The organism is Nonomuraea sp. NPDC005501 (assembly GCF_040605905.1).
GTDB lineage: Bacteria > Actinomycetota > Actinomycetes > Streptosporangiales > Streptosporangiaceae > Nonomuraea.
In genome coordinates this window covers 1-57,671 of record NZ_JBEXDT010000056.1, presented here as the reverse complement: position 1 = coordinate 57,671, position 57,671 = coordinate 1, and the positions used below count along the sequence as shown (strand labels likewise).

The window sequence follows — 57,671 nt, the reverse complement described above, 5'->3', positions numbered from 1 at the left end:
GCGGCGTCAGGAGTCGAGCCGGGAACGGACGCGCCGGCCAGGACCGTCTCCGGTACCCGCGCCCCGGCGTCCGCCCGCTTCCCGCCACGCCGGATGAGCGCCCACGCGACCGCGCGCGGCACCTCCAGCACGACCAGGAACACCAGCAGGTAGAACATGACCGCCAGCCACAGGTACCCCGGCCAGGCCAGCCAGTGCCCCACCCCCAGCCGCGTGCCCGCGAACGTCACCACCACCAGGACGCCGAGCCCGGCCAGCACCCAGGTCAGCACCCGGCGCAGCCGCCCACGGCGGGTGGTGGAGCGCACCAGCCGATGCCACAAATACACATGCACGGCGGCGACCGCCACGACCATCATGAAGACGAAGCCCAAGACCACGCCGTCATGCTACGAGCAGCGCCGCCCCGGGGCGGTGTCCGGCCTGAGAGCCCTCTCAGCGAGGAGCGGACCCTCAGGGCTTGGCCGCGGACTTCTTGGCCGTCGTGGTCTTGGCCGTGGTGCTCTTGGCCGTCGTGCTCTTGGACGCTGTGGTCTTGGACGCTGTGGTCTTGGACGCTGTGCTCTTGGACGCTGTGGTCTTGGCCGTGGCGCTCTTGGCCGTCGTGCTCTTCGCCGCCGCGGGCTTCTTCGCGGCGGGCTTGCGGGCCGTCGTCTTCTTCGGCGCCGGGGCCCGCTCACGCCGCTCGGCCAGCAGCTCGGCGGCCCGGTCGATCGTGATGTCCTCGACCGTGTCGCCCTTGCGCAGCGACGCGTTAGTCTCGCCGTCGGTCACGTACGGACCGAACCGGCCCTCCTTGACCACCACGGGCTTCTTGGAGTTGGGGTCGTCGCCCAGCTCACGCAGCGGCGCCGCGGCGGCCGCCCGGCCCCTGCCGCGCTGCTTGGGCTGCGCGAACAGCTCCTTGGCCTGCTCGATCGTGACCGTCAGCAGGTCGTCCTCGGACGCCAGCGACCGCGAGTCGGTGCCCTTCTTCAGGTACGGGCCGAACTTGCCGTTGAACGCGACGACCTCCTCGCCCTCCAGCTCGCCGACCACCCGGGGGATCGACAGCAGCCTGAGCGCGTCCTCCAGCGTCACCGTGTCGAGCGACATGGTCTTGAACAGGGAGCTCGTGCGCGGCTTGGCCGCGTCGGCCTTCTTGGTGCGCCGCTTCGGCGCGCCCTCCTCCTCCTGCGGAGCGGGCAGCACCTCCGTGACGTACGGCCCGAACCGCCCGTCCTTGGCCACGATCAGGTGCCCGGTCACCGGGTCCTGCCCCAGCTCCCGGTCGCCTGTCGGCCGCGAGAACAGCTCCTCGGCCTTCTCGGCGGTCAGCTCGTCGGGGGTCATGTCCTCGGGCACGTTGACGCGGGCGCCGTCGCGGTCGAGGTACGGGCCGTAACGGCCGACCCGGATGACGATGTCGGTGCCCCGGATGGGGAAGGAGCTGATCTCCTTGGCGTCGATGTCGCCGAGGTCGGTGACCATCTCCTTCAGGCCCGCGTCGCCCTCGTGGCCGTAGTAGAAGCGCCGCAGCTCCGGCACCCGCTCGGCCCGGTCGTTGGCGATGTCGTCGAGGACCTTCTCCATCTCGGCGGTGAAGTCGTAGTCGACGAGGTTGCCGAAATGCTGCTCCAGCAGGTTGACCACGGCGAACGCCAGGAACGACGGCACCAGCGCCGTCCCCTTCTTGAACACGTAGCCGCGGTCGAGGATCGTCCCGATGATCGAGGCGTACGTGGACGGCCGCCCGATCTCGCGGTCCTCCAGCTCCTTGACCAGCGACGCCTCGGTGTAACGGGCCGGCGGCTTGGTGGAGTGGCCGGCGACGTCCAGCCGCGACAGGCCCAGCGCGTCGCCCTCGGCCAGGTTGGGCAGCCGCTTCTCGGAGTCGTCGCGGTCGGTCGACGGGTCGTCGGCCCCCTCCACGTACGCCTTCAGGAAGCCGTAGAACGTGATCGTCCGGCCGGAGGCGCTGAACTCGACGTTCTCGCCCGACGACGAGCGGCCGCCGACCTTCACCGAGATCGACTCGCCCACCGCGTCCTTCATCTGGGACGACACGGTGCGCTGCCAGATGAGCTCGTACAGCCGGAACATGTCGCCCGACAGCCCGGTCTCGCCCGGCGTGCGGAACTCCTCGCCCGAGGGGCGGATCGCCTCGTGCGCCTCCTGCGCGCTCTTGACCTTGCTGGTGTAGACGCGCGGCTTGTCGGGCACGTACGCCGAGCCGTACAGCTTGATCGCCTGCGAGCGCGCCGCGGCGATCGCCGTCTCGGACAGCGTGATGCTGTCGGTACGCATGTACGTGATGAAGCCCTGCTCGTACAGCCGCTGGGCGACCTGCATCGTGTACTTGGCGGAGAAGCCCAGCTTCCGGCTGGCCTCCTGCTGCAGAGTGGTCGTCCGGAACGGCGCGTACGGCTTGCGGGTGTACGGCCGGCGCTCGACGGAACGGACCGCGAACGAGGCGCCCTGAAGCCGGGCCGCCAGCTCACCGGCGGCGGCCTCCGACAGGTGCAGCACCTCGGACGACTTGAGGGTGCCCGTGCTGGCGAAGTCGCGGCCCTGCGCCACCCGCCTGCCGTCGACCCCCGTCAGCGTCGCGGTGAAGTCACGCGGACGCTCCTCGGGCTTGTTGCTGTCGAACAGCGCCTGCAGGTCCCAGTAGTGGGCGGGCGTGAACGCCAGCCGCTCCCGCTCGCGCTCCACGACCAGCCGCGTCGCGACCGACTGCACGCGCCCGGCGGACAGGCGGGGCTTGACCTTCTTCCACAGGACCGGACTGACCTCGTAGCCGTAGAGACGGTCGAGGATGCGGCGGGTCTCCTGGGCGTCGACGAGGCGCAGGTTGAGGTCGCGGGGGTTGGAGACCGCGTCGCGGATCGCCTGCGGGGTGATCTCGTGGAACACCATGCGGTGGACCGGCACCTCGGGCTTCAGGACCTCACGCAGGTGCCAGGCGATGGCCTCGCCCTCGCGGTCCTCGTCAGTGGCGAGGAACAGCTCGTCGGCGTCACGCAGCAGCTGCTTCAGCTTGTTGACCTGCGCCCGCTTGTCGGGGTTCACGACGTACAGCGGCTCAAACCCATGATCGACGTTCACACCCAGGCGTGCCCACGGCTCCCCCTTCAACTTCTCGGGGATGTCGACGGCCTTCTCCGGCAGGTCGCGGATGTGGCCGATGCTGGACTCGACGATGTAGCCGCGCCCGAGGTACCCGGCGATCGTCTTCGCCTTGGCGGGCGACTCGACGATCACCAGGCGTGTTCCGCCGGCGCTGCCGTTGTTGGCTGGCACGCTGCTTCCTACCTCGCTGTTCGCTTGCAATTCCCCCTGCCGGGAGCCGGCACAGATCTGAAAGGTAACCCGACTCGCGGAATTTTCCTTCCCCCGGGGCTACCCACTAGCTTTCGGGTCCACCCACAAGCACGCAGAATAAGGCCCAACGAGCGGCACCGCGCCCTGACTCACCCTGGAGACTAATCGTTGTGCTCGACTACTCCTACATGGATATCTTCATTCCGCGCGATCTCTCCCGCGAAGCCGCACGTCAGCTGCTGACCGAGCACGCGGAGTACGGCCAGTGGGAGCTCTCGCGGGTGCGCCTGCACCCCGACGGGAGCCGGCAGGTGCGGCTGCGCCGCAAGGTCATGCGGGTCCGCAGCACTCTGTGACTTTTCTCAACGTACGCCCACCTCCTGGTACGCGCCCGTCCGGACGCGCACATGGCTTTGCCCGTCCCGGGCCGCGCCCCCGAGACGGGCAAAGCGTCTGTGGACCCGCCCGCCTCCTGGGTGCGGAGACGGGCGGGGTTTTCGGTCCGGCCGCCCATGGCGTGGGGGCCTGACCGTACCTCTTCTTCTTCTGTGCTTGCGGCCGCCGATCCGGGTGCCCTTACCGTGGAGTGAGAGCCCCGGGACGTGTGGTGAGATCGGCCACGTACCCCAGGTCGAGGCCTGCGCGGGGACCGCCCACCTCCGGCACTTCACGCCGGGCGCTCACTTCCCGCCGAAGGGGAGCGGCGGGTCGCTTGTTCCCGGCCGAAGCTGGAGCGGCGGAGCGCTCACTCCCGGCGAGGCGGAAGCAGCGGGGCGCTTACTTCCGGCCGAGACGGAAGCGGCGGGTGGCCGCGAACAGCGTCGCCGAGGCGGCGCACATCCCGCCCATCAGCAGCGCGACCAGGGCGCCGAAGCTCATCCCCGTGACCCCGGCGGGCCGCGCGGCGCTCATCAGGCCGATGTCGCCGACCGGGAGGGAGCGCGCGGCCGAGGTGGCGGCGCCACCGACCGGCGTGGCCGCGACCAGCGAGGTCGCCGGGGCGACCGCGGACAGCGGGCCGGACGCGGCGGAGGCGTTGGACGCGACCTCTTTGGCGTGCTTGGCGCGCTTGACCGGCTTGGCGGGCTTGGCGGGCTTGACCGGCTGCACGGCGGGCCCGGCCGGGCGGTCGGGCAGGCCCGGCAGCGACGGCAGGACCGGCAGGCCCAGCGAGTCGGACATGTCGCCCACGACCGGGAGGTTGCCGGCGCCCTGCATCTGACGCGTCACGTCCCCGGCGCTCTGAAGGCCGCCGACGGCCGGGAGGGCGGGCAGCATCCCGCCGCCCTGTGCGCCGGGAGCCGCGTACGGGTGACGGACGGAGCCGCCGTGGCCGGGGTGGCCGCCGTGGCCGCCGTGGCCGCCGTCGGCCGGCTTGCCGACGTGCGCCCCGCCGAGGCACCCGGCGGCCGCGTCGCCCAGGACGGCGACCGCGTTGCCGCACACGTTGATCGGAGCGGTGATCGGCGCGACCACCTGGTTGCCGGCCAGCACGCCCGAACGCCCGGAAGTGGTGTTGCCACCCGCGCCGGAGCCCTGCTGCGGCGAGACGCCGGCGCCGCCCTTGCAGTGCGCCTCGGCCAGGCCGAGGGCCGCGACGGCGTTGCCGCAGGCGTTGATGGGAGCGGCGATCGGCGCGACCACCTGGTTGCCGCTCAGCACGCCCGAACGCCCCGAGGTGCGGTTGCCGCCCGCGCCCCGGCCGCCGTCGTTCTTCACCGACGCGCCGCCCTTGCACCCGGCGAAGGCCCCGCCGAGCACGGCGACCGCGTTGCCGCACACGTTGATCGGAGCGGTGATCGGCGCGACCACCTGGTTGCCGCTCAGCACGCCCGAACGCCCGGAAGTGGTGTTGCCACCCGCGCCCGTCCCGCGGCCGGTGTTCTCCACGGACGCGCCGCCCTTGCACCCGGCGGGCGCGTTGCCCACGGCGTTGCCGCAGGCGGTGATGGGCAGGCTGATCGGGGCGATGACCTGGTTGCCGCTGCCGGCGCCGAACCGCCCGTCGGTGTCGTTGCCGGAGGAGCCCGATCCGCCGTGCCCGCCGTGGCCGCGGCCGTAACCGCCGCCGGGGTGCCCGCCCGGCCGCCCGGTCGTGACCGACGAGCCGCCCTTGCAGCCCGCGAACGCCTCGCCCACCACCGCGACGGCGTTGCCGCAGACGTTGATCGGGGCGCTGACGGGCGCCAGGACCTGGTTGCCGCCGAGCACGGAGTTGCGCCCGGAGGTGGTGTTGCGGCCGGTGCCGGTGCCGCGGCCGGTGTTCTTGACCGACGCGCCGCCCTTGCATCCGGCGGTCGCCTCGCCGAAGACGGCCACCGCGTTGCCGCAGGCGTTGATCGGCGCGGTGATGGGCGCCGTCACCTGGTTGCCGCCGAGGATGCTGTGGTCACCGGAGGTACGGTTGCCGCCGGGACCGCCGCGCCCGTTGTTCTTGACCGTGGCGCCGCCCTTGCAGCCGGCGTCGGACCTGCCGAACAGGGAGACGGCGTTGCCGCAGGCGTTGACCGGGGCGGTGATCGGCGCGTTGATCTGGTTGCCGCCGAGGATGCTGGAGTCGCCGGACGTCTTGCCGGGGATGCTGGAGCGGCCGGTGTTCTCCACCGACGCGCCGCCCTGGGAGACGGCGTGGGACTCGCCGACCGCGGCGACGGAGTTGCCGCTGATGTCGATCGGCAGAGTGACGGGCAGGTTGACCTGGTTGCCGCCGCCGATGGAGTGGTCGCCGGAGGTGTCGGCCAGGGCGGTGCCGCTGCCGAACGACATGACCGCGACCGCGAGCAGAGCCGCGGGTGTGGAAGCCTTCGCCCACGTACGCATGATGAATGCTCCTATGACTTCTGGGGGGAATGAATTGCGCCTGACGGTTCGCGGCCGGCGAGGCCGTACGGGAGCGTGACGCGTCGCCGTACAGCGGGACCTCGCGACCGCGAACCAGTGATGACTGACGTGTCGCCCGCCGGCGGAGGGGCTCATGCCCCACCGATTCGTGAGAGCGGGCTTACTGCGCCGCCGGCCTGTCGCCGGCGGGCCCGGCCCGTCGTGGACGGGAACCGCGGCTCCCGTCCCTCGCCGACCCGTCGCGCACGCGAACCACGACTCCCGCCTCTCGCCGGCCCGTCGCGTGAGCGGCCGTCCGGCCTCTTCGGCCGGCCTCGCGCCTTCGTGACGGGTGCGGGCCGTGCGGCCCGGTGGCGAGTGGGGCCAGATGGGCCCCGAGCGGGTGCGGGCCATGGCCGCGCTCCGCCGCCGGCCCGTGAGGACCGGCATCGACGGCGGGGATCAGTCAGGTGAGAAAGAAGGGTCGTCCGCCGCTGTGCGGACGACGGGGGGAAGCACGCGCGCCACGACGGCGCGTCCAGCCTCGGGCCGCGGGTCGAGGAATGACCTCGCGACGTCCCCCATACCTGGCCCGAACGGGCCGCCACCGCCGCCCGGCACCAGTCCGTCGGTGCCCAGGATCTTGCTCGCGGTGGAGGGAGGCGGCAGGCCGGGGTCGGACTGGCTGGTCAGCCCGTCGACCGTGCGCCCTGCCATCGCCTCGGCGTTGTCCGCCGCCGAGACTGCGCCGTCGTCCGTGGGGAAACCGTCCGTGAAGGACCCGGTGACGGCGTCGGGGGTGACGGAGTGGGAGTCACTGGTTCCCGTGGCTGCTTCTGGCAGCGCCTCTGTCATTGCCACTGTCGCGGCCGTCGTGGTCGCGCCGGTGGCGGTGGAGTCCGCCGTCCCGGTGCTCGCGGCGGCCGGAGCGGCGGAGAGAAGCGTCCCGAACAGGACGGCGAGCAACCAGCCGGCGGCGATCACGCCACCTGCGACTGCCGCCCGCGCGACCACCCGGCGGGCACCGGCCGCGAACCGCGCCATCCGGTGCGCCCGCTCGGTGATCGCCTCGCCTGCCGGAACGGACACGGGCACGGGCACGCGGAGCACGACCCGGGCCATCGCCCTCAGTCGTCGCACCGGCGTGCGTGTCACGTGACCTCCCCATATCCGGAACCGACCTCACGTCGTGAGGCCGGTCCCTGGACTCACCCCTCAACGAGGCGTAACCGTAGCAGCACCCAAGGTGATCGCAAGCTGTTTTCACCGGAGACCCATGAATCAGTCAAGCTTCGGACCCTGGGACCATCGCGCTCCCCCGAATGACCCGCAGTTCCTCCCATGGGACGGAGACCGAGAGAGACGGAGGCGGGGCGGAGGCTGGGATGAGACGGGGCGGAGGCTGGCGCGGAGGCGGCCGGGCGGGCGAGGCCGGTAGCTACGGCAGGAAGGCGGCGTCGGCAGCGGGGCGGCTCCACAGGAGGCGGACCCTGGCTACGCCTCTGAGCGACGGACGGCTCGCACGTGTACGCGACCAGGGCCTGAACGTGTACGCGACCAAGGAAGCCCGCCGCGACAGACTGTCCGGAACCGCGTCACCCGGGCCGGCGCAGGCCGTCGGACGCCGCGCCATCCGCTCTCGGGGATTCGCGGTATCACGCACCCCTCAGAGTTTGCTAACCTTACTGAGCCGACGCGGGATGACGGTCCCACGTGCAGGCACCAAGTCCGGGTGGCGGAATAGGCAGACGCGCTAGCTTGAGGTGCTAGTGCCCTTTGCGGGGCATGGGGGTTCAAGTCCCCCCTCGGACACGTACTCAATGCACATGTGGAGGCCGGGTTGAACCCGAGCCTCCACAGTTGCTTCTGCGGGTAATACGTCAGACACAACCCCATCTGCGTGTATACCTCCGCCTTGTCGGCGGGGTCTGCCGCGCACAGGATCCCCACCAGGTCACCGAGTGCGTTGACCATCGCGTCGATCTCCTCTCGCGTCATACGACGTCGTCCTTCGTCTTGCCGCAGCCGCGTTTGCGCGGCCGCTCGTTGTGCCCGCATCTCCGCCGGCGCGGGCGCGCGTGTGCGAGACGGTCAGCCGCGCTCGCCTGCCGCATCCCAACTGGTGCCCGGCGACGTTCTCGTGATTGAGGAGGGAGCCCGGACCTCGGCGGGCACCCGGCTAACCAATGGCGGCATCGAGATGGACCTGTCGGCACTGGCCGGTGAGGCGATGCCGGTGTTCCGCTCCACGGATCTGGCCGACACCAAGATGCCTCCGATTCAGGCTCGCGGCCTGGCGCTCTCCACCCTGCCGCATCGGGGAGACATACGCCTCTTCTCCTGCAGCGAAGTGCGAGCCAGGGCCGCGCGCAGCCCGTACAGACCTCGCGCGGCCCGATGGCCATCGGCCTCCGGAAGCTACTTCATGCGTTCGACCGCGACGCTCTCCTCGCCTGCGAGGAAAGGAATGATCCTTACGGGACAAGCCTCAATGCCGGTCGCTGATCAGGCAGGCCGATCAACTCACGGACCCGGGGAACGGACCAGCACAGCCCCCGTGCAAGGAGCAGAACGGTCAGTCCTGTTTCAGCAGCGACCTCGAAAGCCTGACAGAGCAGGATCGGCTGTTCACCGGGATAGCCGACGATTGGCTCACGAGCGAATCCTGGATGATCATTGAGAGCGTGGAGCCTCTGGTACGCCCCCGGCTGGCAGCCGAGTCCGAGAGCAGACCCAGTTCTCGGCAGCGGTACAGCAAGAACGCAATGGGGACTCCCCATCGCGAATGGAGTTCTGGCCGGCGGATAATTCCAAGCCGAACCCCCCTACGTGACAGTGCGTATGCCCGCCCTCGAAGTGGACGCCCTAACGTCGGCTTGCCGTTGCAGTTCCATGACCAGTTCCATGGAGTCGCGTGCCTGCTTGACTGCGTCCCCGGCGACCGAGCCCGCACCCCGGTTCCACGGACTGTTCCACTCCTCCTCCAGCGAGCGGAAGTCGGCGGCGTGTTCCTCGTATAGGACCGCGAGCATGGACTCGCCGCAGCGCACCGCCTCACCCTCACGCTCCTTCATGGTGAGGTACGCCTCCACGCCAAGGCAGAAGACCGTCGAACGGCCCGCTTGGAGCTCCTCCAGTCGATAGCACACGATACGGTCGTCCTCGCCAGCCCTAGCGGCGGGAATCTGCAGGAGCGGCACCAGATCGGGGTCACGGGCGAAGATGAGCGACTCGGTGTCGGCCGTAGCGTCAGGCGTGTCGACCGGGCCGCCATGCTCAGGTGGGACGGCCAACTCCCAGGGCTGGTTGGTGAAGTACGCCAGCAGGTTCAGGGACCACAGCCCGGCGTCGACGATGACGTAGAGCTCCTCGGGGAACATGACGCCGTAGCATTCGCGCAGCACCTCGCGCGGGCCGAGCCCGGTCTCGTACAGCGCCCGTGCCAGCCGGGCCATCGACGCGTAGTCTTCGCGGGACGCCTCCGTCCGCAGCCGTTCGACAGCCTCCGGGTCCATCGCCGCTCCCTACGCTCGACGGTGCGTCCCTCGTGACCTACATCCAAGCGTATGCGAAGACTTCCCAGAGGCCATGGAGCGGTGCGGCAGTCATCGCTGTGATGATCCCTCGTCGTGGGACCCGGGAAACGATCATTATGGACGCGGGAAACGATCTTTCAGACCCCTACGGCCCAGGCCAGACCTACTTGTGAACACCCCATGGATGGTAACTGACTGTCCGGAATCTGCTGGGCACCTCACCAGGAGTGGGGCGTGCGTGTGCGGATGAACGTCGCGGGCTTAGGGATGGCGGGGTGCCCGGGTCGGTCGCTTCGGGCACCCCGCCAGGTGATGAGCCAGGCGGGGACCCGCAGCGTCCGCGTCCTCATGCGGCGCTCTCGGAACGGATGTCGGCCTCGGCGACGGTGTCCAGGGAGGCGATCAACTCTTCGGCCAGTTAGGCCGTGTTTCGAAAGATCATGTGTGAGGCGTGGCGGTGATCGTCCGGGCGCTTCAAACGCTCACCTGGTCGCGCGGGTCACGGCGTCCAGAAGGAGGGCGTGAATCTCGTCGGGGCACTCGGACATGACGTTGTGCCCGAACGGCAGGGAGCGGACCGTCCAGGACGGGTCGGCGCTCAGCCGGTCGTGGAACCGGGTGAACGGGGTGCCCTCGTAGGCGCTCATATAGATGTAGTGGCGGTGCTCGATCTTGTCTGACGCACCGGTGAGCGTGATGCTCTGAAGCATGGTGGCGAGGGGCTGTGACGTGACGCGCGGCTCGGTGAGGAACGGCGGCGGGGCCATCGAGAAGCCGTCCGCGCCGACGCCCGCCACATAGCGGTCGCGCCAGACCTGCGGGCTCAGCTTCCACACCGAGTCGCCGTCCTCCGGCACGAAGGCGTCCAGATAGACGAGCGCGCGAACGCGTCCGGAATCCGCCAGCCGGTCGGCCGCGCCGGTGATGACCATACCGCCGTAGCTGTGCGCCACGAGGACGACGTCAGTGAGCTCTGCGTACTCCAGGAGGTTCACCACATCCTGGATGTGGGTGTCCAAGTTGACCGTGCCGGACGACAGGTGCACCCGCTCCCCGACGCCGGTCAGCTCCGCCGCGCGGGCGTCGTGCCCATCCGCACGCAGCCGCCGCGCCAGCGGCTCGAACCACCACGCGCCGTGAAAAGCGCCGGGCACCAGCACAAACGTCGCCATGACCATTTCTCCTTCACTCGGCCATGATCGGTCCTGGCCGACCTGAATCAAGAGGATTCCATCACGTACGCTCGCCACTTTGGGGCTCATCGCACAGCCCCGAGTGGATGGCTGAGAATGCCCAGAGTTCACGGGAACTGAAGGTTCTTCAGCGGGAACTCACGTGGGTTCGGCATCTGAGGGCCTGCTCAGCTCGTGGGTTCAGCACGCTGATGTCGCGAAAGTGTCAGCGAAGGGTGGCTTCGACCGCATCCGGCAGGGCGGTGTCGGTGACGACCAGTTCGTCGGCCAGGTTGAGGATGCGCACCTCTCCGTGATCGAGTTCCAGCAGGAGGCCAATCTCCGTCTCGATCCGATTGCCATCTGACCAACCCGCTGAGTACGCCCACACGCATGGAAGGCTGGTAGGCCCGGACCCGGTCCGCCTGATGATGATCGGGCGGACGTCATGCTTGCAGGTCGAGGTGGGCGAGTTCGGTGCGGCTGGTGACGCCGAGCTTGGGGAAGGCGCGGTACAGGTGATGGCCGACGGTCTTGGGGCTCAGGAAGAGCTGGGCGGCGATCTCCTTGTTCGTCGCTCCGGCCGCCGCCAGCCGGACCACCTGCATCTCCTGCGCGGTGAGCTGGGCGGCCGGAGTCGAGGCGGCCGTGGCGGGGGCCGCGCGTTCGCCCGCGGCGCGTAGTTCGGCGCGGGCGCGGTCGGCCCACAGGGAAGCGCCGAGCTGTTCGAACAGGTCGACGGCCCGGCGCAGCGGGGCGCGGGCCTCGTGCTTCTTGCGCTGGGCGCGACGCAGCCACTCGCCGCGCAGGAGTTCGGCCCGGGCCTGCTCGAAAGGGCGGCCGGTGGCCCGCACCGCGACCTCGAAGAGCTCCACCGCCTCCTCGTCCGGGGCGAGCAGGGCTCGGCAGCGGGCCAGGACGGCCAGCGCCCACGGCAGCTCCGTCGCCTCCGCCCAGCGGCGGAACCTGTCGAACGCGCCCGCGGCGGCGTCCGGGCGGCCTAGCCTTACCGCTGCCTCTACCTGGTCGGGGGCGAAGTAGACAGCGGTGACCTGTGATCCGAGCGGTCCCCGCGCCGCCTCGTCGAGCCGGTCGAGCGCCGCCTGCCAGCGGCCCAGGCCCAGATCCAGCATGGCCAGGGCCCACGTGCCCCAGGACGCGCCGGTCGCCACCTGCTCGGCGATGAAATGGGCGAGATTGCGCTGAGCGAGGATGCGGCAGCGCGGCTCGTCGCCCTCGATCGCGGCGATCCAGGCCAGCACGCCGTACTGGTGGGCCAGCCGGTGGAGCTGCCCGGTGTCCTCGGCGATGCGCAGGCCCTCGTTCGCCGCGGCCGCGCTCTCGGCGTACCGGCCTAGGTAGAGGTCGGCGACCGACAGCTGGGCCAGGGCCATCGGGACGCGCCCGATGGTGCCGGCGGTGCGGCATTCCTGGCTGAAGGCCAGGGCGAGCTCGCGTGCGGCGGTGAAGTCGCCGATGACGATGGCGTGCGAGGCGGCGTCGGCGCGCAGGTCGGCCGGCGCGGCGGGAGCCGTGGCCGCGGCGTGGATGGCCCGGTACAGCGGGATGCCCTCGTGGAACGCGCCGGCCAGCATGCGCTCGGATCCGGCGATCAGGGTGCGTGCGGGGTGCCGCGTCGCTCCGGGAAGGGCGTCGAACCTCTCCAGCGCCTGGCGTGCCCAGTCCGTCCGGCCAGCGTAGAAGACGACCTTGTAAGTGCGAGCGAGCATCGCGGCCGCCGCCTCACCGTCCAGCGGGGCGAGCTCGTCAGCGGCCTGGAGCAGCAGATCGCAGGAGGCGCGCAAGGAGCCGCTGTCGAAGGCCAGCCGGCTGCGCAGGAAGGCCAGGTCGGAGCGGAGGCGGGGATCGGTTAGGAGGCGGTCGGCCTGTCCGGCGAGCGTGGCGGCCAGCGCGCCCTGCCCGGCCTGGGCAGCGGCCTGCGCGGCGGCGACCAGCCGCCGTCCCTGCTCGGGGGCGTCCTTGGTGAGGTGCGCGGCGCGCGCCAGGGCGCTGGCCGCCGCGCCGAAGCCGCTGCGCTCCCTGGCCCGCTCGGCCGCCGACTCCAGTGCGGCGGCGACGACATCGTCCGGGCCGGTGGCCGCGGCGGCCAGGTGCCAGGCCCGTCGGTCGGCCTCGTCCACGCCGTCCAGAGCGCGGGCCAGGGCGTGGTGCAGGGCCATCCGCTGGGTGTACGGCGTGGCCTGGTAGGCGGCCGTACGGATGAGCGGGTGGCGGAACGTCACGACCCCGCGGGCGAGGTCGATCAGGCCGGTCTGCTCGGCTTCGTCGAGCCCGGACGCCGGTAGCTCCATGGCCGCGGCGACGCGCAGCACGACGTCGATGGAGCCGCTCTCCTCGGCTGCGGCGACCGCCAGCAGGGTGCGGGCGGCTGTCGGCAGCTCGGCGATGCGCTGCTGGTAGGCCTGCTGGATCCGGTACGGCAGGGGCAGTCTGGTCATCGACAGCGGATCGGCCGTGATCCGCGGGAGTTCGAGCAGGGCGAGGGGGTTCCCGGCCGCTTCGGCCAGCACCCGGTCCCTGGCGTGCCCGGGCAGCGTGGGAGCGTGCCGGTCCAGCAGGCGCGCGGCGGCCTCCCGGTCGAGGTCGCCCAGGCGCAGCTCCGGTACGCCGGGCGCGGCGAAACCAGGGCGGGAGGCGAAGATCAGGACGACGCCCTCGTGCTGCAGCCGTCGCGCCACGAACAGCAGTGTGTCGGCCGAGGCCCGGTCCAGCCACTGGGCGTCGTCGACGAGGCACAGCAGCGGTTCGGTCCCGGCCAGCTCGTCCAGGAGGGTCAGCGCGGCGAGGCCGATGAGGAAGCGGTCGACCGGCACCCCCGCCGCCAGGCCGAGCGCGCCCTTGAGTGCGCCCGCGTGCTGGTCGCTCAGCCTGTCGATGTGGTCGAGCATCGGCCGGAGCAGCAGGTGCAGAGCGGCGTAGGGCAGCTCGGCCTCGCTCTCGACGCCGGTGACCCTCAGGACTCTTATCGGTCCGGCCTGTTCGGCCGCGTACTCCAGCAGGGCGGACTTGCCGATGCCCGGCTCTCCCGAGATGTGCAGTGCACCGCTGTGGCGGGAGGTGGCCGCACTGAGCAGGCCATCGATCTCGGCCTGCTCCATTTCCCTACCAAAAAGCATGATCAGGAATATAGGGGACATAGTGCGCCGCAGTAAGAGGATGACTCGTGGGGATCGATCGATGGATGAGTCGTGGAGGCTGCCTGATCCCCCTGAGGCGCGTAGCGTCCGTGCCTGTCCGCGATCTTCGTCCGGCAGCCCTTACGCCTGCTCACCCCGGCCGGCCCAGCCCGGCGCATGAGCCGGGCCAACCGCTTGCGGCTCACCCGGACCCCGTCGATTGCACACAGGTCAGCATGGATGCGCGGCGCACCATAGATCTCAGTAGACCTCGTGGTGGTCCTTCTCCGCGCTGGTCAGATCGTCTTGGCGACGGCCGTCATCCGGGTCGGCCTGACGCACCCACCGGGCCAACTCCAATCTCGACTATGCTGCCGCGCAGTCGCAAGCCCTGATGTGTCTACTGAACCGGGGCAACTCCACTGACTCCCCAAGCTGAGGTGTTGCGACGATTCCTGGAACGGAAGTGGAAAGCGCGCGGGTGCGGATAGTCGCAAGGCTGGTCGTTGACCCGCCGCCGTCCACCACCTGCGGTCGAACGGGCCCCGCTGGAACAGTTCCCCAAACTCGTCGGGCACCAGCCGTGGAAGGAACGCATCCGCGACTCATCCTCGACCTCCGCATGAGTCACCCTCCAAGGCGGTGTGCCCTATGAGGCGCCCCCAGCAATAGGGGCATCTTCCCGATATCTCCTGAACGACGAGAGCTCTAGCGTTCTGACCTGCAAGAGGGTTCAGCCGCGAGGCCTGCGATGGCAACGTGCACTCCTGCCTGCCCCTCACCCCTCGGCTGCTCGACAAGGAGAGACATCATGAGCGACACCCACCGGATCGTGGTCGTCGGCGCCGGCTACACGGGCATGTTCAGCGCCATCCGACTGGCCCACCGCACTCGCCGGCTCGACGTGAAGATCACGCTGGTCAACCCGTCGAGCCGGTTCGTCGAGCGGCTGCGGATGCACCAGATCGCCGCCGGGCAGGAGCTGGCCGAGCACCGGATCCCGGACCTGCTGGCCGGCACCGGCATCGCGTTCGTGCGGGGTGCGGCCACCGCGATCGACCCCGACGCCCGGCAGATCACCATCGACGGTGCCCAGAGCCTCGCCTACGACACGCTCGTCTACGCCCTCGGCAGTTCGACCGACGCCGGCACGGTCCCCGGCGCCGACGTCCACGCGTTCACCCTCAACAGCCCCCAGATCGCCGGCCGGTTCGCCGAACGGCTCGCCGAGGTGGCCGGCGCCGGCGGTACCGTCACCGTCTGTGGCGGTGGCCTGACCGGCATCGAGGCGGCCACCGAGATCGCCGAGAGCCAGCCCGGCCTGAACGTCACGCTGATCAGCCTCGACGAGCCCGCCGCGATGATGGGCGGCAAGGCCCGCGCCTACCTGATGCGCGCCATCGAACGGCTGGGCATCACGCTCAAGACCGGCGCCAAGGTCATCAAGGTGCTGCCCGACGCGGTCGAGCTGGCGGGCGGCGAGCTGGTCCACTCCGACGCCTGCCTGTGGACCACCGGCGTCAAGGTCTCGCCGCTGGCCGCCGACGCCGGGATCGCGGTCGGCGAGCGCGGCCTGGTCCTGGTCGACGCGACGCTGCGGTCGGTCTCCCACCCCGAGATCCACGCGATCGGCGACGCCGCCGCGATCCGGATGCCGTGGGGGCAGATCCACGGCACCTGCCAGAGCGGCATGCCCACCGCCCAGTACACCGCCGACACCATCGCCCGGCTGCTGCGCGCCAAGCCCGTCAAGCCGTTCCGGTTCGGCTACTTCCACCAGCCCGTCAGCCTGGGCCGCCGCGACGCGGTCATCCAGTTCACCCACGCCGACGACACCCCCGCACGCTGGTACCTCACCGGCCGGGCCGCCGTCGCCTACAAGGAGATGGTCAGCGGCAGCCCCCTGATCACCTACCGGCTCAGCAAGCGCATGAACGTCACCACCATCGTCTCCAAGGGCGGCCGCGCCGTCGGCGAGCCCGCAGCGTGAACGACCGCGAACGACACCCGGCCGGCGCGGCGGTCGTCGCCTTCGATCACCGCCGCGCCCAGGCCCGCCGAAGCCGTATCCGGGAGACAGCCGATGACCATGTACTCCGTCGCCGAACGCGACCGCCGCTGGGCCCTCGCCTGTGAGCTGATGGACGCGGAGAACCTGCACGCGCTCCTCGCCTACGGCGTACCCGGCGCGGTCGCCGGCCCGGACGACTACCTGTCCGGAGGCCCCTCCGGAGCGATCGTGCTGTTTCCCCGGCACGGTCGTCCTCTGGCCCTGACCGACCGGCCCACGGCCTGGATCCAGGATTCCCGGCCTGACCGGTGTGCCTACGCCCTGGCCGCCGCCCTCAAAGAACACCACCTCAGTCGCTCAGCCATCGGCGTGCTCGGCCTGGAACCCTATCCTCCAGCCCATGACGGGCACCTGCTGCCCTACACCCTCTGGGCCGCGCTCCTGGAACTGATGCCGCAGACAGCGTTCGTCCCGGTATGGCCGCAGTTCGTCCAGCGCGCCATGCCTCAGTCCACCGAAGAGATCAAGGCGCTCACGGAGGGCGCGGGCATCTCCTCGGCCATGGCGGCGGCTCTCCTGGCCGCCGCCCCCGCTGAGGCGTATGCAGCCGCGATGCACGCCGCGCACCTGCGCGGCGCCATCCCCGAGGTACAGCTGACCCGCCGCGGCAGCGTCCTGCTCGCCGAGCTGACCTGCTGGTACGGCTACCGCGAGACGTGCCGGACGCTGACGCTCCCCGCCCCGGACCCACGCCGGCACCCTGATCTGGCACGCGAGCACTACCAATCGGCTCTGCGAGCTCTGCGCCCTGGCTCCCGCTTCGGTCAGGCCTACGACACCGCCCACGCCGGTTTGCCCGGCAACGCCCACGCTCGGCTTCGTGGCCTCAACCCCCGAAGCCTGCACGCCGAGGCCGGCCAGACGATCGGTTACGACATGCTCATCACCCCCGGCATGACCTTTGCCCTCGACGTCACCTGCGATCTCCCCCACGGCGAGGCGGTGACCTACGGCGGCACCGCACTTGTCACCGCCCACGAGACAATCAGCCTCACTTGACCCGCCCCGCCGACAGGCCGTACATCAACGTCGCCCTGTAACGGTCTGAAGCGCTCGCGGCCATCCTCGCTGGGCGGCTGGTCGTCTACATCGGGCAACAACGTTGATGAGGGAATACGGATGCAACCCGTCTCGGGAGGGCCGGTCCCGCTCGAAGCCGCTGCAGGGGGTGGCAACCCGATCCATCGTGGCCCCCGGTCTCGCGTGGGCTTTCTGCCCTGACGAAATGCCGGTCCACCTCTACCACCACCGCAGACTCCGGAACGAAGATCGGCGGCTGAAGACCCGCATCAACGAATGACAGCGGGTGCCGCATCCTTCACGCGATCTTCTTGGCTTCGTCGGTCTGGACGACGATGTTGACGACCCCGTCATCATCACCGGCCGCCGCGGCCCGCGGCCGGCCGCTCACGTCGCCCAGAAGGCCGCCCCCCCTGGGTGGCATCGTGGTTACGCCCGGTCCTTCTGCATGTCATGGGTCTGCGGGGTGATGCCGCGTTGCCGGAGACGAAATTTCTCGATCTTCTGGGTAGGGGTCTTGGGAAGGTCAGGGAGGAACTCCACGTAGCGGGGGACCATGTGCCTGGCGGCCGTGCGGGCGCAGTGCTCGACGAGATCCTCCGCGGTGAGGGCCGCGCCGGGGCGCAGCACGACGCACGCCTTGACGTCCTCCTCGGTGAGCTCGCTGGGAACGCCGACGGCCGCGGCCTCCAGCACGGCGGGGTGGCTCTCGATGACCTGCTCCACCTCGTACGCGGAGATGTTCTCGCCACGGCGGCGGATCGCGTCCTTGGCTCTGCCGGCGAAGTAGAGGAACCCGTCGGCGTCCAGGTGGCCCAGGTCGCCGGTGCGCAGCCAGTCGCCGTGGAAGGCCGCGGCGGTGGCTTCCGGCATGGCGTGATAGCCGGACATGATCAGACCCGGTTCGCGCGGCCTGATGAGGATCTCGCCGATCTCGCCCGGCGGCAGGGGCGTACCGCTCCGGTCGGCGATGGCCAGTTCGTACTCGGGGATGGGGCGGCCGCAGGACCCGGGGCGTTTGGGGGCGTCGAGCGGGTCGTAGACGCAGATCCCGCCATCGGTCAGACCGTAGATCTCATAGAGCGGGAAGCCGAAGCGCTCCTCCCAGCCGGCCTTCCAGTCGGGCATCGGAACACCCCAGCCGAGCCGGATCCGATGGTCGCGGTCACCGGCGGCGGCCGGTTGCTTCCAGAGCATCGCCAAGGTCGCGCCCATGAAGTTCATGACGGTGGCGTCGAAGCGGCGGACCTCCGCCCAGAAGCCCGAGGTGCTGTAGCGGCGGCCGATCGCCGCCGTCGCACCGACGGCGAGGGCGGCCATGACCGTCAAGGTCGCGGCGTCGACGTGGAAGAGGGGGAACGGGCAGTAGAGGACGTCGGCGGCGGTGAAACCCAGGTTCCGCGCGTGCAGCTGGCCCTGCCGCACCACGTAGCGGTGGGAGAGCACGCACGCCTTGGAGGGGCCGGTCGTTCCCGACGTGAACAGCATCATGGCGGCAGACAGGTCGTCCACCGGGCGGGGGGCGGGGTGTCCGGTGTCCGTCGGGGCGTCGGGGAAGGCGGTCAGGGCCGGGAGGTCCGAGCGGTGCGGAGGCTGCTGGAACGCGCCACGGACGATGATCGTCCTCAGACGGGGAAGGTCCGGTGCGACCGCCAGGAGGTTCGGCAGCAGACCGGCGTCCACGACGGCGACCCGCGCCCCGGTCACCTGGAAGGTGTGCGCCAGGCCCCGGCCGATCAGCGCGGTGTTGACGGGGACGTGGACGGCGCCCAGCCAGTTCACGGCGAACCAGGTGAAGACCAGCTCGGCGCTGTTGTCCATGAGAGCGACCACCGGTTCGCCCGGTTCGATCCCCCGGCTGCCGAGGTCGGCCGCCAGCGCCCCGGCCCGCCGGTGGACCTCGGCGTAGGTGTGATCGCCCCGCTCGGTGCGCAGGAACACCTGGTCAGGGGAGCGCCGCGCCTGCGCCTGGAGCAACTCGACGATCACCGGGAACCTCCGCGACCGGGGAACGCCTCAGGCTTCAGGCCGAACAGCCGGGCCGCGTTGTCGGCGAACAGCGCCTGCAGCGCCGGAGCCGGCAGGCCCGACTGCCGCCACTCGGCCAGCGCGCGGCGCGGGTGCATGACCGGCCAGTCGCTGCCGTACAGGACCTGCTCGCGCAGCACGTTCGGCATCATCGTGAACAGCGTGTCCCAGCCGGTGCCCGCTCGGGCCACGTACTTGGGAGCCAGCCCGCCGAACTCCAGGTACACCGTGGGGTGGCGGCGGGCGACCGCGCACAGTTCGGTGACCCACGGCCACCCGGCATGGCAGGCGATGAGCCTGAGCTCCGGGAAGTCGCAGGCGACCTGGTCGAGGAGTTCCGGCCGTTCGTGCCGCATGGGATGCATGCGCGAATACGTCACACCGGTGTGCAGGGCGACGACCAGGCCGAGCTCCTCGGCCCGCGAGTACATCGGGTAGAGCGCGCGGTCGTCGATGTCCAGGCCGAAGAAGGCCGGCTGGACGGAGATGCCGAGCAGGCCGGAGGCGGCCGCCGCGGCGACCTGCTTGGCGACCCGGGTCGGCCACAGGGGTTGCAGGTCGACCGCGCCGACGCCGCTGAGCCGGCCGGGGTGCGCGGCCAGCAGGGCGAGCAGCGCGTCGTTCAACGCCTGCGCGGACTCACCGCCTTCGGACTCGGCGTGGACGACGGCATGGTCGATCCCCTCATCGTCCATGATCGTCAAAAGGTCGCGCAGGGTGCCTTCGTCGATCTTCCTGCCGAGGTCGAGCACCCGGTCGTACTGTTCGGCCTGCCGGGCCGGGACCTGGTAGGTGGGTCGGGCCCGGAGCTCCTGCGGCAGCCGCATGCGGGCGTCGATGATCGTCGTCATGCGAGGGCCTCCTCGTCGGCGTGGCGGTCGAGCGGCTCGGAGTCGAGCACGGCGACCTGCAGATCCGTGCCGCAGTCCGCCGGCGGCACCGGCGGGCAGCCGACGAGCCGGGTCGCGAGGTCGGCGAACCGGTCCTGGATCTCGGGCACCGACAGCCGCCCTCCGGGTCGGTACCAGTTGGAGACTCCGTTGCACATCTCCAGGAGCGCCATCCGGGTGGTCGGGAGGTCGTCGATCTCGAACTGGCCGGTCCGCTTCCCGCGTTCCAGCACCTGCTGGAACATCGACTCGTAGTCGTCGCGCAGAGCGAGGACGGCTGCGCGGTTGGCCGCCGACAGTGCGCGCACCTCCCGGTCCGTGACGTACGCGGTCAGCGGATTGACCGCTTCCATGGCCACGTGCAGGCGGACCAGCCGAACGAGCTGCACCGCGGGGTCGGCGCTGTGGTCGAGGGCGCGGCGGCCCCCGTCCAGCATCCCCTCCAGGCAGGCCGCCATGACCGCGACCAGGATCTCCTCCTTGCCGCCGGCGTAGTGGTAGAGCGTCGCGGAGTTGATCCCGACCTCCTTGCCGAGGTCGCGGATGCCGGTGCCCGCGTAACCCTGGCGGGCGAACAGGCGGACCGCCGCACGGTGGATTTCGATCAAGCTTGACATCTATTCCCAATCAATCGATTGACAGATGAATATCTTTCTATATCGTACTCATCGGCGAGGTCAATCGATCGATTGATTGGCGGTCATTGGCGGCCATGGATGATGGTCGGCCCGGCTCGGGCTGGTCATACGTTCGCGGCGAGCGCTACCCGTCTAGAGGGCCTTGGCCCCAAGCTCCTGCAGGGAAAGGGAAAGTCGATGAGGAATGTACTGATCTCGGGCGGCAGCATCGCCGGTCTGTCCCTCGCGTACTGGCTGCGCAGGTACGGGTTCGCCGTGACCGTGGTCGAGCGGGCTCCCGCCCCGCGCCCCGGCGGGCACGCGGTGGACCTGCGTGGCGTAGCCAAACAGGTCGCCGAGCGGATGGGCATCATGCGGCAGATCCGGCAGGCCCGGGTGCACGAGGAAGGCATGGCGTACGTGGACGCCCGGGGCACGGTGAAGGCCACCATGCCCGCCACGCTCTTCGACGGCGAAGGCGCGGTCGCGGAGATCGAGATCCTGCGCGGCGACCTGACCGACATCCTGTACGCGGCCGCCGGACCGCACGTGGAATACCTCTTCGACGACTCGATCGCCTCGCTCACCGAGCGCCACGAGGGCGTGCACGTGACGTTCGAGCGCGCCCCGGCACGCGTTTTCGACATCGTGGTCGGCGCGGACGGCTTGCACTCCACGGTCCGCCGCCTGGCGATGGGCCCGGAAGAGCGGTTCGTGAAGTACCTGGGCGCCTACAACGCCTACTTCACCATCCCCACCGGCGGCCTGAACCTGGGTCCCTGGTTCCTGGTGCACACCATGCCCGGCGCCAAGCTCGCCGCGATCCGACCGGACGGCCCGGACACCGCCAAGGCCATGTTCAGCTTCAAGACCGACCCGCTCACCTACGACCGCCACGACATCCAGCAGCAGAAGCGCATCCTGGCCGAGAAGTTCGCCGGCGGCACCTGGCACACCCCGCGGCTCATCGACGCCGTCTGGCAGGCCCCCGACTTCTTCTTCGACTCCGTCAGCCAGGTGCACGCCGACCGCTGGTCCACCGGACGGACCGTCCTGCTCGGCGACGCCGGCTACTGCGGGTCCCCTCTGTCGGGCAACGGTACCGCCATGGCCGTCGTCGGCGCCTACGTCCTCGCCGGCGAACTCGCCGCGGCCGGAGGCGACCACGTCGCCGCCTTCGACAGGTACGAGACCCTGATGCGCCCCTACGTGAAGGAGTGCCAGCAGCTTCCGCCCGGCGGCGTCAACGGCTTCCTGCCGGGCTCCCGCCTGGCGATCGGCGTCCAGCGCACCATGATCAAAATGATGACCTCGGGCCCGCTGGCCAAGCTCGGCGCCAAGGCCACCCAGAAGGCCAGCTCCATCACGCTGAAGGACTACCAGGCAGCCGACGGCCCGGTCATCAAGGCGCCCCGTTAGCGGCACCGGCATGCGACCTTGGCCCATGCCGACGCCCCTTCCACGACCCCGGCCTCAGCAGGGGCATTCCCCGGATCGCTGAGGCCCGGAACATCACGCCCGCCATCAGCACGGCTTGGACCCTGCCGAGGGTACAGGCGGAGTGATGGGAGAAGACTCCGCCGAGGCCAGCCAGACGGCCGGATGTTCGGCGAAGTTCTCGGTGAGCCCGCACCACATCTCCTCGTAGCCGCCGGCGGGGGCAGGCGCGCGAGCGCGCCGTGCGGCACTCCCGGCGGCGCCTCCCGCACCAAGGCCCATGCCCAGGCCGAGAGCGACGAGGTGACCTCCGGCGTCTGGCAGCGCGCCGACTTCGTCAAGGACCACAACTACCGCTTCTGGGGCATCGCCGGGAACTGAGCCTCACCGTCCCGCGCGCCGGGGGCCAACATGGTCCGGTGTTCGAGGTTGAACACGACGGGGACGGCGGCCGGGTGGTGCACGTCGTCCGGAGCGGCCAGGTCCGCCGGTGCACAAGTGGCGCTGGCGCTGCCCGACGCCGTGGTGCGCGCGGACCTCGTTCACCGAGCAGGTGTTGCCGATCGCCGCCGGGGCCCGGCTGAGCGAGCCATTGCGCAGATGGCCGTCGAGATCGGCGACCAGTTGCGTCCGGTGTCGGAGGTGGGTGCCACCCCTCGGGCGAGCCGGCATACCGCTCACGATGTCTGGGAGGGGACGGTTTGATGGACGATGATGCCGGCGATGAGGCACATGGCTCCAGCGACTGCCATTCCGGATGAGGGACCCAGAGCCGCCATCACCCCGGTGGCAGCCGCCAGGGTGAGTGTCTCCAGGCTCATCCGTGTCGTGCTGAACAGTGCGGCGCCCGCCCCTCCGCGGTGGTACGGCACGTACTTGAGTGCTTGCCCGTCTGGGACGCCTTCGGTCAGGCCAAGACACAGCCCGATGACGGCGGCCGCGACGAGAAGAGCGGCAGGATGGTCGGTGATCTGCAGGATGAGGGCGGTGACGCTACAGGCGAACAGGGCGGTTGTCACCAGCGGTCGTGCCGATCGGCGCGCTAGGCGCGCGGCGACAAGCGGAAGGACCGTTGATGGCACGGTCAACAGGCTGAGCATGACCGCTGCCTCGCCTGGGCCCATGCTCTGGGCAGAGGCAAGCTGCGGGAGCGCGGTCAACCCCACCACGAGTATCCCCATGAAGGCACCCGTCGCCATGGCGTACGCGCGATAGGCGGGGATTCGCAACAGGTCCACGGGGATCGCGGGATCAGACGCACGCCGCTCCACGCGGATGAGCCCGGTGGCGCCGGCTGCAGCGACGAGGACGAGTCCACCCGGCGCCCACCACGGGACGCCGGCCCCAAGGCCCAGCCCGAGTGCGGTCACCGCGGCGGCGATGGTCACCCCGAAGAGGACAGCCCCGGCACGGTCGAAGTCATCGGACACCTCGGGGTTGCGAAGACCCGGAAGCCCCAGCGTGGCCAGGGCTGCGAGGGCTGCGACAGCCCCCGGCGCAACGAAGACGAGGGGCCAACCTCCGACGGCCATGAGGGCCTGGGCAACGACCGGGCCCAGCGCCAGACTGCTGCCCAGCACAGCTCCTGCGTAGCCGTACACTCGACGCCGCTCCTCCGGGGGGTACACGGCCAAGATCATCGATGAGCCGCCCGCGGCGCACACGGCCGCCCCGATACCGGCGGCTGTGCGAAGTGCCACCAGAGAGAGCAGGTCCGGGGCGAAGGCGGACAAGACCCCGGTGGCTGCGACAACGATGTTGCCAACGGCGAAGAACCGGGTGCGGGCGGTGCGATCCGCACTCGCCCCTGCCAGCAGGAGGGCTGCGGCGAAGAGCCCGTTGTAGGCGAGCACGAGCCACGGACCCAGGGCTTCCGGACCGGGGAGTTGCGCGGTCACCTCGGGGACAACTGCTGTCGCGCCGGTGATGGCGAGCGGGAACACCGCGGTAGAGATGAGGTCGGCGACAAGGACACGCCGACGTTGACGACGAGACAAGGCGAACATGGGTGCGCTCCGGAACAAGGGGAATCCGAGCGCCACGAAGGCGCTCCTGGCCAAGGGTCAGGAGCGACGGCGGGAACTGGGGTTTTGCGCCGCCGCTCTCAGCGACGGCGCACCTTGTCCGTTTTCGGCACGAGCACACGCTAGCAGCACCCTCAGAGGGCGTTGCGCGAGTTGATGCCCGCGATGTCGTAGCGTGATCGGGCGGATTTGTAGCGTTACCGCCTTGTCGATAGGCGCCCGTGTGCACCGGGAGGCGATCGACTCGTCGAGAGACCTCGTCCCGGACCAGTTCCGCGAGGTCGACGCCTCTCAGCGCCCTGGCGAGAAGGTTTGTTCTGCGGGCGCCACCACAGCACCCGTGGTCATGCCGACAGGGCGAGGTTGTGCATGTGGGCGACGGCATGAACTGCGTGGCGGAGGCAACCAACGTGCCACCAACCGCTAATCCTGCCCTGAGCTGGGATAATCGGCAGCCTACTTCGAGCTCAGCCGCCAACTGACCTACGGCAGGTCGAGCCGTCGTCGTGAGCTCCGGGACGTACTTGAAGGCCGCGGATGGTCGAGCGGCTTATGTCGAGCAGCCGGGCGATGGAGGAGACGGTGTTCTCCGGCCGGGCGAGCAGATCGCGGACCTGCGGGCATCCCAGGCCCCTCGTGGGTGCCTTCCACGATGAGCTCGCGGATGAACTCCGCCAGCGCGGCGAAGACGTGGAAGACGAGCGGTGCGCCGGGGGTGGTGCTCCCCAGCGCCTCGTATAGCTCAGCAGCCGCGTCTGCTAGAGATCCGCGACGAACTGACCGCTTCCGTACAGGCTCGGCAAAATCAGGGGGAAGGCAACGGCGGGCTCCGGACAACAACAGGGGACCGACGTCCCCGCAACCGCAAGGCCTTTGCATGCATGAGCCATACCTGACTGCTCCTCCGGATGCCGCTACACCGTCGCAGGACGACGCCGTGGCGATCAAGCGGTCCTGGGACGACCCTGAACGTTTTGGCGCCGTCTTCGACGCCCACTACGCGGACATCCACCGGTACGCCTCCCGGCGGCTGGGCCCGCACGCTGCCGACGACGTCTCCGCCGAGACGTTCGCCCTGGCCTTCCGCCAGCGCCACCGCTACGACCTGAGCCATCGCAGCGCCCGTCCCTGGCTGTACGGCATCGCGACCAACCTCATCAGCCGGCACCGCCGCGATGAGGTGCGCCTGTTGCGGGCCGTGGACCGGCTGCACCCCCTGGTGGAGCCACCCCGAGGCCACGAGGACGAGGTGATGGCCAAGGTGAGCGCGCAACAAAGTGTCAAAGGCGCCCTGACCGGCGCCATCGCCGCCCTGCCCGCCGCCCAGCGGGACGTGCTGCTGCTGGTGGCGCTCGCCGGGCTGAGCTACGACGAGGTGGCGCAGGCCCTGGACGTGCCTTTCGGCACCGTGTCCTCGCGGCTCAACCGGGCTCGCAAGAAGCTTCGCAGGGCGCTGGGCGACACGAACCCCCTACTTGATGTGGAAGAGGCCTGACGATGAACGAACTGGATCTCGTCCGTGGCGTGTATGACGACCCGCTTTCTCCGTCCGCGGCCACCGCGGCGGCCGCCCGCGGCCGCATGCTGAGCCAGGACGACCGTCCGCCGGCGCGCCAGCGTCGTGTCTGGCGCATGCCGCTCGGCTTGGTGGCCGCTGCCACGGCGACGGCGGTGGTGGCGGCCCTGACGCTCACATCCGGCGGCGCCCCCCTACAACCTCGTCCAAGCGTGATGATCGGCCCGGACACCTCATCGCCCCGCGGCATGATGCTCGCCGCTGCCACTCAGGCGGAGCTGCAACAGGAGGGCCGCTACTGGTACACGCACCAGCGGGTCGCCTTCGCGGCGCGCGCGCTCGGCCGCACGGGCGGGTACGTCGTGGAGGAGCGCACCGAGTTCTTCAGATGGACGGGACGCAGTCGTGGCGACGGCACGTCCTTCTACGGTCGCGACTTCCCTGGCAAGCCCCAGACCCGCGCCGACGCCGACGACTGGCGCGCGGCGGGCTCCCCGTCGAGCTGGCAGATCCGCTCGTCGGGCCTCACCAGGACTCTCACGTCCCAGCCCGGCCCCTGGCAGGAGGACGACCCGGACGCCCAGGGCGGTGGCGTGTTCAACATCGGCGGCCTCGGTCAGTTCACCTACCAGGAACTCCAGGACCTGCCCACCGACTCGGAGGACCTGCGCAAGCTCCTGTGCGAGGGCTCGATCAAGCTCGCCGACGGCCGCACCGGCGCACCGAAGCACTGCGAGGACCCCACGAGGGTGCTCGACCAGGTCTTCTCCGTCCTCGCGGACACACCCGTCCCGCCCAAGGTACGAGCCGGTCTCATGCGCCTGATCACCGACTACCCCGGCGTGCAGCGCCTGGGCACCGTCAAAGACCCGCTCGGACGCGCCGCGGTCGCCCTCGCGGCCCCGTTCGCGAGCGCCGACGGCCGCGGAACGATCCAGCGGCAGGTGCTCTTCGACCAGCGCGCCGGGAAGCTGCTGGGGAGCCGCGACATCCAGCTCGAACCGGGCCCGGACAGCCAGAAGTGGCAGGTTCCCGGCAGGGTGCTGGGCTACTCGTCGATCGTGGCCTCGGGCTGGACCGACGCCCAGCCCACCCTTCCCAAGTAGCCAGGCCAGGAGCGCGTCGCCGGAGCTCCAGGACTTGAGGTGTGAATGATCCATCCGTACCCATGGAGGGTTCTCAGTCACCCGGAGCAACGTTGCCTCGATCATGATTCGGATCCGTGACCCAACTCCATGATCCACAGGACACGCGCTGGATCTCCTGCTCCGGCTCCTGGGCGTCTCTTCGAACGCGGGAACAATCCTGCCCCTTTCTGCCAACCTTTTCTCTCACCCTCGGCGTTAAGACCACGTGAGTGACCCAACGGAAGCGCTCGGACAAGCGCCCGCAGAGCTGACCCCGGCCAGGCAGGCGACCAGAAGCAAGCTTGTGGCATGCGCGGCGACGAAGGCGCCGGAATCGCGTTGCATGCCGCTCACAGCTGTCTGTCCGACTTCACGACTCCCTGACACGTCTCGGCCATCACAACGGGTGCCTGCCGCGAAATGCGAATTGCGGGCAATGTTGGGCGCCCTCAGACGTAAAGGAGTCATCACTTGTATCTGTGGAGGGAAGCATATGAAATTCGCGATCGCACCGATTCGGCCGCTGATCACCATCGGCGTCATCAGTGCCGCTCTGCTGGGAACGCCGGCCTCCGCCGCGGCGGATCAACCTGCGGCCACTTATTGGCATACCCGGATACTGTCGACGACCACCCACCCCTGGCAGTTCGGCAGTCGATCGAACCGCTACTCGCTGGTTCAGCAACAGATCGTAGAGAGCTGGACGGCGACCGACGGCAAGTCGTGGTACGGATACCGGGAGCTCGGGACTCGGCCGAAGAGCGCCGCGGACAAAAAGGCCTGGCAGCGTGACGGCGCACCCACCGAATGGAGCAAATCGATCGACGGCAAGACCATGAAGCTGTCTACCGAACCCTCCGAAGGACGCGTCGGCCTCGTACCAAACCGAACGGATCCGACGGGCCGGAACCGGACCCCCTATGAGCTTGCGGGGCAGCGGCTGACGTACGACGAGGTCCAGCGGCTACCCGCCGACCCGAATGGCCTGAAGGACTGGCTCACGAAGGCGGCCCGGACCGGCAGGATCCCGGAAGGCTCCATAGGCAGTTGGGTCACGGGGACCCTGCCCCACATCCTCTACACCCTTCCTGCTCCGAAGCAGGTCCGCTCCGCGGCCTACCGAGCGCTGCTGACCATGCCGGGCGTCCGCTCCGCAGGCAACGCGAAGGACACCTTGGGAAGATCCGGCACCACTGTCCTGATCGACACGACGACCAGGCAGACAAACAACGTCATCTCATCCCACACCAGACTGATCGTCGACACCAGCACGATGGTGCTTCTGTCGCAGCACCAGACGATGTCGGCAAACGGCAAACCGTCCGTGAAGAGCTCCAACGAGACGATGGTCGAGGTTGGCTGGACCGACTCCCAGCCGACCGTACCGGCTCAGCCCTGACAGGCAGTGGCACGCGTACGGACGACAACCTCTGGCTCGGGATCAGCGCCGATGGCTATCTGGGGTTCTTGGCCTCTCATCGTAGTCAGCGTTCTGCGTGACCGGCTCCGCACGCAGGACCGCCGCCCTGTTCTAGCCGCGCCCCAGCACGGTCTCCGCATCGGCCTGTCACGGTGACGGATCACCGAAGTCAGCCGTCGGCCGTCATGGCAGTGAGCGCAGATCAAGGGCGGCGGAGATGGCGTAGGCACCCGCGTCGTTCGGAGGGGTCTCGGTAGCAATAAGGGAATTCCAACGAACACGCTGGGCATCGGGGGCAAGGAGCAGGCGGCCGGCGCGGGCTGCATCTCGGGGGAAGGCCGCTGTCGAACGATGATGGGCCGGGCGGTTGCTCCTGCCTGGCCATCATCGTGCGCGTGGCGACGCGAAAGAATCCGTATGTTGTCTGCCATGGCGGGAAATCCGCACGTAGGGCGCCTGGTTGGTCAAAACTCCGTGCTCTCATCTGTCCTGGCCTGCTGGCGGATCTGGGCAGGGCTGATGCCCTTGACGTTGGTCAGGTTGGCACCGCTCAGATTCGTGCCCCTCAGATTCGTGCTGGTCAAATTCGCGTAGGCGAGGTTCACGCCGGTCAGGTCCGCATTGGAGAGGTCCGCGCCGGTCAGGTCCGCATTGAAGAGATCGCTGCGGGCCAGCGATGCGCCTTCCAGGTGCGCCCCAGTCAGATTCGCCTCTGTCAGGTTTGCGGTGGATAGCTGCGCGAAACGGAGGTTCGCATCGCTCAGGGGAGCCCTCACGAGGTCCAGCGCGTAAAAGCACCGGGGCAGGAGGTTTCACACGTTCTCGACCCGAACCAGGTGATAGCCCGCTCGACACTCGCAAGGCCGCTGCAACCTCGGCCAGGTGGTCGGCTGACGGTTTCCACCTAACGGTCGGTAACTTGGCCTTGGATCTGCGAATCCAGAGTCTTCTGGCCCGTCTGCCACGTCTGCGCTGTGTAGAAGAGGCCGCCCGCGGTGAAGACGACACTGGCGAGTACCCCGAGCGACGTGAGGTGCTGCCAGGGCCGTTGGCGGCGCGCGTCGTAGAGTTCTTGGCGCTTCTCGGGTGGTAGCGCGTCGAATTCGTCCTGCGTGAGGGCCTTGGCGCGGGCACGGCCACTCGTGTTCTGCGGGGATGGGGCAGCCGCTGAACGTTGCCGCGACAGATTCCGCATCACCTTTGGGACGGGCCGTGGCTGGGACAGCGGCCGCGAGGACGTGCTCGACCGTGGTGACAGCGGATGTGTCGGCTCGTCTGCGGGCCCATGGCAGGACCGTAACTGATCACCGGCAGCCGATGCCATCGCAGTCGTAGATCGCGCAACATGCTTGGTGTCCTGCAGCGGAAGCCTCTCGCGCACACCAAAGGAAGGATCATGGGCAGGGACCATCGGCTGAGGTCGCGGGTTCGCGGGAGAAGCGGGCGCGGATCCAGCCGATGACGGAGGGCCCGCCCGCGAAGCACCACAGCGCGATCACCGGATCGCAGATGGCGCAGCCGAACGAGGAGTGCTCGGCGAAGGGAAGGATCGGGGCGCCCTTGAGGTGGTGGATGACGTCCCACACGGTGTGCAGCAGCCAGCCGACGCCGATCCAGGCATAGCTGGTCAGCCCCCGGTAGGCGACGTACGTCATGACGATCGGCAGCACGAACTCCGCGTAACCGAGCCCGCCGCCGCTGAGGTAGGCGGCGCCCGCACCGGCCACGATCACGGCGTTGACCGTGCGCCGGTGCGGCTCGGGGATCAGGGAGATGAGGGTGACGGCGATCAGGCCGATCAGGATCGGCATGAGGATGGACATGAGATGCGGCGTACCGTTCTGCGAAACGTGAAGGGAAGGAGAGGGGGGCGGCGCCAGACTAGGACGACCGCCCCCGCCGCCCCATGGGCTGAATCGACAATTTCCCACCGGTTCCCGCCACCGGCCCTCTCGTAGGCGTGGCTCTCACCTTCGGCACCGCCCGGCCGGCCACGAAGGCCCGGGCGGGGCGTCCGGGCCGTCCCCCTCGACAACGCGGCTTCGGCTGGGGGCTGGCGGTCCCGACGCGCTGCTTCCGGCGGGGCGTCTGGGCGGTTCCCGACGTACTGCTTCGGGCGGGGCAGTGGCCGCTACGGTGTCCGTCATGCACACGATCGCCGTCTTGGCCCAGGACCACGTGGTGCCGGCCGACCTGGCCACGCCGGTCGAGGTGTTCGGGCGGGCCGCCCTCGCCGACGGGCGCCGCCCGTACCGGGTCCGGGTGTGCGCGCGGACGCCGCAGGTGACCAGCGAGGCGTTCACGATCGTCGCCCCGTACGGGCTGGAGGCGCTGCGCGAGGCCCACACCGTCATCGTGCCGGGCCGCTCGGAACCGGCCGCGCCGCCCGACCCGGAGGTGCTCGCGGCCCTGCGCGCGGCGGCGGCCGGCGGCACCAGGATCGCCTCCATCTGCGTGGGCGCCTTCACCCTCGCCGCGGCCGGCCTGCTGGACGGGCTGAGCGCCACCACCCACTGGACGGCGGCGCGCCGGCTGGCAGAGGCGTACCCGCTGATCGACGTGCGGCCGGACGTGCTGTACGTCGACAACGGCCAGATTCTCACCTCGGCCGGGGCGGCGGCGGGGCTGGACCTGTGCCTGCACCTCATCCGCCGCGACTTCGGCTCGGCCGTGGCCGCCCACTCCGCCCGGCTGTCGGTGGTGCCGCTGGAACGGGAGGGCGGGCAGGCGCAGTTCGTCACGCACGCCCTGCCGCCGGTGCCCCGGGGCTCGCTGCTGGAGCCGGTGCTGGCGTGGATCGAGGAGCACCTCGCCCACGAGATCACGCTGGCGGATCTGGCCGCGCGCAGTGGGCTGAGCGAGCGTACGTTCAGCCGCCGCTTCCGTGAGCAGACCGGCACCACGCCGCTGCAGTGGCTGCTGCGGGCCCGGGTGCGCCGGGCGCAGTTCCTGCTGGAGAGCACCGACCACGGCGTGGAACGGGTCGCGGCGCAGTCCGGGTTCGGCTCGGCCACCGCCTTCCGCGAGCGCTTCAAGCGTGTCGTCGGGGTCACGCCGCAGTCCTACCGCGCCTCCTTCGGATCCGCCGGTAGGTCCTGCTCTTACTGATGATCGGTCGACGCGGATGCGGGTGAGCGCTTGTTCCCCGGCGCGCCGTCCCGTACCTCAGTTGACCCTATCCAGGTGCAAGAAGGTAGGCGAACGGTTCAACACGCCCCTCGGACACAAACCTTCTGCACACGTGGAGGCTAGGGGCAACCTGAGCCTCCACGAGGCGTTTCTGGGGTCGGTACGTCAGCCGCAGCCCGATCTGGGCGTACAGCTCCGCCCTGTCCAGCGGATCGGCCTCCTGGACTACCCGGACCAAGTCCCCGACTGCGGTTATCACTGCGCGAATCTCCTCTCGCGTCATACGGCGCCTGCCGCTTACCTGTCGCAACTGCGCTTGTGCGCCCGTTCGCTGTGCCTGCGTCTCCGCCATCCACTGGGTGACGAGTGCGGGATCCGCCCCGCTTCCAGGGCAGCTCGGTGCCGCGCGAGCTTGCGATTACATCCAGCGATCTTCAGGTGCAGAGCATCGGCCCCGGCATCCATCGGCCCCTGACCGAGGTCGGTGAGGCCCCGCACCGTCTCCTCGAGCCTGCGCTTGCCGAACTCCATCGCCAACCAACTGTCCAGCGATGGGAGCACGTCAGCTTCCTTGAGATAGACCGTCTTCGGGTGATTTACGTCGTTCGCCAAGGCGTATTCGGCCGGATAACGGCATCGGTAGTAAGGCTGGCAGTGATTCCAGTTGCCCTGCATTCGGCGACCGCAGAAGAGCACGCCGCGCAGGGCGTAGGGCCTACGCGTGCGGTGCGGCTTGTGCTCCGTTGGCCCCCTGCCACGACCGCTGAGGATCTCTTGAGCCTGCTGAAACTCTTCGGGAGTGACGAGGGCCTCGTGAGTGATTACAGCGGACCAGACCCACTGCTCCGCTGCGTTCCACCGCTGCTTCGTCATGTGACCGAGGGCGGACATCCTGGACACGAGGGTGAGCCCGAACTGGTTCACGCCCGCTGAGGCTCGCGACCACGACGGCGCTGTAGCCGCGGCCGGGGTCGGCGAGCTGGCTGAGCAGGAGGGCGGCCTGTGCATCGGCGGCCTGGTAGTTCCCGGCACGTTGCGCGACTCGCTGTTCATCCTGGACGCCCTGTTCAACCTCGACAGCGGGCCCAAGCCTGAGACGTGGTCACCGACACCGCCGGCTACTCCGACCTCGTCTTCGGACTGTTCGCGATCTGCGGCTACCAATTCTCCCCGCGCCTCGCCGACCTAGCCGACACCCGCCTGTGGCGCACCAACACCGCGGTGAGCTACGGGCCGCTGAAGCACATGTCCCGCCACACATCCGGCTCGATCGCATCCGCGCTCATTGGGGCAACCCGGGGCGCTGATTCGATCGAGAACTCCTATGTCGTCCAGGCCCACAGATCACGACACGAAACTCAAAACACAGCAACCACGTGGGCACAAATCGTTTCGCAGATCTGGAGCCCCAAATAAACCGCTTGCCGCTATTTTTAGCGTCTCTGGTGGTTGAACACTTTTGCGATGTATAAGCTCTATTGGTGAGATTCGGTCTCCCGGATAAAAGGAAGGTGAACGTAGCGCGCCACTGGACCATTGTTCGACCAGCATGGAGAGGAGTGCTGGATGTTGCTTCGTAGCATAAAGAAGTGCCGAATCCAGCTCGCAGCCGGGATCGCAGTTCCTCTGATAGCGATGGCATCGGGAGCCCTTGCGGACAGCACGCCCTCAAGCGGCATAGAGAAGGCGCCGGCCTCACACAGCTGCCGAGCTACCACCGCAACGTCAGGTTCACTCCTCACAAAGCGGCCTCCATGGGGGGGATGTGCGAAGCGATGCGCAAAGCGAATTCATTCAGACAGGAAAAAGATGCTATGCATAGAAAGCTGCAAGAGGGCTTTTGGTGACCCATCGATGCCCTAAAAGCGGGACGGCGTCAGACCACCGTTGTCCCACGCCGCAATGATGCCTACGAACCTGCGGCCAGGCCCCGCGTCATCCGCGTGTTTCATGACACACGTTCCGAAACCAGTGCCCGCCGCGCCGTACCGCTATACAAAATCGTTAGGAGTGAGCTGCCATGTTCAAGCGTATCCTCATAGCGTTCACCCTTGTGGTGTCAACCTTCTCCGTTACTGGAGCCATCACCACACAGACCTCAAACGCGAGCACCACCACCGCATGCGAGTCGCCGAGCGCTACCAAACCCCCTGCTTCGTGCAGGTGGAGAATGTACCACGGCAGGAAGTGCAAATTCTGCTGGGGGAAGCATCCGGGGAGGCCCGTCTTCTGCGAGACCTGGGACCTTCATGACATCTTTTAGCGTCGCCGGTTGCTAGCGCGGTGCGCAAAGAACTCGTTCACGCTGCCCTGGTGAGGGTAGGCGTTCACTCGCCTGCCCTTGACCCACCGAAGGCCCCGAAAACTTTTTGACTGACGCCAGAAAGGGAATGGGCCATGCATATTCGCATCAAGGTCGGAGCGTTTGCATTGGCCGCCGGGGCCTCTGCCTCGCGATAGTGCCCGCCACTGCAGCGGAAGTCATGCCCCTGAAGTTGCCCCGGTTCAGTAGACGCATCAGGGCTTGTGACTACGCGGCAGCATAGTCGAGATCTTGGGCGTTCTTGAGTGCGTGTCGGCGTTCATATTCGGGCGGGGCTGAAGTAGCCGTTGGCGGAGTGGCGGCGTCGTGGATTGTAGAACCCTTCGATATAGCTGAAGACGGCCCTTTCGGCTTCTGACCTGGTGTGGAAGGTGCGCCGGTCGATAAGTTCGCACTCCAGCGAGGCGAAGAAGCTCTCGGTGATCGCATTGTCGAAGCACGTCCCGGTCCGGCCCGTCGAGGGGCGCACCCGGGCCTGCTCACACCGCTGGCCGAAGGCGATCGAGACGTACTGACTGCCCTTATCGCTGTGATGAATCACCCCGGCCTGCGGGCGGCGCTGGTGGATCGCCATCGCCAGCGCGTCGGTCACCAGTTCGGTGCGCATGTGCTCGGCCATTGCCCAGCCGACGATCCGGCGGGAGAACACATCCAGCACCACCGCCAGGTAGACGAAGCCCTGCCAGGTCGGCACGTACGTGATGTCGGCCGTCCAGACCCGGTTCGGCTCATCGGCGGAGAACCGGCGTTCGACCAGGTCGGACGCGGATGCAGCGTGCTGGTCAGTGATGGAGGTGCGGCACCGCTTACGCCTGCTCACCCCGGCCAGCCCGGCGGCGCGCATCAACCGGGCCACCCGCTTGCGGCCTACCCGCTCCCCGTCGATCTCGCGCAGATCGGCGTGGATGCGCGGCGTCCCGTAGATCTCATCCGAGGCCTGGTGACGCCGCTGGATCTTCCGGGTCAGCTCGGCGTCGCGACGGGCCCGTGCCGACGGGCCACGCCGCAGGCGAGCGGCCCACGCGTAGTGCAGCCCTGGCGCGACACACCCAGCACCCGGGCCAGCAGGGAGACCTCGTGGTGGTCCTTCTCCGCATGGATCAGCCGGAATCTCATCTCGGCAGATCCGTCTCCCGCGCGAAGAAAGCCGCGGCCTTGCGCAAGATCTCCTTCTCCTCGCGGAGAATCTTGTTCTCACGACGCAGCCGAGCCAGTTCCTCCCTCTCGGCGCTGGTCAGCCCGTCCTGACGGCGGCCATCATCGAGGTCGGCCTGGCGCACCCAGGTACGGATCGACTGCGCGGAGGGCTGGAACTCCTTGGCCAGCTCCTCCGGCGTCCGTCCGGCACGCACCAGCTCCACCATCTGCCGGCGAAACTCCAGCGGATAGTTGTTCGACACCGCAGACTCCCTCTTCCAGGAACCAGGGTTCCCCAGAGATCAGGTGTCCACCAAACCGGGCCAACTCCAGTTTTGGGACCGCCTGCCGCCGCTCGGACGGCCGCGTCGTGCTTGCCGGCCAGGCCGTCGAACCCGCCCCCGAGCGGCGGGCCATGCCGAAACGTACTCACACATCCGCTTGTGGTCACGTTCGGACTTGGCCATTTTCTGGGGCAGGCAGCTCTGTCGCGTGACGTTGCACTGAGCTGAGTCGCCTGGCGATGTGCATCAGTTCTCTGGCCCGACGCTGAACCGGACGTTGGTAATTGGGGCGACGAGCACGTATACCCCCGTCGGGGACGTCTTCGAGTCGATCGTTGCCCAACCGGGCAAGGTGCTGTTATTAACCACTTTGGAGTCAAGTCGCTAGACAGACTCGGCGGCACTCGCTAATGATGAAAGGGCAAGTGGCTATAGCTGTTTGCCGGACCAGATCTTCTCCTGCCCAGCGGGCATGTTCACAGGGCTATAGCGACGGGTACCAGGCCGACGTCGAGTACTGCGAAAAGAAGCGTCGAAAGAGCATCAGCCCAACGGCTCCGGACAGTATCGGCGCGGGTTCAGTCTCGAATTCGCTGACGCGCGACGATGACTGTGGACGATCGCCCAACTACTTCTCAGGTAGACCTGTCTACCAACATGCCTATCGGGGCTGCACGTGCGTTGACCTGAGCCCCGCGAAGCGGCGAGGTCGCTGACTGGATATGGGGTGTCTAGCATGCGTACACGAGCCTGCGTCACTTTCGTCGCAGTGGCTTCTCTGCTCGCGCTTCCGGTCGCCGCGTCCGCGCACTCATCGCCCGACGCCATCACAGACGGAAACGCCGTAGCACTCCACGTCGACAACTGCCCCCCGGACATCCTCAAAAGGGCCCGCAACAATTCACAATCCGCATCGGACTGCGTGTGCGGATTCTACCGAGGCAAATACTATTGCTCGTGGTGCAAGCACAGAGGCGGGTGGTGCCTGTACTGCAAAGACAAAATCGAGCCGGATTGGTCTTCCAAGCGTGTCGGCCCCTGCAAGCGGAAGGCGCCTTGCATCCGGTTCACGATTCCTCCTGGTGGTGGGAAAATCGAAACGAAGCGGCAGGGCCGCTGACTGGATATGAGGTGTCTAGCATGCGTACACGAGCCTGCGTCACTTTCGTCGCAGTGGCTTCTCTGCTCGCGCTTCCGGTCGCCGCGTCCGCGCACTCATCGCCCGACGCCATCACAGACGGAAACGCCGTAGCACTCCACGTCAACGATTGCTCCCCGGGAATCCTCGAAAAGGCCCGCAACGACACGTGTGTGTGCAAACACAAAACCGAAGGCGCTCTCTGTAAGTGGTGCAAGCGCGGACACCGGTGGTGCCTGTACTGCAGAGATCGCATCGAGCCGGGGAGCTTGACTCCTTACAGGCGCGTCGGCCCCTGCCGGCGGGAAGCGCCTTGCATCCGGTTCACGATCCCCCCTGGTGGAGGGAAAATCGAAACGAAGCGGCAGGGCCGCTGACGGGATGCGCGGGCGGTCTGCCATGAGTGAAGCAAGCATCCGGTTCAAATCCCCGCTTCTCGAGTGGAGGAGGGAAAAAAGCGACCGGTCACCGCGTGATCGCTGGAGAGGAAACAGGTCAAAGGTTCGGTATCAGGCACGCGCCGGGCTGGCCGCCTTCAGGCTGGACCCAGGGACGTCTTCGCTTTCGAGGCGCATCCAGGGAGGCGGAGCTGCGGACCAGCGGGCCGCGCGGGGGCAGCCCGGATGCCGGTGAGCCAAGGTCCGGGCGCGCCCCCGCGCCTTGACGAGCCGGTGCCCCTCAGCGGCCGGCCGCACGCCTTCTTGCATGACAGCCGCCGACCGGGGGCGTAGGGAACACGCCGTGGGCGGCGGCTGCCTATGGCCTGGGGCGCGTTTCAGGCCAGGGGCGAGTAGGGGCGAAATCGACTGGCGCATGAGGGGCGCATTACCGCAAGCCGAAGGCAGCGGCCGCACGGGACGGGGCCGGGCAGTTGTAGTTGCCCGGCCCCGTCAGGCTCCGTCGCGGCGCGTACGCTCTTCAAGGACGCTCCCCAACGTCGTGTACCGGATCCACTTGCTTGGCGAAGGAGTAGCCCGATCACCCGGCCGGGGTCGGGTGCGGTGGCGGGCCTCTGACCACGTGCGAGCGCTGCCCAGCGCCAGCCCGGCCGGTGACGGCGAAGGAGCCAGCATCACTGAGGAGACGCTGCGCACGGCCGTGCACTTGGCGCAACGGGGCTGCTGGTCCGAGCCGGACACACCGTCGTCCGGCACGGGCGACGTCATCGTCATCGCCTCAGTGATACGCCCCTGACCTGCAACGCCAACTCGACGCGCTCCAGGACGCCGGCGTCACCCGCGTCTTCTCCGCGAAGATCTCCACCCGCGCCGCCACCCGGCCCGAGCTCGACAAGGCCGTCGCCGATGCCCGCCGAACTGCGCTCGGCGGGCGTCGCGGCCACGCTGCGAGCCGGGCAGCCCCGCGCTCGACCTGGTGAACAAGTGCGAGCAGCCGTTCCGCCGGCTACTGGGATCGCTTGCCTGCTCGAACGGTGCGCCTGGCCCCAGGCAGGTGACCGTCGAGGCGCATGGCCGGCTGCTTGACGGCCGTACGAGCATGACCCGACACAAGGGCGCATGTGGAGCGCGACTGCGGGTAGTGAGTCCCGGACTTCGCCCGGCTACCGGCGAGGAGCACCAATGGCCACCAGTGAACAGCATCGGCCGGAGATCGTCGTAGGACTCGTGGCGACCCCGCCGGACTATCCGGCGCAGGTGGTTGCGCGGCTCACCACCGATCTGCCCGACCTGCTCACCGAGCGGGTGGACCCGGACGTGCGGTGGACCGTCCGGGAAGGCTGGGGCGACGTGGCTCCCCGCCGCGATGGCGGCGTTGAGGCGCTACTCGACGATCTTGCCGACCGGCGTGCCGACGCCCGGTGGGACGTCGCGATCTGCCTGACCGACCTGCCGCTGCACATCGAGCGGGTGCCGCTGGTCGCGCAGACGTCCGCCCGGCGCCGAGTCGCGATGGTGTCCTTGCCCTCGCTGGGGCTGCGCCAGTTGCGAGCGGTCCGCGCAGCCGTTCCGGATCTCGTGGGCCGGCTACTCACTGACGCTTCCGAGGAGCGGGTACCGCCGGCCGGCGGGGCACCGGCTGAGCTGGCCGGCCGGATTGCCGCCATTCACCGGGTGATCGGCGAGGTTGATGCCGGGGAACTGGGCTACGTCGCCTCGCGGCTGATCGGCCGGGTGCGGCTGCTGACCGGAATGGTCCGGGCCAACCGCCCGGGGCGCGCCCTGCTGGGCCTGTCCAAATTGCTGGTCGGCGCCTTTGGTACGGCCGCGTTCGCGCTCACCACCAACACCATCTGGCAGATGGGCGATGCGCTCGGCGGACTCCGCCTCGCCGTGATCATGCTTCTCGGGCTGACCGCGTTGGTGGCCTGGCTGATCGTTGCGCACGACCTGTGGGAGAAACCAGACCGGGAGACACCGGCTGAGCTGGCCCGGCTGTTCAACCTGGGCACGATTCTCACCCTCACCCTGGCCGCAGCGGTGTCCTATCTGGTGCTGTTCGCCGGAACGATACTCGCCGCGGCGCTGCTGATCGACACATCCGTGCTGGAACAGATCTTGCAGCGGCCGGTCGATTTCACCGACTACCTGATCCTGGCCTGGATCATCAGCTCGCTGGCCACCGTCGGCGGCGCGATCGGCTCCGGGCTGGAGGACGAGGACACGGTGCGGGCCGCCGCTTACGGCTACCATCCCGACCCCGGCGGCTGGCAGGACGAGAAGGACGCGTAGTTCCCGCCCCGAGGCCAGCGCCCGGCCGGACCAGAGCGCTCAGCGACCTACCGTTGGATGCCGCTGTGGATGACCCTCAGGCGCTCGGCACGCGTCCTGGCTCAGGCGTCGGCGGGCGCGGTTGAGTCGGGAAGGCGGACACGGGCTCACCGCTGCCCCAGATTGGCGATGAGACTGACGGACACCGCGATAACGACGGTGCCGAAAAGGTAGGAAAGCAGGGCGTGCCCGAAGGCGACCTTCCGGATGCGGGTGCTGGCCAGCACATTGTCCGATACTCCGTAAGCCATCCCCACGGTGAACGCCGTGTAGGCGAAGTCGCTGTAGCTCGGCGGCTGCTCCTGCTGGAAGTCGATGCCTCCGTCATCGTCGACGTAGTACAAGCGTGCGTACTTGAGGGCGAAAACGGTGTTCGTCAAAGCCCAGGACAGGGCCACGGTCACCAAGCTCAAGATCACCTCGATCACGGCAACCGGATCCTGATCACTGCTCGGGCGGAGGAGCGCGGCCACGACGGCCGCGAGACTCGCCACCGCGCCGATCAGGATGCCCGTGTCGGTGGTGTGCGTCCCGCCTTCCTCTTCGGCGATGCGCTTGGTCCCCTCGTGGTCCTGCCACCAGCTGATCTGCCACACCCACGCCAGGACGAGGGAAACCGCCACATCCCAGGTGACGAAGAAGAACAGTTCAGGGGCGCCGATGAGTGCGACGCCTCCGCCGGCCACGGCGCCGAGCAGGACGCACATCAAAACCCGCCGCAAGGAAAGTACCCGCTGTCCGCGACGCCCCTCCATTGCCCCCACCTGCACCAGATTGTCACGGGACGGCCCGACGCCACCCCTTCACCGCGCATCTCCGCATGCTCGCTGTCACTGATCTTGCCCTCGCCCCGAGGAATTACCCGCAGGCCCCGAGCACAGCTCAGATCAGCGGCGGTGATCCCATTGGTCGCACAGACCGCGGCATAACGCGAGTTGCGCCCGGTGGCGAACGCGTTCGGCTGCAGGATCGGCGAAACGTTACAAGTCGCCGAGCGCGCCGCGGTACGGAAACCGGTCGACGTGGCCGCCGGCGAGGCACCAGCAACACGCCGAATCTCGTCATAGCAGCAGGTCGAAGACACGGATGGTGCGTGTCCACTCCTCGCTCGCCGGGTTCTTGCGAGCAGGCTCCATGACTCTGATCGCCCTGGCGAGCGCCACGGAGAGCCCACCCGACACGGCCGGAAGCCTGGCCTCGGCTTCTTCGCTGAGCGACAGATCGAGCGGAGGCAGCGCCGCGAGCTCCGCCAGGATAGATGCCAGGTCCAGTTCCTCGTCCAGGTCCCGGAAGTCGTGCATGCTCTCCTGCAGTCCTTTGGTGATGGGCAGGTCCCAGGGCTGGATGATGTCCCGCCGGTTCGACTTCGCGGCGGCCTCGGCGACGACGAGCATGTCGTACAGTTTGCGGTTGACGAAGTCGCTGTAGCGCTTGAGGTCGGACTTGTCCACGTCGAGTCCCGCGGCGGCGCGAAAGAAGTGCTCGAACCTGGAAACTGCGATCACGGGCATGTGGATCACCGTCTTTCCTGTTGATTCCCTGTGGCAGTGAATCTTTCGTGCACCATGCGGACCGCCATCGCGCCTTCACCGACCGCGGAGGCGACTCGCTTGACGGAGCCGCTGCGAACGTCGCCGACGGCGAATACGCCCAGGTGCCCTGTTTCCAGGGGAAGGGCGCCCCAGGGCGACGTGCCCTGGCCCGTGAGGACGAAGCCGCGGTCGTCCAGCGGGAGAGTTCCCTTGAGCCATGCGGTGTGCGGGTCGGCTCCGATGAAGGTGAACAGCGCGCTGGTCTGGATCTCCAGGAGTTCTCCTGTCCGCGTGTTCTGCGCGCGGACGGCCCGTAGTGTGCGATCTCCGAGTAGTTCGCGTACCTCGGTGTAGTACCTGATTTCGATGCTGGGAGCTCGGTCGATCTCGTCGGCGAGGTAGCGGGACATGCTCGCGCGTACGTCGCCGCCGCGCACGAGCATGCATACCGAGGAGGCGTTCCTGGCCAGGTAAAGCGCCGCCTGTCCGGCAGAGTTCCCGCCGCCGACGATGACCACGGGCGATCGCCGGCACATGCGCAGCTCAAACGGTGTCGCCGCGTAGTAGACGCCGGATCCTTCGAATTCTTCCAGGTGGGGAACGTCGAGCTTCCGATAGCGGGCGCCGGTGGCGATGATCACGGCATGGGCCCTCGCGGCGCACTCGCCCTCCACGATGATGCCGTAGTGGCCCTCACGCGGTTCCAGGCTGCCCACCTCGGCGGGGACGGTCAGGCGGGCGCCGAACTTGCCTGCCTGGATGACGGCACGCTCGGCGAGCTCGGCGCCCGAGATGCCAGTGGGAAAGCCGAGATAGTTCTCAATGCGGGACGAGGTGCCCGCCTGGCCGCCCGCAGCTACGGCATCGAGCACGACGGTTGTCAGGCCCTCAGAGGCCGCGTACACGCCGGCGGTCAGGCCCGCGGGTCCCGCGCCTACGACGATCACATCGCATACGGCGTCGCTCGACGCAGGGGCGGGCAGCCCGATGGTCTTCGCCAGTTCGGCCGTGGTCGGGTTGCGGAGCACCTGGTGGCCGTGCCAGATCACCACCGGGGTGTCGTGCGGGGAGATGCGCAGCTCGCGCAGGAGCGCGTCCGCGGCTTCGTCCTTCTCCAGGTCGATCCACCGGTGAGGGATCCTGTTGCGTGCGGCGAATTCGAGAAGCCGCCGGGCATCGGGTGAGTATCGGGAGCCGATGATGCGGAACCCGACGTCCAGACCGATCAGCAGGGCGCGGCGGGTCAGGTAGGCCCGCAGGATGAGGTCACCGAGCGCCGGGTCGCCCGCCACGAGCGTCCGCACCTCGTCGGCCGGCACGGCCAGCACCTCGCCGGGCTCCCGCACGACCGCAGTGACGAATCCGGCCTGGCCGGTGAGGAGGCCGAGCTCGCCGAGGAAACGCCCAGGGCCGTGGACTGCGATCGTCCGCTGTTTCGCACCGTCCCCCTCGACCATGGCCACCTTGCCCCGCAGGATCACGATGAACTCGGGGGTAGGCTCGCCCTCCCGGTAGAGGATGTCGCCCGGCGACACGGACCGCCGCTCGCCGTGCAGGGACAACTTGGCGATCTGCCCCTCGTCCAGCCGGGGATAGGCCCCGCACAGGTCCGGTGTTTCCACGCTGGAGTGCTCTGTCATGACGGAGCTCGCACTGCGTCTTCGACCCACTCGCGCAACTGCGGCGCCGGCGCCGCGCCCGCGCGTTGCGCCACGACGCGGCCCTCGTGCAGCACCATGAGCGTCGGGACGGCCGTGATCGTGTATCGGCGGGCGAGGGCCGGAGAGCCGTCCACGTCGACTTTGACGAGTTTGAGCCGTCCCGCCATCTCGCGGGCGAGCTGTTCGAGTGCCGGGGTGACCATCCGGCAAGGCCCGCACCACTGCGCCCAGAAGTCGACCAGAACGGGAAGGTCGGCGCGCTCGGCGACCTCGGCGAAGGTGTTGTCGTCAGCCTCGGCGATCCACGGCAGCGGCCGGTGGCACACCCCGCACAGGGGCTTGCCTCGGTAGGCGTCCGGGACCCTGTTGGGTCTGCCGCAGTTGGGGCAGTTCACGGTGTGCATGTCAGGTCCTGGGCGGATAGAAGGTGACGTTCAGCTCACCCTTGTCGGCGCCGACCGTGATGGTCGATCCGTCGGGCACGTCGCCGGCGAGCAGCGCGCGTCCGATCCTGGTCTCCACCTCGCGGGCGATGAACCGACGCAGTGGCCGGGCACCGTAGACGGGGTCGTAGCCCTGGTTGGCGATGAGCCGGCGTGCGTCCTCGGTGACCTCCAGGGTGAGCCGGCGGCTGGCCAGGCGGCTTCTGATGTCGGCGAACATCAGGTCCACGATGCGCTCGATCTCGGCCTCGGTCAGCGGCTTGAACAGCACGATGTCATCGACCCGGTTGAGGAATTCGGGCCGGAAGTGCATGCGCAGCTCTCCCATCACGCTCTCGCGTGCCTGGGGCTTGATCTCCCCGTCGGCGGTGACCCCGTCCAGCAGGTGCTGGGAGCCGATGTTGGAGGTCATGATGACCACGGTGTTGCGGAAGTCGACCGTGCGGCCCTGCGCGTCGGTCAGCCGCCCGTCGTCCATGACCTGCAGCAACGTGTTGAACACGTCCATGTGGGCCTTCTCGATCTCGTCGAACAGCACCACCGAGTACGGCTTGCGCCGCACCGCCTCCGTGAGCTGACCGCCCTCCTCATAACCGACGTAGCCCGGAGGAGCACCGACGAGCCGGCTGACCGTGTGGCGTTCCTGGTACTCGCTCATGTCGATGCGCACCATGTTGTCCTCGGTGTCGAACAGGGCCTCCGCGAGTGACTTCGCGAGCTCGGTCTTGCCGACCCCGGTGGGTCCGAGGAACAGGAACGATCCGATGGGGCGCCGAGGATCCTTGACGCCGGAGCGAGCGCGGATGACGGCGTCGGCCACGAGCCGCACGGCCTCCTCCTGCCCGATGACACGTTCGTGCAGGATTTGATCGAGCTTGAGCAGTTTGTCCCGCTCCCCCTCCTTCAGCCGGGTCACGGGGATGCCGGTCCAGCGGGAGACGATGGACGCGATCTCGTCCTCCGTGACGACCTCGCGCAGCAGCCGGTGGCTGTTCTGCCGGGATTCGAGCCGCTCCTCCTCGGCGCGAAGCCGGCGTTCCAGCTCGGGGAGCCGGCCGTGGCGCAGCTCCGCGGCACGGTTGAGGTCGTAGGCGCGTTCGGCCTGTTCGGCCTCCCGCCGCACGCTCTCCAGCTCCTGCCGCAGGCTCTGCACCTTGCGCAGGGCCGACCGCTCGGCCTCCCACTGCGCCCGCATCGCCTCGGCCTCGGCACGCGTGGCGACCAGCTCCTTGCGCAGCTCTTCCAGGCGGGACCGGCTCGCGGGGTCGTCCTCCTTGGCCAGCGCGGCCTCCTCGATCTCCAGCCGCATCACCTTCCTGGTCAGCGCGTCGAGCTCGGCCGGCATGGAGTCGATCTCGGTGCGGAGCATCGCACACGCCTCATCGACCAGGTCGATGGCCTTGTCCGGCAGGAACCGGTCGGCGATGTAGCGGTGGCTCAGCGTCACCGCGGCGACGAGCGCGCTGTCCTGGATCTTCACACCGTGGAAGACCTCCAGCCGCTCGCGCAGGCCACGCAGGATCGAAACAGCGTCCTCGACCGAGGGCTCGTCGATCAGTACCGGCTGGAACCGCCGCTCCAGGGCTGCGTCCTTCTCGATGTGCTGGCGATACTCCTGCACCGTGGTCGCGCCGATCATGTGCAACTCGCCGCGCGCGAGCATCGGTTTGAGCATGTTGCCCGCGTCCATGGCGCCCTCGGTCGCCCCGGCGCCGACCACCGTGTGAAGCTCGTCGACGAACAGCAGGATCCGGCCCTCAGCCGCTTTCACCTCGTTCAGCACGGCCTTCAGGCGTTCCTCGAACTCCCCGCGGTACTTGGCTCCCGCGACGAGCGAGCCCATGTCCAGGCTGAAGATGGTCTTGTCGCGCAGCCCCTCCGGGACGTCGCCGCGGGTGATCCGCTGGGCGAGTCCTTCGACCACGGCCGTCTTGCCGACGCCGGGGTCGCCGATCAGCACAGGGTTGTTCTTGGTCTTGCGGGACAGGATCTGGATCACGCGGCGGATCTCCGTGTCGCGGCCGATCACGGGGTCGAGCTTGTCCGCGCGGGCGTCGGCGACCAGGTCGCGCCCGTACTTCTCCAGCGCCTCGTAGGCGACCTCGGGCATGTCCGAGGTGACCCGCTGGTTGCCCCGGACGGCGGTGAGCGCCTGCAGGAACCGGTCCCTGGTCACACCCTGGCCGTGCAGCAGCCGCCCCGCCTCGGTCGCGGAGCCCTCCTCGATCAGGGCCAGCAGCAGGTGTTCGACCGAGACGTACTCATCCTTGAGCCGCCCGGCCTCCCGGTCCGCGGCGTCGAGCAGCCGGGCCAGGCGCTGGGTGAGGAACACCTGGCCGGGCGCGGCGCCCGGGCCGCTGACCTTGGGCCGGTGCGCCAGCTCCGCTTCCAGATCGGCGCGAAGAAGCTGCGTGTCGGAACCCGCCTGTTGCAGCAGCCGGGGCGCCAGCCCCTCGGGCTGGTCAAGCAGGGCCAGCAGGAGATGCTCCCCGTCGACTTCGGTGTGACCGTACCGCAGCGCCTTGGTCTGGGCGTCGTGCAGGGCCTCCTGCGTCTTCTGCGTCATCCTGTTCGGGTCCACTCCAAGTCTCCCTAGCGTCGTGGCAAACGGCCGCGCAGGGCGGCTTCGAGCTCCGCGATCCGATCGAGGAGGTCGATCACCACACCGATCGCGGCGTAGTTGATGGACAGGCCCTCGTGCAGCCGCTGAATGCGGGCGGCCGCCGTGACCTTGGAGGGAGCGAAACACAGCTCCCCTCTGGCGTCCCTGTCGGGTTCCAGCAGTCCGAGGGTCACCAACCGACGGACGATCTCCGGGTGCAGCCCCGTGGCCCGCGCGTAGGAGTCGAGGTCCAGCCGGGACGGGCGTACGAGTGCGTAGATCACGAGCGCCTCCTCGGGTCGAACCGCGATGCGGAGGCGAGCTGTTCGAACAGGCGTCGCTCCGTGTCGGTGAGCTTGGCCGGCACCATGATCCGGACTTCGGCGAAGAAGTCGCCCGCGGGGCCACTCGGGTTGCGCATGCCGCGCCCTCGCAAGCGCAGGCGACGGCCGCTGGACGTGCCCGGTGGCACTGTCAGCTTCGCCTCGCCGCCTGGCGTGTCGATGGGCACCGTGGCTCCCAGTGCCGCCTCCCAGGGAGCGAGCGGCAGGGTGGTGTGGATGTCGCGGCCCTCCACGCGATACCGGGGATGGTCGGCGATCCGCACGATCATGTGCAGATCGCCTGCCGGCGCTCCATCGCCTCCTCGCCCGCCCTGCCCGGCGAGCCTGATGCGCTGCCCGTTCGTGACCCCGGGCGGGATCGTGACGTCCAGCCGCCTGCCATCGGGGAGTGTGATGGTGCGACGGCCGCCGCGGTAGGCCTCCTCGACGGTCAGCGTGAGCTGCGCCTCCTGGTCTGCGCCCGGCACCGGGCCCCAGCGTCGCCTGCCACGGCCGCCGAACATGCCGCTGAGCAGGTCGTCCAGGTCAAGGTCCGCGCCGAAATCAACGCCCTGGTCAGGCGCCGACCGCCATGTGCCACCCGATCCGGCGCGCGTGCCTGCGCGGGCGCGAGCGTAGTCCGCGGGGTCCACGTCGGGCGGGACCTGGCGGAAGTCGTGGCCGAAGGCGTCGTAGCGGCGACGCTGCTCGGGGTCAGAAAGCACAGCGTAGGCCTCCGAGATCTCTTTGAACTTGTCCTCTGCCCCCGGATCTTTGTTGACGTCCGGGTGGTAGGCGCGCACGAGCTTGCGATAGGCGCGCTGGATCTCGTCGGCGTCGGCATTCCTGTCCACGCCGAGTACCTCGTAGAAGTCCCGCCGTGCGGCCATCACTCCGCCTTCTTCGCGACGGCGACTCTTGCGGGCCTCAGCTGCCGCTCGCCCTCGCCATAGCCGGGCCGCAGCACCTCCACGACGGTGCCAGGCTCGACATCGGTCCGTTCGACGGCTGCCACCGCCTCGTGGCGCGCCGGATCGAACATCACCCCCGTCTCGTCATATCGCGGGTAGCCCAGGCTGGCCAGGACGGAGACGGCCTGATCGCGCACCGCTCGCACACCGTCGAGCACCGCCTTCGCGTCGCCGTCGCCGTCGCCCGCATGGCTCAGCGCGAGCTCGAGATTGTCCAGGACGGGCAGCCACGCGGCGGCGACCCTGGCGCGTTCCTCGGCCCGCAGCCGCTCGTTGTCGCGGGCGATCCGCTTGCGGAGGTTGTCCAGGTCGGCGACGGCGCGCAGCCATCGGTCCTCCAGCTCCGCGAGTTTGGCGTCCGTCTCCGCGGACGCGGCGGCGGCCTCCTCAGGGGGCTCCCTCCGGCCCTCGGGTACGTTCTCGTGCATGTCAATCGGGCTCCGAGGTGGTGAACTCCGCGTCGATCACGTCGTCGTCGGCGCCGGGGGCGCCTTCCGCCCGGACATCAGGCGGCACCTCAGGCGTATCCGGCCGGACACTGGCGCCGAGTCCCTGGTACACCTGCTGGAGCTCGGCGCTGAGCGCCCGCAGCCGGTCGATCGGCGCCTCTTCCTTGAGCGCCTGGCGGGCGTCCCCGACGAGCTGCTCCGCACGTGCCTTCTCGTGCACGGGTACGCCGTCGCCGAGCTCCTGTAGCCGGCGCTCCACCTGGTAGGCGACCGAGTCCAGCTCGTTCCGCGCGTCGATGGTCTCCCGGAGCCGAGTGTCCTCGTCACGGTGCTGCTCGGCGTCCGCGACCATCCGCTCGATCTCCGACTTGCCCAGGTTGGAGCTCTCACTGATGGTGATCCGCTGCTCGGCCCCGGTGTCCTTGTCCCGGGCGGAAACGTTGAGAATGCCGTTGGCGTCGATGTCGAAGGTCACCTCGATCTGCGGCACCCCTCGCGGCGCGGGCCGGATGTTCTCCAGCCGGAAGCGCCCGAGCACCCGGTTGTCGGCGGCGCGCTCCCGCTCACCCTGCAGAATCACGATGTCCACGGCGCTCTGGTTGTCCTCCGCCGTGGAGAACGTCTCGGTCCGGCGGGCCGGGATGGTGGTGTTGCGCTCGATGACCTTGGTCATGAGCCCGCCGAGGGTCTCGACACCGAGTGAGAGCGGCGTGACGTCGAGCAGCACGACGTCCTGCACCTCGCCCTTGATGATGCTCGCCTGGATCGCCGCTCCGATGGCGACCACCTCGTCCGGATTCACCGTCATGTTGGGGTCCTTGCCCCCGGTGAGCCTGCGGACGAGGCTCTGGACGGCGGGGATCCGCGTGGATCCGCCGACGAGGATGACCTCGTCGATGTCCGCGGGCCTGAGCTTGGCGTCCTCCATCGCCTGCTCGACGGGATGGATGCAGCGTTCGACGAGGTCGGCGGTGATCTGCTCGAAGGTGGACCGCATGAGCGTGGTGTTGAGGTGCTTGGGTCCGGAGGCGTCCGCCGTGATGAACGGCAGGCTGACCGTGGTCTGGGTCACCGACGACAGCTCGACCTTGGCCTTCTCGGCCGCCTCGAAGAGGCGCTGCAGCGCCTGCGGGTCCTTGCGCAGGTCGATGCCCTGGTCTCGCTGGAACTCGTCAGCCAGATGATCGACGATCCTGCGGTCGAAGTCGTCGCCGCCGAGATGCCCGTCGCCGGAGGTGGCGCGGACCTCGACGACCCCCTCGCCGATGTCCAGGATGCTGACGTCGAACGTACCGCCGCCCAGGTCGAAGACGAGCACGGTCTCGTTGGACTTCTTGTCCAGCCCGTACGCCAGGGCGGCGGCGGTCGGCTCGTTGATGATCCGCAGGACCTCGAGGCCGGCGATGCGCCCCGCGTCCTTGGTGGCCTGGCGTTGCGCGTCGTTGAAGTACGCCGGTACGGTGATGACCGCCTCGGTCACTTTCTCGCCGAGATACTTCGCCGCGTCAGCGGCCAGCTTGCGCAGGATGAGCGCCGAGACCTCCTCCGGCGCGTACTGCTTCTCGCCGACCTGGAAGCGGACGTCTCCCTGCGGCCCTTCGACGACGTCGAACGAGACAGCGTGGATCTCGCTCTCGACCTCGTCGTAACGACGGCCGATGAACCGTTTGGATGAGTAGATCGTTCCCTTCGGGTTCAGTATGGCCTGGCGTCGCGCGAGCTGGCCCACCAGGCGTTCACCCTCAGGGGTGAACGCCACCACGGACGGGGTCGTGCGTGACCCTTCCGCGTTGGGGAGCACGGTGGGGTGACCGTCCTCGGTAGCGGCGATCACCGAGTTCGTGGTTCCGAGGTCGATGCCTACTGCTTTCGCCATTGCTCGTTCGCCTTCCCAATGAGCTCATGGGCCCTGGCCGCGTGTTCTGAGTCGACGAGGACCTCGTACTTGTCGGCCACCAGGCCGGTCTCGGAGACGAAGTCCCGCCGTCCCCCGTGCGCCGCGTGCGCGATAACGCCGAAGATCGCCCCAGCGACCGCGCCCCACAGCAGCCCCCACAGGATCAGGGCGACCAGGGACTCGGCCATGGTCGAGAAGATCCCGAAGAACAGGCCGACGAGCAGGCCGAACCAGGCTCCGCTGAGCGCGCCCCAGCCGGCCGCGCGGAGATAGGTCATGCGCGCGAGGACATGCTCCACCGAGCGCAGGCCCACGCCCACGATCAGCGTTCCGTGTACGGGGAACCCGTGATCCGACAGATAGTCGACGGTCTTCTGCGCCTCTTGATACGTGGGGTAACTGGCGAGCCGTTCCTTGTTGGCGGTGACGGAACCGGTCGGCGCGACGGTCATGGCTCCTCCTCTCCCCGCATCAGGCGGTCACCTCGAGGTGCCGGGGCTTGGCAGCCGCCGCCTTCGGAACGGTGATGGTCAGCACGCCGTCGGAAAGACGCGCCTCGACCCGTTCGGCGTCAACCTCTCCTGGGAGCAGCGTGCGGGGGCCCTCCTCGGCGAACTCTCCCAGGGCTGCGTTCATCAACTGCCCCAGCCGGCCGTAGACGTCCTCAAACTCGCGCATCGGGTATGTCTCGCCGCCCCTGCGGCGCATTGCCAGCAATGCCATCGGTCCCCCTACTGGGATTGGGGGGTTCGGGCTCAGAACTTACTGCTCTGACCCTTGTCGGCGCGCTGGGCGGTCACATCCCCCACACGTGTAGTTTCGGCGGCTCAGCTTTGCCTCTCATCGTGCGACCGGTCGGGGCCGACACGTTCCTGCTCCACCGCGAGGCGTGTGAGCTCGACACGGGAGCCGATGCTCAGCTTGCGGTAGACATGCCGCAGATGGAACGCGACCGTATGGACGCTGAGGAACATCTGCTCGGCGATCTGCCGGTTGGTCCATCCGTCGACGGCGAGCAGGGCGACGGCATGCTCGGTTTCCGTGAGGCTGCCCCAGCCGGAGGCGGGCCGCTGAGTGTGGTGCCAGTGGCGGCGGCGCACCCCCAAGTCGCGCAACCTCCGGCGCACGCGTGCCGCGTCCCTGGTGGATCCGATGTCATCGTAGATCGCCAAGGCTCGGTCCAAACTGGTGACCGCCTCCTGCTGCTCCCCGAGGGCCTTCAGCACCATGCCGAGATCCTCCTCGGCCGAGGCCTGCGCCCATTTGTCCTCGATCTGCTCGGCAGCGAGGGAGAGAGCCTCGCGATCGCCATCGAGCAGGCCCCGGGCGTGCGCGGCGGACGCGGCCAACATCGGGAGGCCCAGGCTGGCGTGGCTGAGGGCCTCCGCCGTGGTGACGATGGACTCGGCCGTTGAACGGTCTCCCGCGCCCATGGCGACCCGCACCATCCACGCGCTCACCGTCGAATCCATGGCGAGCAGCGAAAACAGCTGGAGCGGGCTGGAGAGAGCCGTGAGCAAGGTCATCGCGCTCCGGGGGCCGTCAGACGCCTCGGTGACCTGGGCTGCCAGCAGGGCGTGCCGCGCGTGTGCTTCGCTCGATCCCTCGGCGGGGGCCGCGAGACGTCGCATTGCTTCTCGCAGGTCGCCCCGCCGGAGAGCGACGGCGGCGAGCACGCCGCTGGCCACCTCGGCGGCCAGCGGCATGTTGTGAACGGCGGCGAGGCTCAGAGCTATCTTCCCTGCGGTGACCGCACCGTCGAACCGGCCTGCGGCGAACTGGGCGCGAGCCTCCAATGCCGCGACGTCCGCCGCCCAGGCCAGATGGTCATTGGCGAGCATTTCCGTGCGTGCCTGCTGGAGCATTGCCCGCGCCTCGTCGAGGCGGCGCACATCGATGAGCATCGCCGCGATGGTGAGACAGGATTCGTAGCGGCGTTCGCTCGGCCGGTCCTTGCTGGCCAGCCGCCAGGCGTCCTCGGCCAGCGCAAAGGCGTTCGAGAGCCTGCCCTCGTCCCGCTCGATCGTGGCGAGGGCGGTCAGCGCGGCGACCCTGACTGTTGGACCGTCCCCGGATTCGCCCTCGATGATGTCATTCGCGTATGCACCTACGTAGTCGTCATGCTGGCGGGTCATGGCATACAGCCTCACCACGACCGCGCGGTCGCGCACGTGATGCCAGCGGGCCGGGAGGGCCAGCACACTGTCGGCCTCGTGGATCGCCTCGTCGTCCCTGCCGGTCCGGTACATGATGTCCGACAGCAGGCATCGTAGTTCCGCCACGTTCTGGGCGAAGCGATTGTCGGCGAGACGTTCCTGGACCATGTTCTCGGCCTCCTCCAGCCGTCCACCGGTGACCGCCGCGTGGACGGCAGCGGCCGAAGTGGTGAAACGGCCGCCCGCCGGTTCCAGGTCTGTGAGAGCGCCGAACTGGCTCAGCAGTGCATCCCGTACTGGCGGAGGAACCGATGTGGCGGTGACGCTCGCGACCAGCTCGTAGCGGAAGGCGAGCCCACGCCCGGTGACGTCGAGAATGCCCGCCGCCGTGACTTCCTCGATGGCGGAGAGCAACCCGGCCGGCGTGGTGCCGAGCAGCGACGCGGCCTGCTCGATCGGCAGCGGCCCGCCGAGCACGGCGGCGGTCTCCACCAGGCTTCGGGCCTGCCCGCTCAGGGCGTCGGTCCAGCGTCGCACCACCCCTCGCAGCCGGACGGGCACATGGGCATGTGACATGGCACCACGGGACGCGTCGAGGCGGCCTTCGTCGCGCAGGCCGGCGAGCAATTCGATGATCAGCAGAGGATTGCCCCCGGCACCGGCCACCAGCACACTCGTCATCGGATCGGGCGGCCTCCCGAGCAGGTCCGTTGCCAGCTCCGCGACGGCTTCCGGCGAGAGCGGCGCGAGCTTCACCCGCGCGGCGCCGTTCCGCTCCAGGAAACCGAACAGGGAGGCGGCGCGGCCGTCGTTCTCGGCGGTCGAGCCGCTCAGCAACCAGCCGACGGGCCGAGTCGTCAGCCGGTCGTGTAGGGCACGGACAATCTTCAGCGTCGCCGGTTCGGCCCGGTGCAGGTCGTCGAACACGGCCAGCACCGGCGCTCTGGCCCGCTCTTCGAAGGCCTTCGTCAGGCGGTCCAGCAGGTGCGTCGGTGAGCCGACGGACCGTGCCTCGAACGGGAGGTCGAGGGACTCCAGCAGGAAGCCGCACGAAACGAGTTCGCCCCATTCTTCCACGCCGCCGCGGATCAGGCCGATGCCGTGGTGGGGAGCGACATCGGCGGCTTCGTTCAGCAGCCTGCTCTTGCCCGCCCCGGGTTCACCGTCTACGAGTAGCGTGCCGGTCCCGCCTTGTCGCAGCGTGCGAAGCAGCCCCTCGACCTGGCGCCATTCCCGTTCGCGACCCCGCATCTCGTTCCCTCCAATCGAGGGCTTTCCAGCGCCGGAGCGGCGAATCCCTTGCCTGTGGAGATCTTTTGCGCTCGGTCCACTACATGGCTTGGGGATGTGGTCCGGGGACGACTGGAGCCAAGGTTGTAGTGCCACAGGAGAACGCGAAGGGATGGACGAGATGGCGGAGACCGGTTATGCGCCGTTCAACCGGACCGTGGACAAGACGAACCGGGTCCTGCGTGAGATCGAAGAGGCGCACGGTTGGTCTGCTGAGCAGCGGAACCGATCATACGCCGCCCTCCGGGCGGTGCTTCACGCGCTCCGCGACCGGCTGTCCGTCGAGGAGAGCGCGCATCTCGCCGCCCAACTGCCGCTGCTGATCCGTGGTCTCTATTACGACGGCTGGCGCCCGGGCGCGGTTCCGGTGAAGGTCAACCGTGAGGAGTTCCTCGACCGCGTGTCAAGCGGGGTGAACTTCGAATTCCAGGAAAATACCGAAGATCTCGTCAAGACGGTTTTGCAGGCGCTCAGGAAGCACATTACCGATGGCGAGTGGGAGGACGTGAAATCCAGCATGCCGAGGGACCTGGCTTCGGTGCTGCCCTAGCGGTCAGTCTTTCGCCGTCGGCGCAGGGCGCGGATGAGCCGGAGCGGCATGAGTCCCACCAGGGGGGCTCGCCTGCCGAGATCCTCCCGGTCCTCTTTGTCGAAGGCCTCGGCGTAGCGGCGGGCATCCTCGGCGGAGGCGTATCGTCTGGCGCCGCCTGCCTCGCAGCCTCGCTGGCACTGCCAGCTCATCGTCTCCTGTTCGCTGGTGAACCGGAACCGATGCCCGAGAACCCGACAGCGGAGCATGTAACCCACCGTACAGCGCAGCACGGCCCGGGCTGCGCCGACCCGCCATCCGTCGGTGTTAGGTGAAGGAGCCTTGACCATGACCACAGCGCGGCTTGGCACCGTTCGAACCGATATCCCCGCCCGCCTCGACCGCATGCCATGGGCCAGATTCCACTGGAAGGTCGTCCTCGGGCTCGGAACCGTGTGGATCCTCGACGGACTGGAGGTGACGATCGTCGGCGCGGTCGCCTCCCGCATGATCGAACGTGGCAGCGGCATCGTGGTGAACCCCGCCGACATCGGCACCGCTGCGGCCATTTACGTCGCCGGAGCGTGTATCGGGGCTCTCCTGTTCGGCCAGCTGACCGACCGTCTCGGCCGCAAGAGGATGTTCATGGTCACGCTCGGGATCTACATGGCCGCCACTGTGGCCACCGCCTTCGCCGTCGAGCCCTGGTACCTGTTCCTCATGCGCTTCCTGACCGGGATGGGCATCGGCGGCGAGTACGCCGCGATCAACTCGGCCATCGACGAGCTCATCCCGGCGCGCAACCGCGGCCGGGTGGACCTCGCCATCAACGGCAGCTACTGGGTGGGCGCCGCCATCGGCAGCGTCGCCGCGCTCGCCTTTCTCAGCCCGCTGTTCTCGCCGAGCCTCGGCTGGCGGCTGGCCTTCGCCATTGGCGGCGTCATCGGGCTCGCGATCATGGTCACTCGCCGACACCTCCCGGAGAGTCCGCGCTGGCTGTTCATCCACGGGCATGCCGAGGAGGCCGAACGGATCGTGAACCGGATCGAGGCGGAGGTCCGCGCGGAGACCCATCAGGAGCTTCCGCCTCCTGGCTCTGCGATCACCGTCCGGCAGCGTAAGGCAATCCCCTTCCGCGAGATCACCCGGGTGGCCATGGAGCGCTATCCGCGCCGGATGATCCTGGGCCTGGCTCTCTTCGTCGGCCAGGCGTTCCTGTACAACGCCGTCACATTCGATCTCGGGACGTTGCTGAACGGCTTCTTCGGCGTGACGTCCGGGAACGTCCCGTACTTCATGGCTGTTTTCGCGCTGGGGAACTTCCTCGGTCCCCTTGTCATGGGGCGCTGGTTCGACACCGTCGGCCGCATTCCGATGATCGCTGGCACCTATCTGGTCTCCGCCGCCCTGACCGCCCTGATCGCCGTGCTGCTCATGAACAAGGCGCTGACCACAGGCTCGTTCATGACCCTGATCGCGCTGACCTTCTTCGTGGCCTCGGCGGGCGCGAGCTCCGCCTACCTCACGGTGAGCGAGGTCTTCCCGATGGAGACCCGGGCCCTGGCCATCGCCCTGTTCTTCGCGATCGGCACCGCCATCGGCGGCGTCACTGGGCCGGCCCTGTTCGGCCAGTTCATCCACAGCGGCAACGTGAGCCTGGTGGCGATCGGGTTCCTTATCGGAGCGGCGGCCATGGCCATCGGCGGCATCGCCGAGTTGCTGTTCGGCGTCCGGGCCGAGCAGCAGTCGCTGGAGAACATCGCCCGCCCGCTGACGGCGGAGGAAGAACAGATGGAGCCCGCCGAGCGCGAGTCCCTGCTCCGGGCCGAGCACGAGTATGGCTTGAGCATGGAGGGCAGGCGCGAGGCGGCGGAGCGCAGGGAGCGGGCTCTCCTGCGCAGCAAGCGCCGAAGGGCTTCGGAGAGCGCAGGGGCCCGACGCTTCCGCCCAGGTCCCGGGACCAGGCTGTACTCGCCAGGCGCGATCGGCACCAGTGGGACGGCCAGCCGGCACGCTGCCATCGCCGAGGAAGCCCTCGATCGGGAGATCGACGAGGTGGCTCACGCGCTGGAACACCACGGCCCTGCGGATCGCGACACGCTCGCCGAGCACGTCCACGGCCGCAGGTGGGGACCGGGCCGCTTCCGCGCCGCCCTGCACCAGGCGGTCCGCGAGGGGAGGGTCCAGGAGTTTGCCCCTGGCAGGTACGGCGAGCCGGAGCGTTGAGCCCCCATCGGTGAGAGCGCCCGAACTGCTTGGCTATGGCCACCCCGCTCGGCATCGCGCCGTCTTCCGCACGACGAGTCTTCGCCCACTGCCAGGCGAGGCGTTGGACGACACGACGGCCGCCACGAGCGCGACCGTGACCACGGCACCCAACGGACACCGGTTCACACCGTTCCGCACTCACGAACAGCGATCAGGTCACCCGCACCCACACAGGCGGTCGCGAATCATTGCCCAGCTATTCAGTGTTGCTAGATAGCGGTAGTCAGTGTTACTTTGTACCAGTAGTCAGCAACACCGAGTAGCTCTTCGGCGAAGACCCGTGAGTTCGTCGAGACGTTCATGGCCGACTACCCCCTCGGCCAGTACAGGACCCGCGAACGCAACCGATTCACCCGCGCCATCGCGCGCGCCGCCGGCGAAGACACCGGACGACAAGACAGGACGGACGTATGACGACACAGCACGCCCCGGCCATCCAGGTGCATGGCCTGGAGAAGTCGTACAAGGATCTGCGGGTGCTGCGCGGCGTGGACTTCACCGTGACCCGGGGCAGCATCTTCGCCCTCCTCGGCTCCAACGGAGCGGGCAAGACCACGGCCGTGAAGATCCTGTCCACGCTGCTCAAGGCCGACGCGGGCACGGCCAGGGTCAATGGGTTCGACGTCGCCACGCAACCGGCGAACGTGCGGGAGTCGATCAGCCTTACGGGACAGTTCGCGGCCGTCGATGAGATCCTCAGCGGGCGGGAGAACCTGGTGCTGGTCGCCCGGCTGCGGCATCTCAGGAACCCGGGCAAGATCGCCGATGACCTGCTGAAGCGTTTCTCGCTGACCGAGGCGGGCGCGCGGAAGGTGGGGACGTATTCGGGTGGCATGCGCCGCCGCCTCGACATCGCGATGAGTCTCATCGGGAACCCGCCGGTCGTCTTCCTCGACGAGCCGACGACCGGGCTCGACCCCCAGGCGCGTATCGAGGTGTGGCAGGCCGTCAAGGAGCTCGCCGCTCAGGGCACGACGGTGCTGCTCACCACGCAGTACCTGGACGAGGCCGAGCAACTCGCCGACCGGATCGCGATCCTGCACGAGGGCCGGATCATCGTGAACGGCACCCTGGCCGAGCTCAAGCAGCTGCTGCCGCCCGCCAAGGTCGAGTACGTCGAGAAGCAGCCGACCCTCGAGGACGTGTTCCTCGCCCTCGTCGGCGCCGACAGCAAGCACCGCAACGCCGCTACGACCGCGTAAGGAACTACGATGAGCAAGCACTTCTTCGGCGACACCGCCGTCCTGCTGGGACGGTCCCTGCGCCACATCACGCGCAGCCCCGACACCATCATCACGACCGCGATCATGCCGATCGCCATGATGCTGATGTTCGTGTACGTGTTCGGCGGCGCGATCAACACCGGGTCTGTGTCGTACGTGAACTATCAGCTGCCCGGCATCCTGCTCATCACAGTCGCCTCGGGCATCGCCTACACGGCGTACCGGCTGTTCATGGACATGAAGGGCGGCATCTTCGAGCGATTCCAGTCCATGCCGACCGCGCGGTCGTCGGTGCTGTGGGCGCACGTGCTGACCTCGCTGGTGGCCAATCTGATCTCGCTCGTGGTCGTCGTGCTCGTCGCCCTGCTCATGGGATTCCGCTCGGGGGCGGGAGTGCTGGCGTGGCTCTCGGTCGCCGGCATCCTGATCCTGTTCACCCTGGCCTTGACGTGGATCGCCGTCATCCCCGGCCTGTCCGCGAAGACCATGGAAGGCGCGAGCGCGTTCTCCTACCCGCTCATCTTCCTGCCCTTTCTCAGCTCGGCGTTCGTCCCCACCGAGACCATGCCCGGCCCGCTGCGCGTCTTCGCCGAGCACCAGCCGGTGACCTCTGTCGTCAACGCCATCCGTGCCCTGTTCGCCCAGCAGCCGGTCGGCACCGACATCTGGATCGCCCTGGCCTGGTGCGTCGGCATCCTCATCGTCGCGTACGGCTTCGCCATGAACACCTACCGTCGCAAGATCTCCTAGGCCGCACCGGCGGGGGCCGTCTTGATCCCGGCCGGCGTGGCGGCCCTCCTCACGACGTGCCCTTCGCGCTCCACACAACACGCCTTATCGCGAGAGAAGGAATGCTCATGACCGACTCCCCCCACACCCTCCCGACGATGCCGACCGCGCGTCAGTCCGGCTGTCCCTTCGACCCGCCCAAGGAGCTGATCGAGGCCCGCGAGCAGAGCCCGATCAGCCGCTTCCCCTTCCCCGACGGACACCAGGGCTGGCTGGTCACCGGCTACGACCTGGTCCGGTCGGTCCTGGCCGATCCGCGGTTCAGCTCCCGCAGAGAGCTCATGAGCCACCACCCGACCATCGACTACGGCGACATCGAGGTCCCGCCGGCGCCGCCCGGCGAGTTCCTCCTCATGGACGAGCCCCAGCACAGCCGCTATCGCAAACCGCTGGTGGGCAAGTTCACCGTACGGCGGATGCGGCTGCTCACCGAGCGCGTCGAGCAGATCACCGCCGACCACCTGGACGCCATGGACAAGGCCGGGCCGACGGCAGACCTGGTGACCGCGTTCGCCAAGCCCATCCCCGCCATCGTGATCTGTGAGCTCCTGGGAGTGCCGGACGAGGACCGGGGCTTCTTCCAGGACAACATCGACAAGTTCCTCGGCGGAGAGGTCGGCGACGAGGAACTGTTCGCCGCCTACACCGCGACCCAGCAGTACCTCGCCGAGCTGGTGGCG

Annotated in this window: 45 protein-coding genes, 1 tRNA gene and 4 pseudogenes (1 of these 50 running past the window's edge); 18 read left to right on the top strand and 32 right to left on the bottom strand. The window is 68.7% G+C overall.

The window, feature by feature from the left end; genetic code table 11:
• Together ABZS51_RS25440 and topA are read right to left on the bottom strand one after the other, a co-directional pair.
• A protein-coding gene (locus ABZS51_RS25440) for a metallophosphoesterase (RefSeq protein ID WP_355445658.1) crosses the window boundary here: on the bottom strand, nucleotides 1–380 show its 5' end (the start). 943 nt of this gene lie to the left of the window's left edge; 380 of the gene's 1,323 nt are visible here — the first part of the coding sequence; it begins with the start codon at nucleotides 378–380; its stop codon lies off the left edge, out of view.
• A gap of 73 nt (nucleotides 381–453) precedes the next feature.
• Nucleotides 454–3,282, bottom strand: a complete 2,829-nt coding sequence (topA, locus tag ABZS51_RS25435; RefSeq protein ID WP_355445655.1) for a type I DNA topoisomerase — start codon at nucleotides 3,280–3,282, stop codon at nucleotides 454–456.
• 191 nt (nucleotides 3,283–3,473) lie between these two features.
• Between topA and ABZS51_RS25430 the strand changes: the two genes are divergently transcribed.
• Nucleotides 3,474–3,659 (top strand): DUF5703 family protein, encoded by a 186-nt coding sequence (locus ABZS51_RS25430; RefSeq protein ID WP_355445652.1) that lies wholly within the window; start codon nucleotides 3,474–3,476, stop codon nucleotides 3,657–3,659.
• Between the two features lie 421 nt (nucleotides 3,660–4,080).
• Here ABZS51_RS25430 and ABZS51_RS25425 read toward each other — a convergent pair whose 3' ends face one another.
• Together ABZS51_RS25425 and ABZS51_RS25420 are read right to left on the bottom strand one after the other, a co-directional pair.
• Nucleotides 4,081–6,123, bottom strand: coding sequence for a chaplin family protein (locus ABZS51_RS25425; RefSeq protein ID WP_355445649.1), 2,043 nt, complete (start codon nucleotides 6,121–6,123; stop codon nucleotides 4,081–4,083).
• Nucleotides 6,124–6,585: 462 nt separating this feature from the next.
• Nucleotides 6,586–7,278 (bottom strand): hypothetical protein, encoded by a 693-nt coding sequence (locus ABZS51_RS25420; RefSeq protein WP_355445646.1) that lies wholly within the window; start codon nucleotides 7,276–7,278, stop codon nucleotides 6,586–6,588.
• A 571-nt stretch (nucleotides 7,279–7,849) separates the two neighbouring features.
• Here ABZS51_RS25420 and ABZS51_RS25415 point away from each other — a divergent pair.
• A tRNA-Leu gene (locus ABZS51_RS25415) sits at nucleotides 7,850–7,935 on the top strand.
• An 88-nt stretch (nucleotides 7,936–8,023) separates the two neighbouring features.
• A complete protein-coding gene (locus ABZS51_RS25410; protein WP_355445643.1) occupies nucleotides 8,024–8,803 on the top strand; it encodes a hypothetical protein in 780 nt (259 codons plus the stop codon).
• A gap of 145 nt (nucleotides 8,804–8,948) precedes the next feature.
• On the opposite strand, the gene ABZS51_RS25405 is transcribed toward ABZS51_RS25410, so the two are convergent.
• From ABZS51_RS25405 to ABZS51_RS25385, 5 genes and pseudogenes are all read right to left on the bottom strand, one after another.
• Nucleotides 8,949–9,638: a hypothetical protein gene (locus tag ABZS51_RS25405; protein ID WP_355445640.1), complete on the bottom strand. Its 690-nt coding sequence runs from the start codon at nucleotides 9,636–9,638 to the stop codon at nucleotides 8,949–8,951.
• 503 nt (nucleotides 9,639–10,141) lie between these two features.
• Nucleotides 10,142–10,831 carry an alpha/beta fold hydrolase gene (locus ABZS51_RS25400; protein ID WP_355445637.1) on the bottom strand — a complete coding sequence of 230 codons (690 nt, stop codon included), beginning with the start codon at nucleotides 10,829–10,831 and terminating at the stop codon, nucleotides 10,142–10,144.
• A gap of 226 nt (nucleotides 10,832–11,057) precedes the next feature.
• Complete coding sequence (locus ABZS51_RS25395) at nucleotides 11,058–11,222, bottom strand: hypothetical protein (protein WP_355445634.1); 165 nt, start codon at nucleotides 11,220–11,222, stop codon at nucleotides 11,058–11,060.
• A 55-nt stretch (nucleotides 11,223–11,277) separates the two neighbouring features.
• On the bottom strand, nucleotides 11,278–13,968 hold the full coding sequence (locus ABZS51_RS25390) for a LuxR C-terminal-related transcriptional regulator (RefSeq protein ID WP_355445631.1): 2,691 nt from the start codon (nucleotides 13,966–13,968) through the stop codon (nucleotides 11,278–11,280).
• Between the two features lie 128 nt (nucleotides 13,969–14,096).
• Nucleotides 14,097–14,243 (bottom strand): annotated as a pseudogene (locus tag ABZS51_RS25385) (transposase); the annotation flags it as partial.
• A gap of 536 nt (nucleotides 14,244–14,779) precedes the next feature.
• Between ABZS51_RS25385 and ABZS51_RS25380 the strand changes: the two are divergent.
• Together ABZS51_RS25380 and ABZS51_RS25375 are read left to right on the top strand one after the other, a co-directional pair.
• Entirely contained in the window at nucleotides 14,780–15,958 is a 1,179-nt protein-coding gene (locus tag ABZS51_RS25380) for an FAD-dependent oxidoreductase (RefSeq protein WP_355445628.1), read from the top strand.
• 93 nt (nucleotides 15,959–16,051) lie between these two features.
• Nucleotides 16,052–17,038 carry a M24 family metallopeptidase gene (locus tag ABZS51_RS25375; RefSeq protein WP_355445625.1) on the top strand — a complete coding sequence of 329 codons (987 nt, stop codon included), beginning with the start codon at nucleotides 16,052–16,054 and terminating at the stop codon, nucleotides 17,036–17,038.
• A gap of 319 nt (nucleotides 17,039–17,357) precedes the next feature.
• Here ABZS51_RS25375 and ABZS51_RS25370 read toward each other — a convergent pair whose 3' ends face one another.
• From ABZS51_RS25370 to ABZS51_RS25355, 4 genes are read right to left on the bottom strand one after another with little or no spacing between them, the layout of a single operon-like run.
• Nucleotides 17,358–17,483: a hypothetical protein gene (locus ABZS51_RS25370; protein ID WP_355445622.1), complete on the bottom strand. Its 126-nt coding sequence runs from the start codon at nucleotides 17,481–17,483 to the stop codon at nucleotides 17,358–17,360.
• Between the two features lie 5 nt (nucleotides 17,484–17,488).
• A complete protein-coding gene (locus tag ABZS51_RS25365; RefSeq protein ID WP_355445619.1) occupies nucleotides 17,489–19,048 on the bottom strand; it encodes an AMP-binding protein in 1,560 nt (519 codons plus the stop codon).
• A complete protein-coding gene (locus ABZS51_RS25360; RefSeq protein WP_355445616.1) occupies nucleotides 19,045–19,938 on the bottom strand; it encodes an amidohydrolase family protein in 894 nt (297 codons plus the stop codon). The genes ABZS51_RS25365 and ABZS51_RS25360 overlap by 4 nt, the downstream gene beginning before the upstream one ends.
• Nucleotides 19,935–20,585 carry a TetR/AcrR family transcriptional regulator gene (locus ABZS51_RS25355; protein WP_355445613.1) on the bottom strand — a complete coding sequence of 217 codons (651 nt, stop codon included), beginning with the start codon at nucleotides 20,583–20,585 and terminating at the stop codon, nucleotides 19,935–19,937. The genes ABZS51_RS25360 and ABZS51_RS25355 overlap by 4 nt, the downstream gene beginning before the upstream one ends.
• 207 nt (nucleotides 20,586–20,792) lie before the next feature.
• Between ABZS51_RS25355 and ABZS51_RS25350 the strand changes: the two genes are divergently transcribed.
• Both ABZS51_RS25350 and ABZS51_RS25345 read left to right on the top strand, forming a co-directional pair.
• Nucleotides 20,793–22,013 (top strand): FAD-dependent monooxygenase, encoded by a 1,221-nt coding sequence (locus ABZS51_RS25350; protein WP_355445610.1) that lies wholly within the window; start codon nucleotides 20,793–20,795, stop codon nucleotides 22,011–22,013.
• A 183-nt stretch (nucleotides 22,014–22,196) separates the two neighbouring features.
• Nucleotides 22,197–22,412 carry a hypothetical protein gene (locus ABZS51_RS25345; protein WP_355445607.1) on the top strand — a complete coding sequence of 72 codons (216 nt, stop codon included), beginning with the start codon at nucleotides 22,197–22,199 and terminating at the stop codon, nucleotides 22,410–22,412.
• Nucleotides 22,413–22,708: 296 nt separating this feature from the next.
• Here ABZS51_RS25345 and ABZS51_RS25340 read toward each other — a convergent pair whose 3' ends face one another.
• Nucleotides 22,709–24,073, bottom strand: a complete 1,365-nt coding sequence (locus ABZS51_RS25340; RefSeq protein ID WP_355445603.1) for an MFS transporter — start codon at nucleotides 24,071–24,073, stop codon at nucleotides 22,709–22,711.
• Nucleotides 24,074–24,992: 919 nt separating this feature from the next.
• Here ABZS51_RS25340 and ABZS51_RS25335 point away from each other — a divergent pair.
• The 3 genes from ABZS51_RS25335 to ABZS51_RS25325 all read left to right on the top strand — a co-directional run bounded on the left by ABZS51_RS25335 (nucleotide 24,993) and on the right by ABZS51_RS25325 (nucleotide 28,097).
• Nucleotides 24,993–25,550: an RNA polymerase sigma factor gene (locus ABZS51_RS25335; protein WP_355445600.1), complete on the top strand. Its 558-nt coding sequence runs from the start codon at nucleotides 24,993–24,995 to the stop codon at nucleotides 25,548–25,550.
• A gap of 2 nt (nucleotides 25,551–25,552) precedes the next feature.
• Nucleotides 25,553–26,677: a CU044_5270 family protein gene (locus tag ABZS51_RS25330; RefSeq protein ID WP_355445597.1), complete on the top strand. Its 1,125-nt coding sequence runs from the start codon at nucleotides 25,553–25,555 to the stop codon at nucleotides 26,675–26,677.
• Between the two features lie 514 nt (nucleotides 26,678–27,191).
• Nucleotides 27,192–28,097 (top strand): hypothetical protein, encoded by a 906-nt coding sequence (locus ABZS51_RS25325; RefSeq protein WP_355445594.1) that lies wholly within the window; start codon nucleotides 27,192–27,194, stop codon nucleotides 28,095–28,097.
• Nucleotides 28,098–28,582: 485 nt separating this feature from the next.
• On the opposite strand, the gene ABZS51_RS25320 is transcribed toward ABZS51_RS25325, so the two are convergent.
• Nucleotides 28,583–28,894, bottom strand: a complete 312-nt coding sequence (locus ABZS51_RS25320; protein WP_355445592.1) for a pentapeptide repeat-containing protein — start codon at nucleotides 28,892–28,894, stop codon at nucleotides 28,583–28,585.
• A gap of 618 nt (nucleotides 28,895–29,512) precedes the next feature.
• Complete coding sequence (locus tag ABZS51_RS25315) at nucleotides 29,513–29,941, bottom strand: DUF6010 family protein (RefSeq protein ID WP_355445589.1); 429 nt, start codon at nucleotides 29,939–29,941, stop codon at nucleotides 29,513–29,515.
• Between the two features lie 322 nt (nucleotides 29,942–30,263).
• Between ABZS51_RS25315 and ABZS51_RS25310 the strand changes: the two genes are divergently transcribed.
• Nucleotides 30,264–31,226, top strand: coding sequence for a helix-turn-helix domain-containing protein (locus ABZS51_RS25310; protein ID WP_355445586.1), 963 nt, complete (start codon nucleotides 30,264–30,266; stop codon nucleotides 31,224–31,226).
• 318 nt (nucleotides 31,227–31,544) lie between these two features.
• Here ABZS51_RS25310 and ABZS51_RS25305 read toward each other — a convergent pair whose 3' ends face one another.
• Nucleotides 31,545–32,171, bottom strand: a complete 627-nt coding sequence (locus ABZS51_RS25305; protein ID WP_355445672.1) for a hypothetical protein — start codon at nucleotides 32,169–32,171, stop codon at nucleotides 31,545–31,547.
• An 88-nt stretch (nucleotides 32,172–32,259) separates the two neighbouring features.
• Between ABZS51_RS25305 and ABZS51_RS25300 the strand changes: the two are divergent.
• A pseudogene (locus tag ABZS51_RS25300) lies at nucleotides 32,260–32,459 on the top strand (Tn3 family transposase); the annotation flags it as partial.
• Between the two features lie 1,370 nt (nucleotides 32,460–33,829).
• On the opposite strand, the pseudogene ABZS51_RS25295 reads toward ABZS51_RS25300, so the two are convergent.
• The 3 genes and pseudogenes from ABZS51_RS25295 to ABZS51_RS25285 all read right to left on the bottom strand — a co-directional run.
• Nucleotides 33,830–34,573 (bottom strand): annotated as a pseudogene (locus ABZS51_RS25295) (IS3 family transposase); the annotation flags it as partial.
• Entirely contained in the window at nucleotides 34,534–34,686 is a 153-nt protein-coding gene (locus ABZS51_RS25290; RefSeq protein ID WP_355445669.1) for a hypothetical protein, read from the bottom strand. The gene ABZS51_RS25290 and the pseudogene ABZS51_RS25295, both read right to left, overlap by 40 nt.
• Entirely contained in the window at nucleotides 34,683–34,970 is a 288-nt protein-coding gene (locus ABZS51_RS25285) for a transposase (protein ID WP_355445583.1), read from the bottom strand. The genes ABZS51_RS25290 and ABZS51_RS25285 overlap by 4 nt, the downstream gene beginning before the upstream one ends.
• Nucleotides 34,971–37,709: 2,739 nt before the next feature.
• Between ABZS51_RS25285 and ABZS51_RS25280 the strand changes: the two genes are divergently transcribed.
• Nucleotides 37,710–38,819, top strand: a complete 1,110-nt coding sequence (locus ABZS51_RS25280) for a hypothetical protein (RefSeq protein WP_355445580.1) — start codon at nucleotides 37,710–37,712, stop codon at nucleotides 38,817–38,819.
• Between the two features lie 146 nt (nucleotides 38,820–38,965).
• Here the strand turns inward: ABZS51_RS25280 and ABZS51_RS25275 are convergent, their stop codons facing one another.
• From ABZS51_RS25275 to ABZS51_RS25220, 12 genes are all read right to left on the bottom strand, one after another.
• The gene (locus ABZS51_RS25275; RefSeq protein ID WP_355445577.1) at nucleotides 38,966–39,613 is read right to left on the bottom strand and encodes a DUF1345 domain-containing protein; all 648 of its coding nucleotides are present in this window, start codon (nucleotides 39,611–39,613) and stop codon (nucleotides 38,966–38,968) included.
• Nucleotides 39,614–39,919: 306 nt separating this feature from the next.
• The gene (locus ABZS51_RS25270) at nucleotides 39,920–40,369 is read right to left on the bottom strand and encodes a DUF1931 family protein (RefSeq protein WP_355445574.1); all 450 of its coding nucleotides are present in this window, start codon (nucleotides 40,367–40,369) and stop codon (nucleotides 39,920–39,922) included.
• Nucleotides 40,370–40,374: 5 nt separating this feature from the next.
• The gene (locus tag ABZS51_RS25265) at nucleotides 40,375–42,030 is read right to left on the bottom strand and encodes an FAD-dependent oxidoreductase (protein ID WP_355445571.1); all 1,656 of its coding nucleotides are present in this window, start codon (nucleotides 42,028–42,030) and stop codon (nucleotides 40,375–40,377) included.
• Nucleotides 42,027–42,455 (bottom strand): thioredoxin, encoded by a 429-nt coding sequence (gene trxA / locus ABZS51_RS25260; protein ID WP_355445568.1) that lies wholly within the window; start codon nucleotides 42,453–42,455, stop codon nucleotides 42,027–42,029. The genes ABZS51_RS25265 and trxA overlap by 4 nt, the downstream gene beginning before the upstream one ends.
• 1 nt (nucleotide 42,456) lies before the next feature.
• On the bottom strand, nucleotides 42,457–45,075 hold the full coding sequence (gene clpB, locus ABZS51_RS25255) for an ATP-dependent chaperone ClpB (RefSeq protein ID WP_355445565.1): 2,619 nt from the start codon (nucleotides 45,073–45,075) through the stop codon (nucleotides 42,457–42,459).
• A gap of 11 nt (nucleotides 45,076–45,086) precedes the next feature.
• Nucleotides 45,087–45,380, bottom strand: a complete 294-nt coding sequence (locus ABZS51_RS25250; protein ID WP_355445562.1) for a chaperone modulator CbpM — start codon at nucleotides 45,378–45,380, stop codon at nucleotides 45,087–45,089.
• Nucleotides 45,377–46,309 (bottom strand): DnaJ C-terminal domain-containing protein, encoded by a 933-nt coding sequence (locus tag ABZS51_RS25245; protein ID WP_355445666.1) that lies wholly within the window; start codon nucleotides 46,307–46,309, stop codon nucleotides 45,377–45,379. The genes ABZS51_RS25250 and ABZS51_RS25245 overlap by 4 nt, the downstream gene beginning before the upstream one ends.
• Nucleotides 46,309–46,818: a nucleotide exchange factor GrpE gene (locus tag ABZS51_RS25240; protein ID WP_355445559.1), complete on the bottom strand. Its 510-nt coding sequence runs from the start codon at nucleotides 46,816–46,818 to the stop codon at nucleotides 46,309–46,311. Before ABZS51_RS25240 ends, ABZS51_RS25245 begins: the two co-directional genes overlap by 1 nt.
• Before the next feature lies 1 nt (nucleotide 46,819).
• Nucleotides 46,820–48,715 (bottom strand): molecular chaperone DnaK, encoded by a 1,896-nt coding sequence (gene dnaK, locus ABZS51_RS25235; RefSeq protein ID WP_355445556.1) that lies wholly within the window; start codon nucleotides 48,713–48,715, stop codon nucleotides 46,820–46,822.
• On the bottom strand, nucleotides 48,700–49,188 hold the full coding sequence (locus tag ABZS51_RS25230; RefSeq protein ID WP_355445553.1) for a general stress protein: 489 nt from the start codon (nucleotides 49,186–49,188) through the stop codon (nucleotides 48,700–48,702). The genes dnaK and ABZS51_RS25230 overlap by 16 nt, the downstream gene beginning before the upstream one ends.
• A 19-nt stretch (nucleotides 49,189–49,207) precedes the next feature.
• Nucleotides 49,208–49,459 (bottom strand): Hsp20/alpha crystallin family protein, encoded by a 252-nt coding sequence (locus tag ABZS51_RS25225; protein ID WP_355445550.1) that lies wholly within the window; start codon nucleotides 49,457–49,459, stop codon nucleotides 49,208–49,210.
• A 104-nt stretch (nucleotides 49,460–49,563) separates the two neighbouring features.
• Complete coding sequence (locus tag ABZS51_RS25220; RefSeq protein ID WP_355445548.1) at nucleotides 49,564–52,143, bottom strand: AAA family ATPase; 2,580 nt, start codon at nucleotides 52,141–52,143, stop codon at nucleotides 49,564–49,566.
• A 151-nt stretch (nucleotides 52,144–52,294) separates the two neighbouring features.
• Here ABZS51_RS25220 and ABZS51_RS25215 point away from each other — a divergent pair, with 151 nt between their 5' ends.
• The 5 genes and pseudogenes from ABZS51_RS25215 to ABZS51_RS25195 all read left to right on the top strand — a co-directional run.
• Entirely contained in the window at nucleotides 52,295–52,732 is a 438-nt protein-coding gene (locus ABZS51_RS25215) for a DUF2267 domain-containing protein (RefSeq protein WP_355445545.1), read from the top strand.
• A 384-nt stretch (nucleotides 52,733–53,116) separates the two neighbouring features.
• Nucleotides 53,117–54,937: an MFS transporter gene (locus ABZS51_RS25210; RefSeq protein WP_355445542.1), complete on the top strand. Its 1,821-nt coding sequence runs from the start codon at nucleotides 53,117–53,119 to the stop codon at nucleotides 54,935–54,937.
• A 452-nt stretch (nucleotides 54,938–55,389) separates the two neighbouring features.
• Nucleotides 55,390–56,181, top strand: a complete 792-nt coding sequence (locus tag ABZS51_RS25205) for an ATP-binding cassette domain-containing protein (RefSeq protein ID WP_355445539.1) — start codon at nucleotides 55,390–55,392, stop codon at nucleotides 56,179–56,181.
• 9 nt (nucleotides 56,182–56,190) lie between these two features.
• Nucleotides 56,191–56,952, top strand: coding sequence for an ABC transporter permease (locus ABZS51_RS25200; protein WP_355445536.1), 762 nt, complete (start codon nucleotides 56,191–56,193; stop codon nucleotides 56,950–56,952).
• 107 nt (nucleotides 56,953–57,059) lie between these two features.
• A pseudogene (locus ABZS51_RS25195) lies at nucleotides 57,060–57,671 on the top strand (cytochrome P450); the annotation flags it as partial.

Excerpts from the sequence above, each read along its gene's own strand:
- ABZS51_RS25425 (WP_355445649.1), bottom strand. The coding sequence starts at position 6,123 with ATGCGTACGTGGGCGAAGGCTTCCACACCCGCGGCTCTGCTCGCGGTC.
- ABZS51_RS25405 (WP_355445640.1), bottom strand. The coding sequence starts at position 9,638 with ATGGACCCGGAGGCTGTCGAACGGCTGCGGACGGAGGCGTCCCGCGAA.
- ABZS51_RS25400 (WP_355445637.1), bottom strand. The coding sequence starts at position 10,831 with ATGGCGACGTTTGTGCTGGTGCCCGGCGCTTTTCACGGCGCGTGGTGG.
- ABZS51_RS25390 (WP_355445631.1), bottom strand. The coding sequence starts at position 13,968 with ATGCTTTTTGGTAGGGAAATGGAGCAGGCCGAGATCGATGGCCTGCTC.
- ABZS51_RS25380 (WP_355445628.1), top strand. The coding sequence starts at position 14,780 with ATGAGCGACACCCACCGGATCGTGGTCGTCGGCGCCGGCTACACGGGC.
- ABZS51_RS25375 (WP_355445625.1), top strand. The coding sequence starts at position 16,052 with ATGACCATGTACTCCGTCGCCGAACGCGACCGCCGCTGGGCCCTCGCC.
- ABZS51_RS25370 (WP_355445622.1), bottom strand. The coding sequence starts at position 17,483 with ATGCCACCCAGGGGGGGCGGCCTTCTGGGCGACGTGAGCGGCCGGCCG.
- ABZS51_RS25360 (WP_355445616.1), bottom strand. The coding sequence starts at position 19,938 with ATGACGACGATCATCGACGCCCGCATGCGGCTGCCGCAGGAGCTCCGG.
- ABZS51_RS25350 (WP_355445610.1), top strand. The coding sequence starts at position 20,793 with ATGAGGAATGTACTGATCTCGGGCGGCAGCATCGCCGGTCTGTCCCTC.
- ABZS51_RS25345 (WP_355445607.1), top strand. The coding sequence starts at position 22,197 with ATGTTCGGCGAAGTTCTCGGTGAGCCCGCACCACATCTCCTCGTAGCC.
- ABZS51_RS25330 (WP_355445597.1), top strand. The coding sequence starts at position 25,553 with ATGAACGAACTGGATCTCGTCCGTGGCGTGTATGACGACCCGCTTTCT.
- ABZS51_RS25325 (WP_355445594.1), top strand. The coding sequence starts at position 27,192 with ATGAAATTCGCGATCGCACCGATTCGGCCGCTGATCACCATCGGCGTC.
- ABZS51_RS25315 (WP_355445589.1), bottom strand. The coding sequence starts at position 29,941 with ATGTCCATCCTCATGCCGATCCTGATCGGCCTGATCGCCGTCACCCTC.
- ABZS51_RS25310 (WP_355445586.1), top strand. The coding sequence starts at position 30,264 with ATGCACACGATCGCCGTCTTGGCCCAGGACCACGTGGTGCCGGCCGAC.
- ABZS51_RS25290 (WP_355445669.1), bottom strand. The coding sequence starts at position 34,686 with ATGAGATTCCGGCTGATCCATGCGGAGAAGGACCACCACGAGGTCTCC.
- ABZS51_RS25280 (WP_355445580.1), top strand. The coding sequence starts at position 37,710 with ATGGCCACCAGTGAACAGCATCGGCCGGAGATCGTCGTAGGACTCGTG.
- ABZS51_RS25275 (WP_355445577.1), bottom strand. The coding sequence starts at position 39,613 with ATGGAGGGGCGTCGCGGACAGCGGGTACTTTCCTTGCGGCGGGTTTTG.
- ABZS51_RS25270 (WP_355445574.1), bottom strand. The coding sequence starts at position 40,369 with ATGCCCGTGATCGCAGTTTCCAGGTTCGAGCACTTCTTTCGCGCCGCC.
- ABZS51_RS25265 (WP_355445571.1), bottom strand. The coding sequence starts at position 42,030 with ATGACAGAGCACTCCAGCGTGGAAACACCGGACCTGTGCGGGGCCTAT.
- trxA (WP_355445568.1), bottom strand. The coding sequence starts at position 42,455 with ATGCACACCGTGAACTGCCCCAACTGCGGCAGACCCAACAGGGTCCCG.
- ABZS51_RS25245 (WP_355445666.1), bottom strand. The coding sequence starts at position 46,309 with ATGGCCGCACGGCGGGACTTCTACGAGGTACTCGGCGTGGACAGGAAT.
- ABZS51_RS25240 (WP_355445559.1), bottom strand. The coding sequence starts at position 46,818 with ATGCACGAGAACGTACCCGAGGGCCGGAGGGAGCCCCCTGAGGAGGCC.
- dnaK (WP_355445556.1), bottom strand. The coding sequence starts at position 48,715 with ATGGCGAAAGCAGTAGGCATCGACCTCGGAACCACGAACTCGGTGATC.
- ABZS51_RS25230 (WP_355445553.1), bottom strand. The coding sequence starts at position 49,188 with ATGACCGTCGCGCCGACCGGTTCCGTCACCGCCAACAAGGAACGGCTC.
- ABZS51_RS25225 (WP_355445550.1), bottom strand. The coding sequence starts at position 49,459 with ATGGCATTGCTGGCAATGCGCCGCAGGGGCGGCGAGACATACCCGATG.
- ABZS51_RS25220 (WP_355445548.1), bottom strand. The coding sequence starts at position 52,143 with ATGCGGGGTCGCGAACGGGAATGGCGCCAGGTCGAGGGGCTGCTTCGC.
- ABZS51_RS25215 (WP_355445545.1), top strand. The coding sequence starts at position 52,295 with ATGGACGAGATGGCGGAGACCGGTTATGCGCCGTTCAACCGGACCGTG.
- ABZS51_RS25210 (WP_355445542.1), top strand. The coding sequence starts at position 53,117 with ATGCCATGGGCCAGATTCCACTGGAAGGTCGTCCTCGGGCTCGGAACC.
- ABZS51_RS25205 (WP_355445539.1), top strand. The coding sequence starts at position 55,390 with ATGACGACACAGCACGCCCCGGCCATCCAGGTGCATGGCCTGGAGAAG.
- ABZS51_RS25200 (WP_355445536.1), top strand. The coding sequence starts at position 56,191 with ATGAGCAAGCACTTCTTCGGCGACACCGCCGTCCTGCTGGGACGGTCC.